Here is a 54,384-nt window from a genome sequence, read left to right as displayed (position 1 = left end):
CATTACATCTGGCTACAAAAATTCGACACCAAGGTTTTTGCAGCAGATTGTGGGAAAGCCAATGGTCTTCTGTGGGTCGCGCTTGCGTGATCAGGATTTTCTGGCATTGCCCATCCGAGTCCAGGATGCGGGCTGTTGCGCAGGTCTTGAGACATGCGCGTAAGCAATTCCTGCCATGGCGTATCGAGAAGCGGCTGGGTGCCTGCGACGTGCTTCAAGGGAAGCACCTCTTTTGCCAAAAGCGTTCCCGGGTCATGACGAAGGGCGTGAGCACCACGACCGTCGCCAGTCCCAATGACCTGGATATACGCCAGTTCAGGGGGCAGGGCGAGTGCCCTCGTCAGGCCCGCCCTCCAGCACGCGCAGCAGCTGGGACAGCCGCTGGTCCAGCGCGGCCAGTTCGGCAACGGGCATGGGCGCCAGCATGGCGCGCTCGTTGTCCAGGTGCGCTTCCACCGCGCGGTCTATCAGCTCCAGCCCCTGGTCGGTGAGCTGCACCAGCATGCTGCGCGCGTCCTGCGGGTTGGGCAGGCGCTGCACCAGGCCGCGCGTCTCCAGGCTTTTCATGCGGTGGGTCATGGTGCCCGAGGTGACCATGAGCGTGGAAAACAGGGCCGTGGGCGTGAGGCAGAAGGGCGCGCCCGAGCGGCGCAGCGTGGCCAGCACGTCGAATTCCCACATGGTCATGCCGAAGCGCGCAAAGCACTCTTCCAGCCGTTGCTCCAGCAGGGCGGCGCAGCGCTTGATACGGCCGATGGGGCCCATGGGGCTGGCGTCCAGGTCGGGGCGTTCGCGTGCCCATTGTTCGAGGATGGTGTCTACCCGGTCGGGCAGGCGGGGGAGGGTGGGTTTCGGCATTTGTCTTGATTTTAAGATAAGTCGTGCATAATGGATTTGTCTTGAATTGAAGATAAATGCCATGTCCTACTCGCCATCCTCCTCCGCCTCACCCTCGGCCAGCCCCGCCCTGTCCTGGCGCGACATCCTGCTGACCGCGCTGGCGCCCGCCATCTGGGGCTCCACCTACATCGTCACTTCCGAATTGCTGCCGCCAGACCGTCCGTTCACGGCTGCGCTGATCCGCGTGCTGCCGGCCGGGCTGCTGCTGGTGCTCTTCACGCGGCGGCTGCCCGTGGGCTCGGGCTGGTGGCGGCTGCTGGTGCTGGGCGCACTGAACATCGGCGTGTTCCAGGCGCTGTTGTTTGTGGCGGCCTACCGGCTGCCGGGCGGGCTGGCGGCCGTGCTGGGTGCCGTGCAGCCGCTGCTGGTGATGGCGCTGGCCTGGGGCGTGGACGGGCGGGTCCCCGCGCGGCTGACGTTGTGGGCCGCCGTGGCGGGCATTGCGGGCATGGCGGTGTTGCTGCTGTCGCCGCAGACGGTGTTCGAGCCTGTGGGCATGGCGGCGGCATTGGCGGGTGCGGTGTGCATGGCGGCCGGCACCTGGCTCACGCGGCGCTGGCGCGTGGACTTGCCAGTGCTGGCGCTGACGGGCTGGCAACTGCTGTTTGGCGGGCTGATGCTGCTGCCGCTGGCCTGGTGGGTGGATGCGCCGCTGCCCGCGCTGTCGCTCACCCAGCTGGGCGCCTATGCCTACCTGTGTCTTGCCGGCGCGCTGCTGGCCTATGTGCTGTGGTTTCGCGGCATCGGGCGCCTGCCTTCAGTGGCCGTGTCTTCGCTGGGCCTGCTGAGTCCGCTCACCGCCGTGGTCCTGGGCTGGGCGCTGCTGTCGCAGTCCATGACGGGCATGTCCTTCCTGGGCCTGCTGGTGGTGCTGGCCAGCGTGCTGGCGGTGCAGTGGTCTGCTTCGCGCGGCGCCTGAGTTTTTGCACTGAGTTCTTTCTCTTTTTCCCACCGAGCGTTTCACATGACTTCTTCCGCACTTTCCTCCATGCCCATCGGGCAGGCCATCGCTTCGCGCATTTCCGCAGACCGTTTCGAGCCGGGCTGCCCGTTGGCCGATGAGACGCTGGCCGCGCTGGTGGCCCAGGCCTCGCTGTCCCCGTCGGCCTACAACCTGCAGAACTGGCGCTTCATTGCCGTGCGCACACCCGAGGCCAAGGCGCGGCTGAAGGCCGCCGCCTATGGGCAGCAGAAGGTGGAGGACGCCTCTGCCGTCTTCATCGTCTGCGGCACGCTGGCCGCGCATGCGCGGCTGGCGGAGTTCTTGCAGCCCAGCGTGGACGGCGGGCTGATGAGCCAGCGCACGGCCGATGGCTGGGTAGCCCAGGCCCAGGCCGCGCACGCGGACAACCTGCAGCTGCAGCGCGACGAGGCCGTGCGCTCAGCCTCGCTGGCGGCCATGACGCTGATGCTGTCCGCCCAGGGCCTGGGGCTGGCCAGCTGCCCCATGGTGGGATTCGATGCGGAACTGCTGGCAGCGGGCTTTGGCCTGCAGGCCCACGAACTGCCCGTGATGCTGGTCGCCGTGGGCCACGCGGCAGGCACGCCACGCCCCCAGAAGGCGCGCAGGCCGCTGGCCGACATCCTGGCCTATGCCTGAGCACGGGCATCGGTAGCCAGGGTGCCGCAGATTAATTATCATACGGTGTATGTTTAATTGGATGGAGAGACTGCCATGGCACCCGACAGGACACCCGCAAAAGCACACGGCAATGCGTTCGGCAATGCATTCGGCAAGGTCTTCATCGCCACTTCGGTCGATGGCTTCATTGCCCGGCCCGATGGTTCGCTGGACTGGCTGCCGGCCGGGGGCGATGGCGGCGAGGACTACGGCTACGCGGCCTTCATGAAGACGGTGGATGGCATCGTCATGGGCCGCTCCACCTATGAAAGCGTGCTGGGCTTCGACGGCTGGCCGTTTGAGAAACCCGTGGTGGTGATGAGCCGCACGCTGGGCGCGAGCGATGTGCCTGTGCACTTGCGCGGCAAGTTGCGCATCACGTCCGTCCAGCCTGCCCAACTGGTGGCCGAGCTGCGGGCCGAGGGCTGGAGCAGCGCCTATATCGACGGCGGCGCCGTGATCCGCGCCTTCCTGGCGGCGGGTGAGGTGGGCGAGATGACCATCACCCGCGTGCCCGTGCTGATCGGCGCGGGGCGGCCGCTGTTTGGCGATATTGGCTGCGATCTGCGGTTGACGTGCCTGGCCTCCCAGGCCTATCCCAGCGGCATGGTCAGCACGCGCTACCGGGTGGAGGCGGGCGGCCGGGTCATGGTGCGTAACGGTGGCGGCGATGAGTGAGCCGGCTGTATCGGCTGTACCGGCTGTATCGACTGCACAGGCTGCACGGCGCGGGCGCCCCTCGGCCGGGCGCTCGCTCAGCCGCGATCAGGTGCTGGATGCCGGGCTGGCCTTGCTGGAGGCCGTGGGCGCGCAGGGCTTTGGCCTGCGGCCGCTGGCGCGGCAGCTGGGCATTACGCCCATGTCGGTGATCCACCATGTGGGCGACCAGCAGGAATTGATGCGCAGCCTGGTGGAGCGCGTGCATGGCCAGCCGCTGGCCGAACCGCAGCCCGGGCTTGCGCCGGCGCAGCGCGTGCAGGCGCTGCTGGCGGGCTACATGGAGCGCGTGCGCCGCCATCCGGCGCTGACGGTGTGCATTCTGGGCGACCCGGCCCTGTTCACCGAGTCGCTGGCCGCCTTCACGCAGCGGCTGCGCGGCGAGGTGCAGCAGTGCGAGTCCAGCGATGACGATGCCGCCGTGCTGCTGGACTTGCTGATCGATTACACCCATGGCCATGCGCTGGCGCTGGCCCTGTCGGGCGAGGGCGCGCAGGCCTTGCATGGCCGGTTCGAGCAAGGGCTGGCGCGGCTGCTGCGCTAGGCGCCGGCCTCCACGCGCAGGCCGGCCTGCTGCCAGCCGGTGAAGCCTGCCTCGAAGCGCCGCGCCTCCCGGCCGCTGGCGCGCAGCGCCGTGACGGCATTGGCCGAGAGCACGCAGTACTGGCCCCCGCAATAGGCCACGATGTCCTTGTCGGGCGGCAGCGCGTCCAGCTCGCCTTCCAGCGCTTCCAGGGGAATGTTGACGGCCCCGGGCAGGTGGCCCTGGGCGAATTCCGCTGGCGGGCGCACGTCCAGCACGATGGTGTCGTCCATCTGCATGCGCTGCAGCAGCTCGTCCAGCGCAACGGCTTGCAGGCGGTCACGCTGGCGCAGGCTGTCGGAGACCACGGCGCGGATCTCGGCGTGGCGGAATTGCAGATAGTCGTGCAGCGCATCGATGATGCCGGTGATGGGCCCGTCGCCCAGCCGGTACAGCACATGCTTGCCCTCGCGCCGTGTGAGCACCATGCCCGCGCGCTTGAGGTGCTGCAGGTGCTGGGAGGTGTTGGCCACGGACAGCCCGCACAGCTCGGCCAGGCGCTCCACGGGCTGCTCGCCTTCGGCCGCATGGCTCAGCAAGGTGAGGCGGTGGGCATGGCCCAGGGTGCGCGCCAGGTCGGCCAGGTCGGGGAAGGCCTCGATCGGTACAGGGCTGCTTGACGGATTCATGGGGGATAGCCTAGCATCACGCAAACATTCAATCAATTAATTGAATGTATTGTTCATTGTGCATGCGGTGGCATCCAAGGAGGCCGCTGCAAACCTGCAAGAGAGTGAAAAGACATGCTGGATGTGCCGGAATTCCTGCTGCGCGCCGTGCTGACGGGCGCAGGCGCGACCTTGGTGATGGATGTGTGGGCGCTGCTGCTGCAGCGTCTGTGGGGCGTGCCTTCGCTGGACTACGCCATGGTGGGCCGCTGGCTGGGCCATCTGCCGCGCGGCCGGCTGGTGCATGCCGGTATCGGCCGGTCCGCGCCGGTGGCGGGTGAGAAGGCCCTGGGCTGGGTGGCGCACTATGCGATCGGTGTGGCCTTTGCTGCGGCTCTGCTGGCCCTGGCGGGTGAGGGCTGGGCCCGGGCGCCCACGCTGTGGCCGGCCCTGGCCTGGGGCGTGTTCACCGTGGCCGCACCCTTCCTGGCGCTGCAGCCCTGCATGGGGGCGGGGCTGTTTGCCCGCAAGACACCCAAGCCCGCCTTGGCGCGGCTGCGCAGCCTGATGGCGCACACGGTGTTCGGCCTGGGCCTGTTCATCGCGGCCTGGGCCGTCTCGCAACTGCGGGGCTGAGCGGATGCGCTGACCCGGTTCAGGCAAACAGCCTGTGCGCCATGAATTCGAGAAAGGCCCTGACCTTGGGCGAGAGGTCGCGGCCCGGGGGCCAGACCATCCAGACCGTGCCCTGGGCGTTGGCGGTGAACGGGTCGAGCACGGTCTGCAGCAGGCCCTGCTCCAGCTGGCGGGCCACGGTGAAGTCCGGCAGGCAGGCAATGCCCTGGCCGCGCAGCGCCAGGAAGATGCGCATCTCCACGCTGTTGCAGACCACGCTGGAGGGCAGCGCGGGCGGGGCGGTGTCGTCGTCATTTCCCAAGGGCCAGCGCTCCAGCCGGCCGGTGGCCGGATAGCGGTAGTGCAGGCATTGGTGGCGGGCCAGGTCGGCAGGTTGCGCCGGCCTGCCATGGCGCTGGAAATAGGCGGGCGAGCCCACCAGCACGCGCCGGAAGCCGCCCAGCCGCCGGTGCTTGAGGCCCGAGTCCTGCAGCGGCGCGGCGCGTATGGCCACGTCAAAGCCGTCGCCGATCACATCGACCAGATGGTCCGAGAAGTTCAGGTCCAGTTCGACCTCGGGGTACTCCAGCAGGAAGTCCGAGAGCGCCTGCTCGAACAAACCGCAGTGGCGTGGCAGGCTGACCTTGAGCCGGCCCTGGGGCCGCTCGCCCGCATGGCGCAGTTCCTGCTGCGCGGCCTCGACCTCGCAGAGGATGCGCCGGCAGCGCTCCAGAAAGCGTTCGCCCTCGGCCGTGAGTGCCAGCGTGCGCGTGCTGCGGTTGAACAGGCGCACGCCCAGGCGCTCCTCCAGCCGCGCCACGGCCTTGCCCACGGCCGAGGGCGACAGCCCCAGCTCGCGCGCCACGGCAGAGAAGCCCAGCCGCTCGGCCACGCGCACAAAGAGGCCGATGCTGCCCAGGCTGTCTATTTCCATGCGCTGTGTGAAGAGGTGAGTGAAGAAGATGATTTGAGACTCGGGTGTCTCAAGTATTCGGAAATAAAGATGGATTGTCTCAGATGAAGACGGGCCTACGCTGGCGGTCGTTTCTTGAAATGGCGCACAAACCATGTCTTCCCTCTCTCGCGGCAGCCCCCTCAAATGGCTGCAACTGCTGGCCGTCTGCCTGACGGGGCTGCTGATTCCCCTGAGCTTCACGGGCCCGGCCGTGGCCCTGCCTTCCATCCATGCCGAGCTGGGCGGCACGCCCTCCCAGCTGGGCTGGATCATGAATGCCTACATCCTGAGCTACGGCAGCGCCATGATGGTGGCCGGCAGCCTGACCGACATCCATGGCCGGCGCCGCCTGTGGCTGCTGGGGCTGGCCTGGTTCGGCCTGCTGAGCTTTGGCGTGGGCCTGGCAACCGATCTGCGCTGGGCCGATGGGCTGCGCCTGCTGCAGGGGCTGGGCGGGGCGGTGGCCTTTGCGGCGGCCATGTCCTCGCTGGCGCCGCTGTTCGAGGGCGCGGCGCGCATGCGGGCCTTCAGCCTGCTGGGCACGACCTTTGGCCTGGGCCTGGCCTTCGGCCCCTGGGTGTCGGGCCTGATGGTGGACAGCCTGGGCTGGCGCTGGGTGTTCCATGGGACGGGGCTGGTGGCGCTGCTGGGCCTGCCCATGGTGATGGTCAGCGCGCGGCGCGATGAAGCCGTGTCTGCCGACCGGCCCGACTGGCTGGGCGCAGCCCTGTTCACCCTGGCCCTGGGCGGCTTCACCTACGGCGTGCTGATGGTGCCCGAGCGCGGCTGGCTCCATGCCGAGGTGCTGGGGCCGCTGGCGCTGTCCGCCGTGCTGTTCGTGGTCTTCGTGGCGGTGCAGCGGCGCGTGGCCCGTCCGTTGCTGGATCTGTCGCTGTTCTCGCAGCCGCGCTTTCTGGGCGTGCAGTTGCTGGCAGCGTCACCGGCGTTTCTGTTCATCTCTCTGGTGGTCATGCTGCCCGGGCGCTTCATCGGCGTGGAGGGCCTCAGCCCGCTGGCGGCGGGCCGCATGATGGGCTGGCTGGCGGCGCCCTTGCTGGTGGTGCCGCTGCTGGCGGCCCTACTGGTGGGCCTGCTGTCGCGCTGGATCAGCCCGGGCCGGCTGTCGGCGGCCGGTCTGCTGCTGGCCGCGGCGGGCCTGTGGTGGCTGGCGGCTGCTTTCGGGCAAGGCGCCGGTCCGGCGTTGGCGCTGCCCTTGCTGCTGATAGGCACCGGCATTGGCCTGCCCTGGGGCCTGATGGACGGGCTGGCCGTGAGCACCGTGGCGCCAGACCGCGTGGGCATGGCCACGGGCATCTTCAACACCGTGCGCATCTCGGCGGACGGCGTGGCCCTGGCCGTGGCGGGCGCCGTGCTGTCGGTGCTGGTGGAGGGGCGGCTTGGCGGGCTGTCGCCCGATGCGGGCCTGCGGCGCGAGATGGCCGGGCAGCTTGCCCAGGCCGATCTGGCGCGCGCCGCCCAGGCGCTGCCGGGGCAGGACGGCTTGCTTGCGCAGATGTACGGCGCGGCCTTCCACGATCTGTTGCTGCTGCTGGCGGGGCTGGCGGTGGTCACGGCGCTGGCCGTGCTGTGGCTGCTGGAGCGCAAGGGCCGGGCCGTGTCTTCCCCGGAGCAACTGGCCCCGCAGGCCGGGCGCAGGCTCAGCTAGCAGGCTGCAACTGCACGCCCAGGCGCGAGAACAGGATCTGCCGGCCATCGCCCTGCAGGCGCTGTATCACCATGCCACCATCGCGGTGCAGGTAGATGCGCAGGGCGCTGCCGTTGCCGGGATCGTGGTCCAGGTAGCAGGGGTCCTTGTCCAGATCCTTCCAGCCGTGGAGTTCGACCAGCCTGCGTCCGGCGAGGCGGCGCAGCTCGGTCTCGGGGGCCGCGAAATAGCTGTGGGTCTGAAGCCACAGCGTGCGCAGCTGCTCGAAGGACTGTTCGCGCGAGGAACAGGCGGGCGCAGCCTCCAGCAGGGACAGCAGCATGTCCAGAAGCTGATCGAATGAATACTGCATGCCGCGCCCCTTTCAGCGATCGACGGTGCGCACTGCGCAACCTCGATCAGGGTAACCGGATATTGCGCGAATGTGAACAAAGCATGACCGTGGTGGTTTGTCGCTATTGCCAGCATGCGCCGACAGTGATTGGCGCGGGTGTTGCATGCATGGCACCGGCCTGGATGGCCGGACAATGGCCGGCACATCCTGCGTGATGCCGACCTTTTTTGTTCCCGCCACCTGTTTCCCCACTTCTGCTGCCCATGGAACGCTTCACCATCTCCATCGACGACGACCTGGCCCGTGATTTCGACGCATGGATCGCCGCGCGCGGCTACGACAACCGCTCCGAGGCCATCCGCGACGTGCTGCGCGCCCACCTGGCCCAGGTGCGCGAGCGCGAGGACGCCGACGGCCTGTGCGTGGCCAACCTGTCCTATGTCTACAACCACCACGAGCGCGACCTGTCCGAGCGCCTGGCCAGCCTGCAGCATGACCACCATGAGCTGCACATGGCCACCACCCATGTGCACCTGGACCACGAGCAATGCATTGAAACCGTCATGCTGCGCGGCCCGGCCAGCGCCGTGCGGCGCTTTGCCGACACCATCACGGCCGAGCGCGGCGTGCACCACGGCCAGCTCAACGTGGTGATGGTGCGCAGGGCAGAGCCTGGCGGGCACGATCACGGGCACCACCATCCGCATTCGCACGACGATTGAGGCAGTCCGGGGCCGGGCGCGCAGCCCCTGTCATGCAGGTCGGTATGAAGTTTGCTTTTTTCTTCATACAACTCTTGGACCCGCATGACACATCCTCTGAAATTTCCTTCTCGGCCCTGCGCCTTGCACCAGATTGCGGCGGCCGGCCTGCTGGGGCTGGCCGCCATTCCCCAGGCTGGTGCACAGCAGGCGACGGATGCCTCGCCCAGCCTGCAGCCTGTCGAGGTCAAGGGCCAGACCGCGCGCGGCGCCTCGGCCGCCTACACCACCAGCGTGATCGAGGCCGAGGACATCGCCAACGCCCATGTCAGCCATCCGCAGGAGCTGCTGCGCCAGGTGCCGGGCATGAATGTGCAGAATTACCAGCTGTCCGGCGTGGGTGACGCCATCGTCATGCGCGGCTTCGGCGGTGGCGGCCATGGCGGCGACGTGGGCGTGGTGCTGGACGGCATTCCACTGAACGAGGCCATGTCGCATGCTGACGGCTATGTGGACCTGGGCGTGATCGTGCCGCTGGAGATGGAGCGCATCAGCATCTACAAGGGTCCCGTGTCCGCGCTGTACGGCAACTTCAACCGTGCAGGGCTGATGGCGATAGAGACGCGCAAGCAGGGCGACTACACCCCCTACCGCGAGGCTGATGTCAGCCTGTCCTCCCACGGCACGCTGGACGCGCAGGGCGCCCTGGGGCTGAAGCTGGGGGAGGGCGAATTCCTGAACCTGGCGGCCCAGCACTACCGCACCGATGGATTTCGCGCGCAGTCGCAGTTCCAGCGCAGCACGGCGGCCCTGCGCTGGAGCAAGCGGCTCACGCCGCAGCTGGAGGTGGCGCTGTCGGCACGGCTGCACCATGGTGAGGGCGATTCGCCGTCGTACCTGACAGCGGGGCAGTTCGCGCGCGATCCGCAAGGCATGGACCCGCGCGCCATGAACGATGGCACGCGCAAGAACTTCGCCACGCTGCGGGCCGATGTGCAGTACGCGCTTTCGCCCCGGCTGACCTGGCTGGGCCATGCCTACACCACGCAGCAGAGCTTCACGCGCTGGTTCAGCCGGCCCATCGACGCACTGCAGTGGCGCCAGCGCGAGGAAAGCTATGACCGCGCCGTCTACGGCGCCGGCACCAGCCTCAATGGCCGCCATGTCACGGCGCTGACCCCGCTCAACTGGGTGGCCGGGCTGGAGGCCGTGCGCGAATCCACCGACTACCAGTTCTACGACGGCCTGCAATGGCGCGAGCGCACGGGCGCAGCCATTGACGACCGCAATTCCAGGCTCAACACCCTCTCGGCCTTTGCCGAGGTGGATGCGCCCGTTCACCGCCTGCTGCAGCTGTCCGCCGGCCTGCGCTGGGACCGCTTCACGGGCGGCTGCCGTCCCAACGGCCCCGAAACGGGCAGCGACCCCTGCGGCCCGCTGGCGCGCACGGCGCATGCCAGCCCCAAGCTGGGCCTGCGCTCGCAGGTGGCGCCGGGTGTGCTGCTGCGCGCCAGCTGGTCCGAGGGATTTGCGCTGGCCAGCGATTTCGCCAAGTACGCGCTGGGCGCCGCGCGGCTCGATCCCAATATCTTTCGGCAGACCGAAGTGGGCGCGCAGATCAAGCCCATGCCGGGCCTGGTGCTGGATGTGGCCGCCTATCGGCTGCAGTCCTCGGGCGAGATCCGCAACGTGGCGCCTGGCGTGTACGAGAACTTCGGCGCCACGCGCCGCACGGGCGTGGAGGCCAGCGCGCTGTGGGCCGTGCGCAAGAACCTGGACCTGCAACTGGCCTGGGGCAGCGCCCATTCGCGCGTGACCGAGAACGGCAACCCGGCCCTGGTCGGCAACCAGGTGGCCGGCGTGCCCCGGCAGACTGCCACCGTGGGCCTGGCCTGGCGCCCGCTGGCGCAGTGGGAGGGCACGCTGACCTGGCGCCGCGTGGGCCGCTATGCCGTCACGGCCGACAACAGCGTGTTCTACGGCGGATACGCCACCTGGGACCTGGGCCTGAGCTGGCGCCTGCCTTCGGCGCGCAGCCGCATCTATGCCGTGGTCTCCAACCTGGGGGACAAGGCCTATGCCACGTCGGCCTCGGTCATCCGCGGCGTGCCGCTGTTCGCGCCCGGCGCGCCGCGCACGCTCAAGGTCGGCGTGCAGACACAGTTTTGAGGAGGAAAAAATGAAATCCAACCCCTGTTTCGCATCCGTTGCAACCGCCGCATTCGTGGTCCTGCTGGCCTGCGCGCCGCTGGCCCAGGCCCACAACGTCTGGCTGGAGCCCGACGCCGACGGCGCCTACACCGTGCAGTTCGGCGGCCATGAGGGCAAGCTGGAGAACTTTGCGGCCGGCAAGCTCAAGAGCGTTGAGGCCTATGACGCGCGCGGCCGCCGCATCGACGTGGCCGTGCAGCCCGTGCCCGGCGGTGCCCGCGCCACGCCGGCCCGCAAGGCCGCGCTGCTGGCCGCGCATTTCGACAACGGATTTTTCAGCCGCGTGGGCGAGGGGCCGATGGTTGAAAAGCCCATGACCGAGAACCCCGGCGCCACCAGCGGCGTGCATGCGCTCAAGTTCCACAAGACCATCCTCGAATGGGGCCCGGTCACCCGCGAGAAGCTGGGCCAGACCCTGGAGATCATCGCCAAGACCCGCCGCTCGCCCCACGCGGGCGAGCCCCAGCAATTCCAGGTGCTGCTGAACGGCCAGCCCCGGGCCGGCGTGCGGGTGTCGCTGGGAGAAAGCGGCCCGCCACTGGCAACCGATGCCGACGGCCTGGTGACCGTCACACCGCGTGCCGGCATGAACCAGCTGCTGGCCATCGTGCGCCTGCCCGTGGCAGGCGACGCGCGCACCACCAGCCTCAGCTACGAGTATCTGCTGGGGTTCTCGGCGCATTGAAGTGGGGGCGGTGCCCGGCCGCGCTCAGTACGCTCAGGCGGACACGGGCGTGGAGCTGCCCCCCAGGTGCCGGGCCGGCCGGTGCGTGTAGCGGTCCAGGGCCAGGCCGTCGGTGCTGATTTCGGGGCTGCGGCCGGTGATCAGGTCGGCGATCAGGCGGCCCGAGCCGCAGGCCATGGTCCAGCCCAGCGTACCGTGGCCGGTGTTCAGGAACAGGTTGGAGTAGCGCGTGGCGCCGATGATGGGCGTGCCGTCCGGCGTCATGGGCCGCAGCCCGGTCCAGAAGCTGGCGCGCGCCACATCGCCGCCCGGGAACAGGTCGTTGACCACCAGCTCCAGCGTGGCGCGGCGGCGCGGGTCCAGGCGCAGGTCGAACCCGCCCAGCTCGGCCATGCCGCCCACGCGGATGCGGTCGTCAAAGCGGGTGACGGCAATCTTGTAGGTCTCGTCCAGCACCGTGGACTGCGGCGCCAGCGCCGGGTTGCCCAGCGGCACGGTGAGCGAATAGCCCTTGACGGGGTAGACGGGCAGGTCCAGCCCCAGCGGCTCCAGCGCCTGGCGCGAGTAGCTGCCGAAGGCCATCACGTAGCGGTCGGCGGTCAGCAGCTCGCCATTCACGCGCACGCCGGCAATGCGGCCGCCTTCGACCACCAGGCCATCCACGTTCTGGTTGAAGCGCAACTCCACGCCCAGGCCGGTGGCGATGCGGGCCAGCTCGTTGGTGAAGCGGTGGCAGTCGCCGGTCTCATCCTTGGGCAGGCGCAGGCCGCCTGTCAGCCGGTCGCGCGCCTGGGCCAGGGCGGGCTCCACCTGGGCGAGCTGGTCGCGGTCCAGCAGCTCGAAGGGCACGGCGCATTCGCGCAGCACGGCCACATCGCGCCCCACGGCGTCCAGCTGGGCCTGGGTGCGGAACAGCTGCAAGGTGCCGCCCGTGCGCTGCTCGTAGGCGATGCCGGTGTCGGCGCGCAACTGCTGCAGGCAGCTGCGGCTGTACTCGGCCACGCGCATCATGCGTTCCTTGTTGACGGCGTAGCGCTGGGCCGAGCAGTTGCGCAGCATCTGCGCCATCCAGCGCAGCTGGAACAGGCTGCCGTCCAGGCGCACGGCCAGCGGCGCGTGTTCCTGCAGCATCCACTTCAGGGCCTTGAGCGGAATGCCGGGTGCCGCCCAGGGCGTGGAGTAGCCGGGCGAGACCTGGCCTGCGTTGGCAAAGCTGGTTTCGGACGCGGGCGCATCCTGCCGGTCCAGCACCGTGACCTCGGCACCGGCCCGCGCCAGGTAGTACGCACTGGTCACGCCGATGACACCGCCGCCAAGAACAAGGACTTTCATACGATTCACCGCCAGGTCAACAAGATGAAATCAAAGTCTATTGACGATGAGGCAGTGGAAACCACTGAAATATTGCTACTCTCCAGTGATTGATAAGCCCCGGGAATCGCCGCCATGGCCGCCAAAAGTGAAAACCGCGTGCTTGACCGCACCGATCGCAAGATCCTCGACATCCTGCAGCGGGATGGCCGCATCTCCATGACCGAACTGGCCGAGCAGGTCAGCCTCTCGGCCACGCCCTGCTCGGAGCGCGTGCGCCGCCTGGAGCGCGATGGCGTGATCACGGGCTACCACGCCCACCTCTCGCCCGAGGCGCTGGGCAAGACGCTGCTGGTGTTCGTGGAGATCAAGCTCTCGTCCAAGTCGGGCGAGGTCTTCGACAAGGTGCGCCAGGAGCTGCTGCACGTGCCTGACGTGCTGGAGTGCTTCCTGGTCTCGGGCAGCTTCGACTACCTGGTCAAGGCCCGCCTGGGCGGCATGCGCGAGTACCGCCGCCTGCTGGGCGACATCCTCAAGAAACTGCCCGTGCCGGCCGAGTCGCACAGCTATGTGGTGATGGAAGAGGTCAAGGAGACGCTGGCGCTGCCTGTGGATCGGTGAGGGAGCCGTCCTCGGCGTTCCAGGTTCGGATCTACCGCTATTCATCACTGCCATTTACTGTTTGAAACGTTTGTCACAATGGCTTTGATTCAAATTGGGTATTGTGCATTCCAATCAAAAAAGATATTTGGGGGTAGATAGGGTGTTATGCAGTTCCGCATTCATCGGCGCTCTCCGTTGAAAAGTAGACAGGACGGCAGCTTGGAGTTCCATTCCAATGGCGGGATTGCAAATATTTGTCATTGAATAGTGGCTGTAGGGGATTGGTGATTTTTAAAGTTCAATACCAGTGATACCTTGATAGCTCAAATCTATCCATCACTGGGAGTTCTATGAATAATCACGCCCTCATGGCTGCCTTGATGGCCGGCGCAGCACTCTCGGCCTGCCCCCCCGCCAGCGCGCAAGTGACGCGTTACTACGGGGAGATGAGAACCGCCTACTCGGATTTCCAGGATCGCACGGCGTGTCCCCTGGGGTCTCACGGCTCATGCCAGGATTTTCCGAGGACCGCCCGCCTGGCCGGCTGGTTTGAAACGGCCGCACCCTTGCAGCCCAATCTGGACGAAAGCGAAATAAGGGCGCTGGTGACTTCCTATAGTTTCTCGGACGGATTGAACGCCTACAGCAGTTCCGATCCGGATGTGCGCGCATTCATTTTCAGGGTTTCCACGGACAGTGGGTCCAATATCGTGAGAAACAGAATCCACCTTCAACGCTGGCTGACGGGAAACAATCCGCACCGCTCCATCAATCAAATTGGCCCGGGTGGATCTCCCAATGATGTGGATATGCTCAGCCGGTTTGAAATGGCCACAGAACAGGTGGGTGCCATGAACAACGCGATGTGCGCTTCCTTGTTCTCGGAAACATCCCAGCAGGTCAGCCATTCGGGTGAGAGCGACACCTGCTTGGGCACCTATGAGATGCCCGACAACGGCGTGTCCATTGCGTGGACCGGGGCGCCCGTGCAAAACCAGAACGTCATGTCCTGGCACAGGGAGGCCGTGCATCCTGCCCTGTCGTTGACCCATAGCATCTCGCCCGCAGGCCAGGTGCAGGCGGGGCAGGAGGTGCGCTACACCATCACCGTCAGGAATACGGGGACCGTGGCCGCCACCCAGGCGCAGATTGCCGACAGCCTGCCTGCCGGTCTGGAGCGCGCCACCTGGATCTGTACGCCCGGCGCCAGCACGCCATGTCCCGTGGCGTCAGGCTCCGGATCGCTGGCAGTCACGGTGCCCGTGTTCGCGGCAGGAGACTCGCTGGTTTTCACCGTGATGGCCAGCGTGTCCAACCCGGCGCCCGCAACCATTACCAATGTGGCCACCGTGAATGCCGGGGACCCGGCGGTGCAGTGCATGCAAGCAGGGCAGGTCGTGGGAACGGTGCCGTGCATGGCTTCTGCGTCCATCAATACGGTGGCGGCTCCACCCGGCGGTGGCCAGGTGACCCCCGTGCCGACGCTGCAGCACACAGCCCTTGTGTTCCTGAGCCTGCTGGCTGCAGCCATCGGATGGATGGGGCTGGGGCGGCGGCAGCGGGTCGGCGCGGGCCGCTGACGCGGCCACAGGGGCGCTGGCGCAGCTAGGTCGCGCTGGCGTCCTGCGCGGCGGCGCCCATTTTCTGGCGCGTGTCCTCGTCGAGCAGGCTGCGCACCTGGGCGAACAGAGGATCGGCGCCCGTGTACTTCCTGCCGTAGCCCAGGTTGAAGCCGTAGTCGAAATCCTGCGGGTTGATCCCCTGGTTGTGCTGCAGGATGGTCTCCAGCTTGTCCAGGGCCTTGACGGCGCGGGCCTCGGGGGTGGCGGCGTCTTCGTACTCCTGCCACAGGGCCATGATGGCGTCGCGGTGCCCGGGCTGCAGCGAGCGGGTCAGGTGCAGCAGGTCGGCCTTTTCCTGCGCGCTCTTGTCGGGGTGCTGGTTCTTTTCCACGGCGGGGATGTCGCCGTGGATGGCCTCGCCCAGGTCGTGGATCACGCACAGCTTGAGCATGTCCAGCTGTGCGAATTGGTCCTCGAAGGCAATGGCCATCAGGCACAGGCGCCAGCTGTGCTCGGCCGTGCTTTCGGTGCGGCCGGTGGAGGTGTGGGCGCTGCGCAGCACGCTCTTGAGTTTTTCGGCCTCGCGCAGGAAGTCCAGGCGGCCCTTGATGTTGGCTGTATCCATGGCGGATATTCTCCCCGGCTTTCGCCGGGGCAGGGTTGGTGTGTCCTCGTGCTCAGTCGATCAACCGCCCGTCCGCACCCCAGAACGGGTGCGGCCCGTCGAATTGCCCGCTGGCCACGGCATGGCTGACCAGTCGGCCGCCGTGCGGCAGGGCGTGCAGCATGAAGCCGGGCGGCTCCAGCGTCCAGGCCGATGCGGCGTCGGGCGCCAGGTCCAGGCAGACCTGGTGGGCGGGCGCGGGCGAGGTCATGGCCACCGTGCCGCCGAAGGCGACCTGGATGCTGCGGTGCAGGTGGCCGCAGATGACGCGCTGCACGTTGGGGTGGCGGCGCACCAGGTCTTCCAGCGCCTGGGCACCCTGCAGCAGGCCGATCTTGTCCATGTGGCCTATCAGGGTCTCGAAGGGCGGGTGGTGCATGGCGATCACCACGGGGCGGCCTTCGCTGGCGGTGAGTTGCAGCTCCAGCCATTGCAGGCGTTCCTCGCACAGCGCGCCCTCGCTGTGGCCGGGCACCACGGTGTCCAGCGCGATCAGCCGCAGATCGCCGATGTCCACCGCGTACTGGATGAAGCCTTCGCTGCGCAGCCAGGTGTGCTCGGGAAAGGCGGTGCGCAGCGTGTCGCGGTCGTCGTGGTTGCCGGGCAGCAGGTAGATGGGAAGCGTGCCCAGCGGCGCCAGCAGGCTGCGCAGGTGGGCGTATTCGGCGGGCCGGCCGAAGTCGGTCAGGTCGCCCGTGATCACGACGGCGTGCGGCTGCTGCGGCAGGGCGAGTACGCCTTGCACCGTGCGCTCCAGGTATTGGGCGGTATCGATGCGGCGGTAGGTCAGGCGACCGGGTTCGCGGATGTGCAGGTCGGTGAGCTGGGCCAGGAAGGTGGTCATGGAGGGGCGCAGGGTTTCAGGCGTGGGCATGGTTGGGCATCCATTGGTGGGGGGCGATGCGCAAGGCCACGCGGTCGCCCGATTGCGCGGCGTGGTCGCGGGCCACGTCGGCCATCAGCGGCGTGTGGCCCGCCAGCTCCAGCGTGAGCTGCAGGCGGTCGCCCAGGAAGACGCGGCGCGTCACCGATGCCGGCACGGCGCCCGGCGTGCCGGCGGCGCAGACCTCGATGTCTTCAGGGCGCAGCAGCAGCCGGGCCGCGCCCGTGCATTCGGCCGGGCAGGCCAGCTCCATGCCGGCCAGCGCCAGCCGGTTGCTGCGCGCATCGTCTTCGCTGCGTTCGACCTGGTTCACGCGCCCCAGGAAGGTGGCGACAAAGGGATGGGCCGGTCGGCGGTACAGGCTCTCACCGTCGCCCACCTGCAGGATGCGGCCTGCCTGCATCACGGCCATGCGGTCGGCAATGGCCATGGCCTCCTGCTGGTCGTGCGTGACATGGACGGCGGTGATGCGCAGCTGGCGCAGCAGCTGTGCGAGTTCGTCGCGCAGGGTTTCCTTGAGCTTGGCGTCCAGCGCGGTCAGCGGCTCGTCCAGCAGCAGCACGCGCGGGCGCGATGCCACGGCTCGGGCCAGGGCCACGCGCTGGCGCTGGCCGCCGGACAGTTCGGCCGGGCGCTTGTGCTCCAGGCCGTTCAGGCGCACCAGGTCCACCAGTTCGCCCACCACGCGGCGCTGCTCCTGCTCGGACACGCCGCGTATGCGCAGGCCATAGGCTATGTTGGCCTGCACGCTCATCTGCGGGAACAGCGCGTAGTGCTGGAACACCATGCCCACCTGGCGCTTTTCTATGGGCACGCGGGTGACGTCGGTGTCGCCGAAGGCGATGCGGCTGCCCGCGTCCGGCGTCTCCAGCCCCGCGATGATGCGCAGCAGCGTGGTCTTGCCGCAGCCCGAGGGGCCGAGCAGGGCCAGCACCTCGCCGGGCTCCACGCGCAGGTCGGTGGCCTGCAGGCCGCGGGTGCCGTCGGCATAGGTCTTGGCGCATTGCCGGATGTCGATGGCGACGCTGTTACTTTCCATAATGCTTCTCGATGAAATGCCCCAGCGCCTGCAGCAGCCACATCACGGGCAGGATGACGATGAGGAAGATGAGGGTGTAGGCCGAGCCCACCTCGATGCGCATGGACGCATAGCTGTCGGCCAGGCCCACGGGCAGGGTGCGCGTCAGCGGCGTGTGCAGCATCCAGGTCAGGTTGAACTCGCCCATGGACAGGGTGAACACCATCAGGCAGGCGGCCACGATGGCGGGCAGCACGGCAGGCACCAGCACGCCCAGGAAGCGCTGCGTGAACGAGGCGCCCAGGCTGCGCGCAGCCTCCTCCAGCGCCACCAGCTCCTGGCGGCGCAGCGCCGAGCCCACCATGCGCACCATGAAGGGCAGGGTGAACACCACATGGCCCACCAGGATGAAGGCAAAGCTCTGGCGGAAGGCGGCCACGCTGCCATAGGCCAGCAGCAGGGCCAGGGCGCTGGCCAGGCCCGGAATGGCCACGGGCAGCGTCAGCAACTCCTCGAAATGCCGGGCCCAGGGCGAGCGGCTGCGCGCCAGCGCATAGGCGCAGGGCACGCCCAGCACCAAGGTCATGGCCACGCAGGCGCAGGCCAGCAGCAGCGACATCAGCACGGTATTGCCGTAGCCGGCCCAGACCTCGGCCAGCCAGCGCGTGGTCAATCCGCTGGACAGGCCCTGGCCGTAGTTCTGCACCAGCCCGGCCAGCACCGACAGCAGCATGGGCGCCAGCATGAACAGGGTGACCGTGGCCGTCACCAGCCACATCAGCGGTGGCATTTTTGGCCGCCGGGCCGCCCCAAGGCAAAAAGCGGCCCCTTCGGGGGGCAGCGGACCTTGCGCTGCAAGGGCAGCGTGGGGGCTATTTTTTTGTGTGGTCCGCATGTTCAGACTCCCGAGGCGGCCGGACCCGCCCAGCGCCGCGACAGCCACAGCACCAGCCAGGTGATCAGCCCCAGGCTGATCGACAGGCTGGCGGCCAGGGCGAAGTTGGCGTAGTTGGTGAACTCGTTGTAGATGGTGATGGGCAGCACCTCGAACTTGCTCGACAGCGTGAAGGCCGTGCCGAAGGCCCCTACCGACGTGGCGAACACGATGGCACCGCAGGCCAGCGTGGTGGGCAGCAGCTGCGGCCACCACACATCGCGCGCCACGCGCCAGCCGTTGCCGCCCAGCGAGCGCGCGGCCTCTTCCAGGTGCGGGTCCAGCGCCTCGGCCGCTGCCGTGTAGGAGGCAATGGCGCGCGGCAGCGAGAAGTACAGGTAGCCCAGGAACAGGCCCAGCAGCCCGTAGGCGAAGGTGATCCGCTCGCCGCCCAGGGCCACCGACAGATCGGCCAGCGCGCCCTGGCGCCCGCCCAGCAGGATGATGAAAAAGCCGATGATCACGCCCGGAAACGACAGCGGCAGCGTCAGCAGCGACAGCAGCAGGCCGCGCCCCGTGAAGCGGTGGCGCGCCAGCGCAATGCCCATCACCGCGCCGATCAGCAGCGTGGCCAGGGTCACGGCCAGCGACAGGGCCAGCGTCTGCAGCAGGCTTTGCAGGTACAGCGTGTCGGTCAGCGTGGCGAAGTAGGTGCGCCAGCCTTCACGCGCCGGCAGCGCCAGCAGCAGGCCGGCCGGCAGCAGCCAGAACGCGGCAAAGAAGGCCACGGCCGGCGCGCTGCAGGCCAGCAGCAGCGCGCGGGCGCGCCAGTCGCCTGGCGCTTGGGAGGGAATGCCCACGATGCAGTCCGCCTGGCTCAACGCACTTCACGCAGGTAGCGCGTGGAGAAGCCCTTTTGCACATCGGCCATCTTCTGGTAGTCCACCGAGGTGGCGCGTGCGTACTCGCTGGCGGGCAGGAAATGGCCGGCCACTTCCTTGGGCAGGGCCACGTCGCGCACGGGGCGCAGGTAGGCGTTGGCCCAGATGGACTGGCCCTTGTCGGACAGCACATAGTCCAGCACCTTCTTGCCGTTGTCCGTGTGCGGCGCCTTGTTCACCAGGCTCATCACATAGGGCATGACCACGGTGCCTTCCTTGGGGATCACGAAGTCCACATCGGCCTTGTCCTTGTAGCGGGCGCGGTAGGCGTTGAAGTCGTAGTCCAGCAGGATGCCGATCTCGCCCGACAGCAGGCGCGCATACGAGGTCTGCTTGGGCACGATGGGCTCGTTCTTCTGCAGCTTCTTGAAGTAGTCGATGGCGGGCTGGAAGTTGTCCAGCGTGCCGCCCATGGCCTGGTTCACCGCCACGGCGCCCACATAGCCCACGAAGGCCGAGGCCGGGTCCAGGTAGCCCACCAGGCCCTTGTATTCGGGCTTGAGCAGGTCTGCCCAGGACTGAGGCACGGGCTTGCCGCCCAGTGCCGCCTTGTTGACCATGAAGCCCAGCGTGCCCGAGTGGATGGTCACCCACTCGCCCTTGGGGTCCTTGAGGCCGGCGGGAATCTGGTCCCAGTTGGCGGGCTTGTAAGCGGCAACCACGCCGTCTTTCTGCGCCTGGATGGCGAAGGTCACGCCCAGGTAGGTCACATCGGCCACGGGGCTGGCCTTCTCGGCCACCAGCTGGGCCAGCGACTGGCCGGAGTTCTTGTTGTCGGGCGGCACGGTGATGCCGGTATCGGCCTTGATGGCCTTGATCTGCGTGCCCCAGTCGGCCCATTCGGGCGGGCAGTTGTAGCAGATGGCGCTCTGGGCCAGCGCCGTGCCGCAGACGGCGGTGGTGGCGGCCAGCAGGGCAAGGCGCTTGAAGGAGGGCTTGAAGGAGAGCTTGAAGGGAAGGGCAGTCAGTTTCATGGTGCGTACTCGAAGAGGTGAGGGAGCGTGGGGAAGGGAAGGGCGCGGCCTTGGCTTGCGCGGGCCGCTGTTGTTGGTTTCAGAGCCGGCAGGACTCGCCGCTGCGCCAGCCATGCGGCAGGCACAGGCTGTCTTGCGCGGCCAGGGTTTTCTTGCCCGCCAGCGCATCGCACAGCAGGCGCACGCAGGCCGAGCCGATGTCGTGGTTGGGTTGGGAAATCGAGGCCAGCGAAGGCGTGAGATCGCCCGCCATGGCAATCCCGTCAAAGCCGACCACGCTCAGGTCCGCAGGCACGCGGAACCCGGCCAGCGATGCCGCGCGGATGGTGCGTATCGCCAGCAGATCGTTGCTGCAGACAATGGCCGTGGGCGGGGCCTGCTCGGCCAGGTGCTGCTGCAGCATCTGCACGGCCGTGGCGGCAAAGGGCACCTCCCAGACCGGCAGCGGCGACAGGCCTGCGGCCTGCATGCCCAGCGCATAGCCGCGGCAGCGCTGCTGGGCGCGGTCGGACGCCTGCAACTGGCCCGTGACCATGCCGATGCGGCTGTGGCCTGCCGCAGCCAGGCGCAGCACCAGCTCCCTGACGGCGCCCGTGTTGTCCACGCCCACGCAGGCATGCTCATGGGTGTGGTGATAGGCCAGCACATAGGGCTTGCCGGCCTGGCGCACACGCGCCAGCGCCGCCGAATCGCCAGGATTGGAGACCACCAGCACCAGCGCATCCACCCCGCTGGCCAGCAGCCGCGTGGTGGCCGCGTCTTCACCGGCGTGGTCGTATTCGGTGGTGCAAGGCGAAATCGCATAGCCGCGCAGCGCCGCCTGTGAGGCAATGCCCTGCAGGCACTCGGCAAACACCGGATTGGTGAGTGTGGGCAGCACCACGCCCAGCACCTTGCTGCTGCGCGTGCGCAGCGTGCGGGCGCTGGCATTGGCCACATAGCCCACTTCCTGCGCCACGCGCAGCACCGTGCTGCGCGTTTGCGCATTGACCACCTCCGGCGAATTGAAAACCCGCGAAACAGTGGCGACGGACAGTCCCGCGCGGCGTGCAACCTCGGTGATGCTCATGGATGTAAACGATTTCTTGAAAACGTTTACATTGCACCCGCTGCGCGTGACGGCGCGGTGACAGAGGAGTGAAGGTTTTGTTGCGTATCAGGCGCTTGGCGGCTTGGGCCCTGGCGTTGCCCGGTACCTAGACTGCCGTAGATGCAGCCCGCTGGCGCCGAATCCAGCTGATGAAGGCCGAAAGCTCTGCGTTGAAACGAGCTCTCGGTGCCTCGGGCGTCCTTGACTGCGCCAGAAAGAAAGCCATGGACTGCGCCATTTCCGGATGGAGCTGCGCAAAGCAATCGGCGAACTCCTCCAGCGTGCGCGGCCAGAAGCCCCCTGAGCAGGGGCGCAGCACATTGGTGGCCCGGATCAGCTTGCGTGCGGCTTCGCGTTGCAGGCGCAGGGCCTCCATGTCGTCCCTGGCTCCGGAAATGCGCTGCAGGTAGTCGTTCAGCACCTGCACGTAGTCGCCATTGACGGCGTGTGCAATCGCCCTGGACGGCTCGAACGCCTCAAACTGCTGCGCCAGGTCCGCGCCGTGGATGCAGCGGCACTCATGCTTGAGCCAGTAGCCCCAGCTGTAGAGATGGGCCGGGTCCAGCACCTCTTGCCGAGTGCCCAGATCGAAATCGATCTTCACGACTTCTTTGTGGCGTATTTGCAGGTCCTGGCGCAACTGCTCCAGCTGGGCGCTCTCCTGTCCGCTAAGGGAGCGCGCCAGCACCACCGTCAGGTCCAGGTCCGAGAAGCCCGCCCTCGCGCAGCCGCGCGCCACGCTGCCATACAGGTAGAGGCTGTCCAGCGCCTCGCCAAGGTCGCTGGCGATGGCTGCGCGCGCATCGTCCACCAGGCGCTGGAACTCGGGCTGGACAGGATCGTTGGGGATGAGGTCCAGAGTGCGGGTCGCGTGAGGATCGCTGCAGGAGTGCATGGGGATGCCTGGGCTTATCGCCCGCTCATTCGTCTGCCGCAAGCCGCGCATAGAGCGCATAGTCCCTGGGCATCCCGCGAACCAGCCTGAACGAACGCAGCAGCCCCTCATGCCGGTACCCGCAGGCCTGCACGACCCTGGCCGAGGCCTGGTTCGACTCCAGCACCGCAGCCTGGATGCGGATGAATCCGTATTCCTGAAAGGCCCATTGGGTCACTGTCGCGCACAGGGCCTTGGCTATGCCGCGTCCCCAGTACTCCGGGGCGAGGTCGTAGGCGATTTCGGCGGAGCGGTTCACGCCGGAGATGGTGTGAAAGCCGATGCTGCCCACCATCCGGCCACTGCGGGCATCGACGACGGCCAGGCGGCGCTGGGAGTCGGCGGACGGGGACTCGAACGCATCGAACAGCGGCAGCAGGTCATCGCCTGAGGCGAGGCTCCAACTGGTGTGCTCGGTGACGGCGGGCAGCCTCAGGTAGGCGTACCAGGCGCCGATGTCCGAGCGTTCGATCTGGCGAAGGGAGATTCCGGGCAGCTCCGGTGCGGGGGGATGGTGTATGCGCATGGGTTCCGGGATGGCAGCGCCGGCTTGCCCGGCAGGCACGATTGTGGACCGGCGCCAGCGCGAACTCTGTGAACAAGCCTGAAACCTACAACCCGCCGACAGGCCCAGGCATACGATTTGTAGCGATTGGAAACCGCCCACCGCTTGCGGCATGCCGCATGCCGCAAGCGCGCAGGCGGGGTCCAACGCCAAGAATCACAACTCCAAGCTTCCTATGTCTTCATTCGATACCCAACTGCTGCTCATCGCGCTGGCCAGCGTGCTGGTCCTCGTCGCGCTGATCGTCTCGCGCATCCGTCTTCATCCCCTGCTGGCGCTGCTGGTGGTTTCCATTGGCGTGGGCTTTGCCACGGGCATGGCGCCGGGCGAGATCGTCAAGAACCTCACCAACGGGGCCGGCAAGACGCTGGGCGCGGTGGGCGTGGTGATTGCCCTGGGTGCCATGCTGGGCAAGATCCTGGCGGACTCCGGCACCACCGAGCGGCTGGCCAGTGCCATCCTGCAGCGCACGTCCGAGCGCATGATTCCCTGGGCCATGACCCTGGTGGCCTTCGTGATCGGCATTCCCATGTTCTTCGAGGTGGGGCTGGTGGTCATGCTGCCGCTGATCTTCAGCGTGGCGCGCAAGCTGGAAAGCAATGAGCGCTTCAAGGGATCGGCCTATGTCTATGTGGGCGTGCCCGTGATCGCCGCGCTGGCCGCCATGCACGGCATGGTGCCGCCGCACCCCGGCCCGCTCACCGCCATCGCCACGCTGCACACCACGGTCGGCCCGACCATGCTGTACGGCTTTCTGGCCGTGATTCCCGCCATGGTGCTGGGTGGCCCGCTGTATGGTGCCTTCATCACGCCGCGCATGAGCACGCGCCCCGATGCAGCCCTGCTGGAGCAGTTCACATCAGGCAAGAAGGAAGGCGGGGAGGGCAGTGCGCCCAGCATCGGCATGGGCGTGCTGTGCGCCTTGCTGCCCGCGCTGCTGATGCTGGTGCATGCGCTGGCCGAGGTGCTGCTGCCCAAGGATTCGGGCCTGCTGCATGCGGCGGCCTTCCTGGGCAATCCGCTGGTGGCCATGCTGCTGGGCGTGGTGTTTGCCTCCATCACCCTCGGCTATCTGCGCGGCGCCGACGCAGAGAAGCTGCGCGACGCGCTGGGCCAGAGCCTCAAGCCCATCGCCGGCATCATGCTCATCATTGCGGGCGGCGGTGCCTTCCAGCAGATCCTGACCAGCGCCAAGGTGGGCGATGCCATCGTCCACATGACCCAGCAGTTCGCCCTGCCTCCGCTGGTGCTGGGCTGGATGATCGCCATGCTGCTGTCGGTGTCCACCGGCTCGGCCACCGTGGGCATCGTGGGCGCGGCGGGCCTGCTGGCGCCGCTGGCGGCCTCCGATCCTTCGCTGAACGTGCCGCTGCTGGCGCTGGCCATCGGCTGCGGCTCGCTGTTCTTCAACTATGCCAACCACGCGGGCTTCTGGATGGTGAAGGAGTCCTTCGGCATGAGCATGGGCGAGGCCACCAAGACCATTACCGTGGTCCAGTCCATCGTGTCCTTTGTCGGCCTGCTGATGGTGCTGCTGTTCAATCTGCTGCCCAAGCTGGGATAGGTGAAAGGCATGAGGCGGGCCGCCTGCGGCCGCTTCGATGCCGCGGCAACCACCTAGAGAGGGCACTACTTCCGGTTCGACTGCGAATTGCCCCAGTCGCGACAGGGAAAATGCCGCCCCGGACAGGTGCGGTACCCGGCGCCGCTTCAACGCGCGGCCGGCAATTCACCTATACTGATGGAGGTGCTGTCCTTGTTGTTCGCCTCCTCAGTGCCCGTCTGACACCTTCGCGGTCTCCGGGCTGCCGTTAGCCGCCCACTGTCACAAAGTCTGTGACGAGGTCCGCAACTGTCACTCTCAACGGCGAGCACCACGCGAATCCAACCCACCTCCCGGGTCCGCACTCTCCCTGCCACCTGCAGGGTCCTCTTTTCCCTTTTTCGATGCTCCGCTGCCTGCGTGCAGCGGTCATCCTGCGCTGGCCCAAGGCCGCAGCATGGTGCTGCACCAGCAACTTGCGGCGACGCAACCCTTTCAACATGTACTCACAGGAGTCCCATTGGCTAAAGAAGAACTGATCGAAATGCAAGGCCGGGTAGACGAAGTGCTGCCTGATTCCCGCTTCCGCGTAACGCTGGAAAACGGCCACCAGCTCATCGCCTATACCGGCGGAAAAATGCGCAAGCACCGCATCCGCGTGCTGGCCGGCGACAAGGTGACGCTTGAAATGTCGCCCTATGACCTGAACAAGGGTCGCCTCACGTTCCGCCACATCGAGCAACGCTCCGGCGCACCGGGCCCGCGTCCTCCGCAGCGCCGCTGAAGCCCGCCGGCCCGCTTCTGTTGCGGAGCGGGCATTCGGGGCGCAGGCAGGACCGGGCTCTGTGCCTGGTTGCCTGATCGGCAGCCCCAGTCAGCTTTCCAAGCAGCCCCGACGGCCCGACCGCCTGGAGGGCACCAGACGGATCAGGCGAGTCCGTCTGCTTATTTGGACATGGCGTCCTTGCCCATGGAATCCTTCTTCATTCCATCCTTGGACATGCCGTCCTTGTGCATGCCATCTTTGTGCATGCCGTCCTTGGACATCGAGTCCTTCTTCATCCCGTCCTTGGACATGGAGTCTTTCTTCATGCCGTCCTTGGCCATGGAGTCCTTCTTCATTCCATCCTTGGACATCGAATCCTTGGACATGGCTCCTTTGGACATGCCGTCCTTCGCCATCTCATCCGCAGCGAATGCCGTGGTGGCACCGGCCAGGGCGAGGCAGGTGGCGAGCAGGGTGGTGGTGAGCTTGGTCATTTGAGTCTTCCTTTGGATTAGCGGTTTGCGGGATTGCAAATCGGCCGGCTTTGGATGGGCCCGGCCTCGCACCTTCGTTGGCGGCCCAGCGGCTTGGAAGGCCGCTCAGCTGCCTCCGAACCAGTTGTAGCCCTGGTCTTCCCAGTAGCCGCCGGAGTAGGTGTTGGTGACGAAAATGGCCTGGATGTGCTTCGGGTTCTTGTAGCCCAGCTTGGTGGGCATGCGCAGCTTCATCGGAAAGCCATATTTGGGCGGCAGGGGCTGCCCGTCGTAAGTCAATGCCATCAGCGTCTGCGGATGCAGGGCCGTGGCCATGTCGATGCTGGTGAAGTAGTCGTCCACGCACTTGAAGCCGATGTACTTGGCACTGGTGTCGGCGCCTATGTGGCGCAGGAAATCGGCAAAGCGCACGCCGCCCCAGCGGCCTATGGCGCTCCAGCCTTCCACGCAGATATGGCGCGTGATCTGTTCGTCCTGCGGCATGGCGCGCAGCTCGGCCAGGGTCCAGGCATGGCGGTCGGCGACCATGCCGGTCACCTCCAGGCGCCAGCTGGCCCCGTCCACCTCGCGCACCTCGTCCTCTCCGTAATAGGCATTGAAGGGGAAGGGGCGCGTGATCTCGGCTGCGGAATAGGTGGGCGCCAGCCGCGTGGGGCTGAAGAGCAGGCCCTGCATGCGGTCGTTGAAGCGCGATACCTGGCTGAGCGCGGCCTCGACGTGGCTGTCATCGCTGATGCTGCAGCCCGTGAGCAGGGACAGGCCGCCCAGCGTCAGCGAGCGTTGCAAGAAGGCGCGGCGTGCGGGCTGGTCCAGCTTGCGGGCGATCAGCGAGCGTGCCTCGTGCACCACGGCCGCGCCATCGACGCCGGGCAGGGAAGGGGCTTTGAAGATTTTCATGGGGACTTGGGCGCACGGCCGTGGATCATGGTCAGGAAGGTCCGGGGCACCAGGGCGACCATCGCCAGGTGCACCACCACAAAGGCCACCAGCGCAGCCATGCCGAAGAAGTGCACGCGCCTTGCGGACTCATAGCCGCCCATCAGCTCGCGCAGTAGCGGGAACTGCACCGACTTCCAGAGCACCAGGCCCGACAGCACGATCACCACCAGGTCCAGCACCACGAACAGGTAGGCCAGCTTTTGCACATGGTTGTAGCGGGCCGGGTCGGCGTGCGAGAGCCGGCCCTTGAGGGCGGCCACCAGGTCCTGGCGCACGCCCTGCACGCTGACGGGAAAGAACTTGCGCAGCCACCGGCCGCTGGCGATGTTGAGCAGCAGGTACAGCAATCCGTTGAACACCAGCAGCCACATGGCCGCGAAATGCCATTGCAGCGCCCCGCCCAGCCAGCCGCCCAGCGTGATGGAGCCCGGAAAGCTGAAATCAAAGAACGGCGCCGCGTTGTAGATGCGCCAGCCGCTGGTCACCAGGATGACCACGGCCAGCGCATTGAGCCAATGCGTGAGGCGCAGCCACAGCGGGTGGATGCGCTGGCCATCCTGGGGCTGTGCCGGTTGGGGGGTGATGAGCGCGGTGTTCATGGGTCCCATTGTTGGAGGGACCCTGTAGCGGATGTATCACGCAAACTTCAATTAATCGTGATAACTCCCAAGGCCGGCTCAGCCCGCCTGCGCGCACCCGGCCAGATAGTCCACCAGCGTGCGCGCCGCAGGCGATAGCCGGCTGCCGTCCCTGAAGCAGATGGCGAACTGGCGCCGCGCCCAGGCATCGGTGAGCGGCACCATGTGCACACCCTGCACACCCTGCACGCCCTGTACGCCCTGACCGGAGCCCGCCATGCCCAGGATCTCCCTGGGCATGATGGCCACGCCCAGGCCGGCGCGCACGCAGCGGATCGTGGCGTCGAAGGAGCTGACCACGGCGCGGTAATTGATGGGCCGGCCGATGATGGCCGCCGCCCGCGCCAGCATGGTGTAGACGGCCGTGGAGGCGGGCAGGCCCACATGCTCGCAATCCAGCGTTTCGCTGAAGCTGCAGCTGTCGCGCAAGGCCAGCGGGTGGCCGGCCGGCACGGCCACGGCCAGGGTGTCGCAGCGGTAGGGCAGGGTCTGCAGGCCCTCCAGATCGGCTGCGTTCCAGCACACGCCCACCAGGGCCAGGCCTTCGCGGATGGATCGGATGATTTCGCTGCTGGTCAGCTCCTCGATGTCCACGCGGATCTGCGCGTGCTCGGGCTTTTGCAGAAAGGCGGCGATGTCATCGGGCAGCGACTCGGCAATCGACGAGACCGAGGCCAGTATCCGCACCTGTCCCTTCACGCCGTGCTGGTAGGCCGCCATGTCGCGCGCCGCGCGGTCGGCGCTGGCCAGCATGGCGCGTGCATGCTCCAGCAGCATCAGCCCGGCTGCCGTGGGCACCACGCCCCGGCGGTGGCGCTCCAGCAGCGGGGCCTGTACCTGCTCTTCCAGCAGCGCCATGCGCTTGCTGATGGCAGATGAGCCGATGTGCTGCTGCTCGCCCGCGCGGGCAATATTGCCCAGGTCGCAGGCCGCGACAAAGAGCCGCAGGGTGGTCAGGTCCAGGTCTTTCATGGCGGTTATGGATTTCCATTTGGGAAACTCTGAGGCGAAAAATTATCGCTTCTGCACGCTGGTGGGAATGTCTAAAGTGCCATTCAAGACAAACCACCCCACGCGAACCTTCCCATGCCAGAACCCATCCGTGCCCTGCAGTCCGCCGTCATCCGCGAGGTCGGCCTGCGCGATGGCCTGCAAAGCATCCAGACCGTGCTGTCCACCGAGCGCAAGAAGGAATGGATACGCGATGCCTACGCTGCCGGCCAGCGCGAGATCGAAGTCGGCTCCTTTGTCCCTGCGCGCCTGCTGCCCCAACTGGCCGACACGGCCGAGCTGGTGGCCTATGCCCGAACGCTGCCGGGCCTGTTCGTCTCCGTGCTGGTGCCCAATCTGCGCGGTGCCGAAAGCGCCCTTGCCAGCGGGGCCGACCTGATGCTGGTGCCGCTGTCGGCCAGCCATGCCCACAGCCTGGCCAACCTGCGCAAGACGCCCGATGAGGTCGTGGCCGAGGTGGCCCGCATGCGTGCCGCACGCGATGCCGCAGGTTCGAAGATGCTGATCGAAGGCGGCATTGGCACGGCCTTCGGCTGCACGCTGCAGGGCAGGGTGGAGCCGGCCGAGGTGCTGCGCTGCATGCAGGCCCTGCTGGACGCGGGGGCCGACCGCGTCAGCATGGCCGACACCGTGGGCCATGGCGGGCCGGGCCAGGTGCAATCGCTGTTCGAGCAGGCGAGGCGCATTGCGGGCGAACGCTTTTGGTGCGGCCACTTCCACGACACGCGCGGCCTGGCGCTGGCCAATGTGCATGCCGCACTGCAAACCGGCGTCGCGCGCTTCGACGCCACGCTGGCCGGCATCGGTGGCTGCCCCCATGCGCCCGGCGCCAGCGGCAATGCCTCCACCGAAGACCTGGCCTTCATGCTGGACACCATGGACATCGACACGGGCCTGGACATCGAGGCCCTGCTGCGCCTGCGCGCCAAGGTGGCCGCCTGGCTGGAGGGCGAAAGCCTGCACGGCGCGCTGTGGCGCGCGGGCTTGCCGCGCAGCGTCACCGCCGACGCAGCCACCGCCGCTGCATGAACCCCTTACCTTCCCACGAGCACACCTGTATGGCCACCGAACCCCTGCTGCCGCTGTCCGGCATCCGCGTCATCGAATTCACCCACATGGTCATGGGCCCCACCTGCGGCATGATCCTGGCCGACCTGGGCGCCGAAGTCATCAAGGTCGAGCCACCGGGCGGCGACAAAACGCGCACGCTGCCCGGCCTGGGCATCGGCTTTTTCCGCAGCTTCAACCGCAACAAGAAAAGCGTGGTGCTGGACATCACCACCGAAGCGGGCCGCGCCACCGCTGCCGAGCTGGCCGCTGGCAGCGACGTGGTGCTGGAGAACTTCCGCCCCGGCCTCATGCAGTCCCTGGGCCTGGACTACGCCACGCTGTCGCAGCGCTCGCCCGGCCTCATCTACGTCAGCCACAAGGGTTTTCTGCCCGGCCCCTACGAAAAGCGCCTGGCGCTGGACGAGGTGGTGCAGATGATGGGCGGCCTGTCGTACATGACCGGCCCCGTGGGCCGGCCGCTGCGCGCGGGCACCAGCGTCAACGACATCATGGGCGGCATGTTCGGCGCCATCGGCGTGCTCGCCGCCCTGCGCGAGCGTGAGCGCACCGGGCGCGGCCAGGAGGTGCAAAGCGCGCTGTTCGAGAACTGCGTCTTCCTGTCCTCCCAGCACATGCAGCAGTACCTGATGACGGGCGAGGCACCGCCGCCCATGCCCTCGCGCGTATCGGCCTGGAGCGTCTACGACGTGTTCACCCTGGCCGGTGGCGAGCAGCTGTTCATCGGCGCCGTCAGCGACAAGCAGTTCGCCACCCTGTGCCGCGTGCTGGACCGCGCCGACCTGCTGCAGCGCCCCGAATACGCCGACAACGCCGCCCGCGTGGCCGTGCGCCCCCAACTGCTGGCCGAGCTGGGCGCCATCCTGGCCAGCCATGAATCGGCCCGGCTTGCGCCGCAGCTGGAGGCCGCAGGCATTCCCTACGCGCCCATCACGCGGCCCGAGCAACTGGTGGACGACCCGCACCTGCGCCAAAGCGGCGGCCTGGCTTCCATGCAGACCGAAGACGGCGGCCAGACCGACGTGGTGCTGCTGCCCCTGCTCATGAACGGCCACCGCCCCGGCGTGCGCATGCCGCTGGCCGGAATTGGCGAGCACACCGAAGAAATCCTCGGAGCCCTTGCATCACGGACCTGACAGCCAACCCCGGGCGCCGAAGGCCGCAGAAAAACACCCCGGCGCGCATGAGACAACACAAAAAGGAGACAACCCCATGCACTCGTCCCATCCCACCCGCCGCCGCACCCTGCTGGCCCTGGCCGGCGCATCACTGGGGGCCGCTGCCCTGGGCGTGCGCGCCCAAAATGGCACGCCGCTGCGCGTCATCCTGCCCGTGGGGGCAGGCTCGGGCGCCGACACCATCGTGCGCTCGGCCCAGACTGCGTTGGTGCGCTCGCTGGGCGGCCAGCCCGTGGTCATGGAGAACCTGCCGGGCGCGGGCGGCATCACGGGAACGCAGGCTCTGGTCAAGGCGCCGGCCGATGGCAACACCATCGCCTTCATCTCCAACAACCACGCCGTCAACCCCAGCGTCTTCAAGAAGCTGCCCTACGACAGCCTGGCCGACATCACGCCGCTGTCCATCGTCGGCGGCTCGCCCTTCGTGCTGGTCGTCCACCCCAAGGTGGCGGCGCGCAATGCGCGCGAACTGCAGGCGATCATGAAGGCGCGGCCCGGCGACCTCAACTACGCCTCGTCCGGCAACGGCACCATCTTCCACCTCGCGGCCGAAGTCTTTCTGGACGCGGCCGGCACCACGGCACGCCACATTCCCTACAAGGGCGTGGGCCAGATGGTGGTGGATTTGCTCAGCGGGCAGGTGGACTTCGGCGTGATCGCCGTTGGCACGGCGCAGGCGCACCTCAAATCCGGCGCGCTGCGTGCCATCGGCATCATGGGCCGCGAGCGCGTGGCATCGCTGCCCGATGTGCCCACCGTGGCAGAGCAGGGCTTTCCCGGCGTGGACATCGCCGGCTGGGTGGCCGCCATAGGCCCCAAGGGCATGCCGCCCGCCCAGGTGCGGCGCCTGCACGACGGCATCGCCACCGCCTTTGCCGACCCCGAGGTCAAGGCCGGCTTTGCACGGCGCGACGAATACACCGTGCTCAACAGCCCCGAGGCAGCAGCCCAGTTCCTGCGCTCCGAGCAGGAACGCTTTGCGCGCCTGGTCAAGAAGGCCAATGTCACGCTGGAATAAGCGCATGGCCCCCTGACCGCGAAGGACAACGCAAGGGCACTACAGATACTGACTGGGATCAGCGAGGTGGAGCGGGCGCTGTTGCCGCTGGATCTGCAGCCGGTTGGCCGGACGACATCACCGCCTCCAGCCCGCTTCTAGGGAAGACCGGGCTGTAGTTCACCTGGATCTCGGAGAGCCTGTCATTCACCCGCGTCGTCATGAAATAGCGCGGCATGCCGAACCCCACCTTCATCACCAGGCCGCGAAGCTCGGAGAGGGCGCCGACCTTCACATCGGGATCGACCAGCACGGCAATGCGAACCGTACTTTTGGCATCGGGGGCTGCGGTCAGCTTCCTGGAGAGTGTGTTTCTCAACTGAGCCGGACTGACCCGCTGGCCATCCAGGCTGTACCGGCGATCATTGCCGCTTGCCGCATGCATTTCGATCACGGTCAGATCTGCGGCAAGAGCGGGTGGGCCGAGCAGGGCGGCCAGCAGCAGGAATCTTGTTGGTTTCATGGTTCTGTTGTGCGATGCAGAGCTTGTTGACTCACTCGCTCTGTGAGCTTGTACCAGCTCGTCCCCACTTCTCCCAATTTCCCCCCAGATTGGTCGCAAGAATTCCTTGGCAACTCCAGGAAAAGACCATGATTGATTTCTCGCAAACCAACGCTTCACGCATTCGCCCGGCCCTGGTGCTGGCTATGGCGGCCTTCGCGGCGGCCTGCAGCCATGCGCAGGGCCACGGGGGGCACGGCAATCCGCCGTCGCCGCCACCCGAGGCCTATACCGCCTGCCAGGGCAAGGCCGAGGGTGACAGCGTGACGCTGACCATGCCCGATGGCAAGACGCTGGCCGGCACCTGCCGCAGCCTGAACGGGCAGCTGGTGGCCATGCCGGCCGGCGGGCCCGGCGCAGGCGGGCCGCCGCCCCATCCGCAGCAGTGATCGCGTGGCCCGGCGGGCCACGCCGCCGGGCTGTCTGCAACCCCACGGGCCTGCGCACAGGCCCTCATGAAAAGCCATCCCCATGAACCACTCTCACGATGCCCATGATCTTGCCCACGACCTGGGCCTTCAGCACGATCTGCAAGTCATGGCGCGCCGCCTGTTCGAGCGCCGCCGCCTGTTGGGCCTGATGGCTGCCGGTGGCGCTGCCGCGCTCTTGTCCGCCTGCGGTGGCGGCGGTGGTGATTCCAGTGATTCGACAGGAACCGGCACGGGCACCGGATCCGGGACAGGAACGGGCACCGACACAGGCACAGGTACGGGAACCACGACCACCACCTGCATGGTCGATCCCACGGAGACCGAAGGCCCTTACCCCGCCGACGGCTCCAACGGCTCGCGCGGCAGCCTGGTCAACGTGCTGTCGCAAAACGGCGTGGTGCGCAGCGACCTGCGCAGCAGCTTTGGCGGCATGAGCGGCACGGCTGCGGGCCTGCCGCTGACGCTCAGGATCACCCTGGTCAACGTCAGCACCAACTGCAGCCCGCTGGAAGGCTATGCCATCTACCTGTGGCATTGCACCCGCGAGGGCGAGTATTCGCTGTACTCCACCGACCTGCTCAACCAGAACTTCCTGCGCGGCGTACAGGCGACCGACAGCAATGGCGAATGCACCTTTGTGACCATCTTCCCGGGCTGCTATGACGGGCGTTGGCCGCACATGCACTTCGAGGTGTTCCGCAGCCTCAACACGGCCGGCAGCTACACCAACAAGCTGCTGACCTCGCAGATGGCCATGCCCAAGGACGTGGCCAGCGCCGTCTATGCCGGTGTCAGCGGCTACAGCGCCAGCGTCGCCAACCTGTCGCGGGTCAGCGTGACATCGGACAATGTCTTCGGCGACAACACCAGCGAGCAGATCGCCTGGCAGACGCCCACCTTCATCGGAGACACCACCAATGGCCACACCGCCACGATATCCATCGGCATTGCCGTCTGACGCAGCAACTGAATGAGCCTCCGCCTCCCGCGCCTGAAGCTGCAGCACAAGGCCTTCTTCGCCCTGGCCGTGCTGCTGGTGGCCCTGCTGCTGGTGTTTCTCGGGTTCTCGCGCCTGGGGCTGCAGCGGGGCCTGGGCCCGTACATGGCCGAGGTGGAGCTGACCGGCATGGACGGGCTGGCCGAGCGGCTGGTGCAGCACCATGAGCAAAACGGCGGCTGGGATGCGGCGCGCGCCAACCCCGGTTTCTGGCGCGACATGGTGCGCCCGGGCGCAGGCATGGGCCGGGGCTTTCCTGCGGGCGAGCCCGGGCCACGGCCCTCCATGCCCATGTCCATGCCGGAGCCGAGGCCTGGTTTTGAGGGAAGCCACGGTCCGGGGCCGGGCCTGGGGTTTCCACCGCCACCTGGGCCGGAAGGCGGAGAGCCTGCCGATCGATCAGATCGATCAGATCGCTCCGACCGTACAGACCGCCCTGGCCCGCCGCCGGACCGCCCGTTCGGCGGCCCGTGGGCGCGCGTGGGCCTGCTGGATGCCCAGGGCCAGCTCATCTCCGGCATGGCGCCGCAGCCCGGTGCGGCGCACCGCGTTCTGCGCGCCGCCAACGGGCAGGCCATTGGCGAGATCGTGCTGTCCCCCGTGCAGACAGGGCAGGGCATGCAGCGCGACCTGGACCGCGCCTTCCTCGCGCAGCAGATGGGTTTTGTGGCCTGGACCGGGCTGGCCGGCCTGCTGTTGGCGCTGCTGCTGTCGGCCTGGCTCACGCGGCGCTGGCTGGAGCCGCTGAGCGCCTTTGTCGACGGCCTGCGCGGCATTGCGGCCGGGCGGCTGGACACGCGCGTGGCCATCAAGGGCGATGCGGAGCTGGCCCGCCTTGCGGAAACCTTCAACGACATGGCCGTGCAGCTGGCCACCATGGAAGCCTCGCGCCAGCGCTGGCTGGCCGACGTGGCGCATGAGCTGCGCACACCGCTGTCCACCATGCGCGCCGAGGTCGAGGCCGTCCAGGACGGCGTGCTGCCCATGGACGACCGCATGGCGCTGCGACTGCACCGGCAGATCATGCGGCTGATACGGCTGGTCAGCGACCTGCGCGTGAGCCTGGACGACCCGCAGGCCCTGCACGGCTCGGGCCATGTGCCCGTGCATGTGCTGACCCTGCTGGGCGAGGCGCTGGACGGCGCGCGGCCCGGCTTCGAGCAAGTCGGCATCGGCCTGGACCGTTCCACCGTGGACCAGCTGGCCGCGCGCATTCCGCCGCCGCTGGTGCAGGGCGACCCGCACCGGCTGCACCAGGTGTTTGCCAACCTGCTGGAAAACAGCCTGCGCTACACGGCTGCGGGCGGGCGACTGCAGGTGTCCGCCGAAATCGTCCAGATGCAGGACCGCAGCATGCTGCAACTGCGCTGGGACGACACGGCTCCCGGCGTGGCCAGCCAGCACCTGCCGCGCCTGTTCGACCGCCTCTATCGCGTGGACGCCTCCCGCGTGCGCGACGGCGATGGCCTGGGCGGCTCCGGCCTGGGGCTGGCCATCTGCCGCACCATCGTGCAGGCCCATGGCGGCAGCATCGAGGCGGCTGCCTCGCCGCTCGGCGGCCTGCGCATCACGCTGTGGCTGCCCTTGCTGGAAAATCCCGCGCCATGAAGCCTGCCCGCATCCTCCTGGTCGAAGACGAAACCGACATGGCCGCCATCGTCATCGACTACCTGCGCCATGCAGGCTACGAAGTCGAGCACATCCGCCACGGGCGCGAGGCGCTGGACCGCATGCTGCGCTCCCCGCCCGACCTCACCGTGCTGGACATCATGCTGCCGGGGCTGGACGGCCTGGACATCCTGCGCCAGTTCCGCCCCCACAGCGCCAGCCCCGTCATCCTGCTCACCGCGCGTGTCGAGGAAATGGACCGCCTGCTGGGCCTGGAGCTGGGCGCGGACGACTACATCTGCAAACCCTTCGCCCCGCGCGAAGTCGTGGCCCGCGTCAAGGCCGTGCTGCGCCGCAGTACCGGCCCCGGCCCTGCCCAGCAACGCCTGACGCTGCTGCCCGAGCAGGGTCGCGCCATGCTCAACGGCAGCGTGCTGCCGCTGACCAAGCGGGAGCTGACCTTGCTGCAGGCCCTGATGCGTCAGCCCGGCCGCCTGTATTCCCGCGCGCAACTGCTGGAGCTGGCCTGCGCCGACACGCTGGACGTGAACGAACGCGCCATCGACAGCCACATAAAGAACCTGCGCAAGAAACTCAAGGCGGCGGACGACCGCCATGAGTGGATTCGCTCCGTCTATGGCGTGGGCTTTGCGTTCGAGCCCGATGGTGGGGCCGACACGCGGGCGCAGTGAAGGCCCGGCGAGGGCAGGGCGCAGCCCCTACCTCGACTCGTCGAGGTGCTCCATGAACGTGGTGCCCGTGTAGCGGGAGCGGAACAGGCCGGCCTCCACCAGGCGCGGCACCAACTGCTCCAGCACGCAATGCAGGGACTCGACGGAGCCGCCGGGCGCGGCCAGAAAGCCGTCGATGGCGCCGGCAGCGCTCCACTCGGTGATCTGCGCCACGGCATCGTCCACCGTGCCGACCACCTGCCAGTGCGCGGCGGAGAGGATTTCCGGCCGCAGCAGCAACTCGTCGATGCGCAGTGACTCGCGCTCCATCAGGCGCCTGAGCAGGCCCGCATGCGTGCGGCTGGACGGGGTTGCCACGGGCGACGGAAGGTCGGCCGCGGTGATCGGCCGGTCTGCAGGCCAGTCCGTCAGGTCCAGGCCGACCATGGCCTTGATCGATGCCAGCTTGCGGCCCCTGTCCACCCGGCCGTGCGTCTGCTGGAACATCTCCTGGGCCTGCTCGCGGGTGTCGGCCAGGTACAGGCTCAGGCCGGGCAGCAGGCGCACATCCTGCGCCTGGCGGCCATGGCGCTGGGCGCGCCGAGACAAGTCCCGGCGCAGCTCCAGCGCCGCGTCCAGGTCCGGCGTGGGCGCGAAGACGATATCTGCCACCGATGCGGCAAAGTCGCGCCCGGTGCTGGACGCGCCCGCCTGCACCAGCGGAATGCGCGGGCCGCCGAACTCCGGCAGGTTCAGCGGGCCGCGCACCTTCAGGTGCGGTCCCTCGTGGTCTATGGGGTGGACCAGCGAGGCGTCGGCGTAGCGGCCGCTGTCCCGGTCGATCTTCAAGGCCTCGTTGGGGAAGCTGGCCCACAGCCGGCGTACCACGTCGGTGAACTCTGCGGCCCGCGCATAGCGTTTATCGGCATCGGGCATGGCCTGCAGCCCGAAGTTCTCGTGGCCCTGCAGGGCCGTGACGATGTTCCATCCGGCGCGGCCGTTGCTGATCCAGTGCAGCGACTGCAGCTGGCGCGCCACCGCATAGGGCGGGAAAAACGTGGTCGATACCGTGGACACCAGGCCGATGCGCGAGGTCTCGCGCGCCAGCGCGGCCATCAGCACCGTGGGGTCCAGGCTGGCGAAGCCCGCGCCCGTCTCCAGCGCCTCCATGGGCAGAAAGCTCACGTCCGGGCGGAAGACGAAGTCCAGGTGCGCAGCCTCGGCGCGCCGGGCCAGGTCCAGGGCGAAGTCGCTGGAGTACAGCCTTTCGATATTGCTGCCGGGCCGCCGCCAGGCGTCGCCGCTCAGCCAGGTGGGGGCCAGCGAAAGGCCGATGTGCAAGGGTTTGCGGGTTGTCATGTCTGCTGTCATTCCCATCTCAGAACGTTCCGCGCACGCCCACGCCGATCATGCGCGGCGCGGTCATGCTGGCCTCGATGCCGCCGATGCCGCGGTTTTGCTGCAGGTACGTCGGTGCGCGCCTGTCGAAGACGTTCTTGATATAGCCGTACAGCTGCACGCGCGCGCTGTAGGCATAGGTCATGCGCAGGTCGGCGATGGTGTTGGAGCCGACCGCATAGGCGCGCGTGTTGGCGGTATCGGAGTAGTAGCCGTCCAGGTGGCGCACCTGGCCGGAGACATTGAACCGGGGGCTGGCGTCCCAGCTCACGCCCAGGCTCAGGTTGTAGCCGGGCGAGCGGGCGAAGCGGTTGTGCTCGTAGCCGGGGTTGCTGCCCATTTCCTCGATGCGGGTGCGCAGCACGCCCACGCCGGCCTTGATCCGCAGGTTGTCCAGCGCGCGGTAGTCGGCGCCCAGCTCGAAGCCGTAGGCATGGGCCTTCTCCGCGTTGATGGTGTAGGACTGGGCCACGCCCGGGGAGATGACCACGGGGATGTTGTACTGCGCGTCCCGCATGTCCATGTAGAACAGGTTGGTGTTGAGCATCAGCCGGTCATCGAGCAGGCTGGCACGGCTGAACAGCTCGTAGTTCCAGATCGACTCCTTCTTGAAATACGCCCACTGCCGGCTGGTGAGGTTCAGCGACACACCGCCCGGGTTGTAGCCCCGGCTGACCAGCGCGCCCACGGTCCAGCGCGGTGTGGCGGCATAGGCCAGGGACAGCTTGGGCAGCAGGGCCGAGAAGGTTTTCGTGTAGTCGAGGGCGGTGGGTGCCAGCACCGAAGTGCCGGTGCGCACCACCTCGTCCTGTTGGTAGCGCAGGCCGCTGGTCAGGGTCCAGCGGTCGGCCAGGCGCCAGTTCAGCTCGCCGAAGACGCCCAGGTTCTTCTTCGTGTCGTCGAAGGCGGACAGGCCGCGCAGCAGCAGGCTTTCGTCCGTGCCGGTGCGCGCGTAGTAGACGCCGCCGAAGCCGCTCAGGCGGTCCTTGTCGCTGCCCACCAGGGCGCGGAACTCATTGGAGACATTGTTCTGGCGGATATCGGCATCGCCCTCGCCGGGAATGCCCGTATAGCGCTGCACGGACGAGCGCGAATACTGGGATTGGTTGACCAGCCGCACGCCGTTGCCCAGCTCGTAGCTGAGGTCGAGGATGCCGGTGTCGGTCTTCTGCTTCCAGCTGGGCATGGTCGTCGTCCAGTGCTCCAGCGCGTTGAACGGAGCGGACGCTGCCTCCTGGCTGGGGCGGTTGCTGTCGTTGTGGGAATAGGTGAACTTGGCCTCCAGGCCCGGAACGCTGCTGGGCAGCCACAGGAACTTCATGCGTGCGTTCAGCGCGCGGAAATCCTGATCGGCCTGGCCCCGCTGGAACTGCGGATTGGTGTAGTCGATGAAGGTATCGCGCCCCGAGTAGTCCACGGCCAGCCGCGCGGCCAGCTCCTCGCTCACGGGGCCGGAGACGGCGATGGACGCACGCCGCGAGTGGTAGTCGCCCGCCTCCAGCTGGTAAGCCCCTTCGCGCTTGAAGCTGGGGTCCTTGGTGTTCACGACGATGGCGCCCGCAATGGCATTGGCACCCTGCGAGGTGGTCTGCGGGCCGCGGAACACCTCGATGCTCTCCACATCCCAGACCGAGGTCGCGCCGAAGAACATCTCGTTGTAGTTGAGGTAGTGCCCATCCAGGTTGATGGTGGCGCGCGGCACCGTGCCGCCCCAGAAGACGTTCTGGCCGTTGTTGGGCCCCTGCGTGTCCTGCCCGCGGATGATGGGCGCACCCACCGTGTCGGTGTAGACCACGTTGGGCACGTCGTGCAGCACCTCGTGGACCGAGGCGTTGCCGGATTCCTTTCGGGCCAGGTCCTTGCCGGCCTTGACCGACACGGAGGAGGCCGTGTCCTTGAGTTCGCGCCTGACCTTTTCTCCGCTGACCACGACCGCTTCAAGCGCGTTGGACTCCCCCCCGGAACCCGATGCGCCCTGTGCAAAGGCGCCGGCCGGCGCCATCAGGGTAGAGAGTGCGATGGCGCCCGCCCGGGACGGGAGCCTGCGATGGAAACACAGCTTCACAGCATCTTCCTTTGATGAGAATGATTCGTATTTTTCAAAGGTCGCCATCATGCATTGAAATTCCGCAGTAGGGAACGCATTCCCGCATGCGGAAGAAAGAAACAGCGGCGAAATGGTGTGCGCGCACCTGTGCAGAGCCTTCGGCAGAGCCGGTATCATCGACACCGGCGGCGCCTGCGCCCCCACCTGCGATGCGCCTGGTACAGGCAAGAAAGCCCAGCCCTTGAAAACAACAACACCTCAGACGACAGCCGGCGAGAAGCGCTCCGGCACCATCCAGTCCGTCTCCATCGCCACCCGGTTTCTCATGGTCCTGGCCAATGCCGAAAGCGAGCTGGCGCTGGGCGAGGTGGCCCGGCGAACGGGAACGGGGGGCTCCACGGCCCACCGCTACCTGCAAAGCCTCGTCAAGGAAGGCCTGGCCAAGCAGGACCCCGCCAGCGGCCTGTATGACCTGGGCAGCGCGGCGCTGAGCATCGGCATTGGCGCGCTCAAGCGTGTGGATGCGGTGGAGATTGCGGCGCAGCGCATGAAGGCGCTGACGCACAGCCATGCGCTCAGCGGCGGCGTGGCCATCTGGACCGACCGGGGGCCCACCCTGGTGCGCTGGTACCGCAGCGCCTACTTCTCGATCAACCCGCTGGCGCTGGGCGACATCCTGCCCATAGACAACACCGCCTGCGGCCTGGTGTTCCAGGCCTTCCTGCCCAAGGCCACCATCGACGCCGCACGGCGCCAGCAGCCCCCGCATTTCCGTGGCAAGCCGCCGGCCAAGGCCGTGCTCGACGAAGTGCGCGAGCGCTGCTGGTCCGAGATGACCAGCCACCTGCTGTCCAACGTCACGGGCCAGGCGGCGCCGGTGTTCGATGCGCAGCATGAAATCGTCTGCGCGGTCACCACCGTCTCGGACCTGGGCCAGCTCAAGTCACCGGAAGACCGGGTCGCGTTGTTCCGCGAGGCCAGCCTGATCAACCAGTCCACGGGCGGGCGGGCCTTCAGCGCAGATTCGCCTTGAAAGCCGCGCCGGGAAAAATGCCCGGGCGCCTCAGTTCCCTGCGGCGCGCTCCATGGCATTCACGGCCTTGCGCCCCCTGGGCACCATCAGGGGCGTCCCCGACACAGGGTCCGCCATGATCACGGCCGGCAGGCCGAACACCTCCTGCACCAACTGCTCCGTGAAGATCGCCCCGGGCGCGCCCTGCGCGGCAATGCGCCCGTCGCGCATGGCGATCAGGTGCGAGGCATAGCGGCAGGCCTGGTTGAGGTCGTGCAGCACCGCAACCACCGTGCGGCCGGCGTCGTTGAGATCCGCCAGCAGCTCCATCAGCTCGATCTGGTGGGCGATGTCCAGGAACGTCGTGGGCTCGTCCAGCAGCAGGATCGGCGTCTGCTGCGCCAGCACCATCGCAATCCACACCCGCTGGCGCTGGCCGCCTGACAGCTCGTCCAGCAGGCGGTCGGACAGCACTGCCACATCGGTGGCCTGCATGGCCTCGGCCACGGCCTGCTCATCCGCGTCCGTCCACTGCCTCAGGAAGGATTGATGGGGGTAGCGCCCCCGCGCCACCAGGTCCGCCACCGTGATGCCCTCGGGCGCCACCGCGCTTTGCGGCAGCAGGCCCAAGCGCCGCGCCACCTCCTTGGCGGGAAATTGCGAGATGTGCCGGCCATCCAGGATGACCTGCCCGGCCACCGGCACCAGCAGCCGCGACAGCGCGCGCAGCAGGGTGGACTTGCCGCAGGCGTTCGGCCCCACGATGACGGTGAAGGAACCATCGGGAATGGCAAGGGACAGGCCCTGCGAAATCGTGCGCTCGCCGTAGCGCAGCGTCACCGCATCAGCACTCAGGCGCTGCGTCATGGCCGGTCATTTCCCACAATCGATAGGTCCTTCGGTGTTTGCGATGTGGAATGAATTCTACAATACGGAATATGCTGAAGACGCCGCCCTGGCGCCCGGCCCCGTCGCTTCGGATCGAGATGAACAGACTCCAACTTGCCGCCCTGGGCGCGGCCGCCGCACTGGCCGTGCTGGCCTGTTTCGCATGGTTTCCACGCGCCGCCGTTCCCGTGGCGGGCGCCGCACCGCATACGCCGGATACATCGGATACGCCGGCTGAAGCTCACGCAGACCATGCACCGCTGCCCCGGCGCATCGTCTCCACCTCGCCCAGCGTGACCGGCATCCTGCTGGCCATCGATGCGCCGGTCGTCGCGACCGCCGCGACCACGCCCAGCCGCATGACCGACGACAAGGGCTTTTTCTCGCAATGGGCCGCGGTTGCCGACAAGCGCGGCGTGCAGGTGCTCTACCGCAACCTGCAATTCGACATCGAGGCCGCCATCGGCGCCAGCCCCGACCTGCTGGTGGCCTCCGCCACCGGGGCCGACAGCGTGGCCCAGCACCGCACCGAACTGCAGGCGCAGGGCGTGCCCATGGTCGTGGTCGATTACTCCAGCCAGTCCTGGCAGGACATCGCCACCGAGCTGGGCCGCATCACGGGCCATGCGAAGCAGGCCGCCGCAGCCATTGCCCGCTTCGATGCCCATGTGGCGCAGACCGCCGCCTCCATCACGCCACCGGCCCAGCCCGTCAGCATCGTCGCCTACAACCTGGCCGGCAGCTACTCCATAGGCCGCGCCGCCAGCCCCCATGCGCGGCTGCTGGCCGCACTGGGCTTCAAGGTGGAGGGCCTGCCGCCCGCGCTGGCCGCGCAGGTCACGCGCGCCTCGGACTTCGAGTTCATCTCCCGCGAGAATCTCTCGGCCGCCATCACCGGCGACTCCGTCTTCCTGCTCGGCGCCTCGCAGGGCGATGTGCAGGCCTTCCTGGACGATCCGCTGCTGGCCAACCTGCCCGCCGTTGCCGGCCGGCGCGTCTATCCGCTGGGCCCGACCTCGTTTCGCATCGACTACTACTCGGGGCAGCAGATGGTCGACGCCGTGGCAAGCCATTTCCGCTGAGCCATGCGTGCACGGCTCCAAGGCGCGGTGGCGCGGCCTGCCCAGCGCTCCTGTTTGCGCTCCTCCCCGCGGTCCTCCCCGCGGTCCTCCCTGCACTGCAGGCGTTGGCTGGGCCTTGCAGGCGGGCTGCTGGCGCTGGCCATCATCGCCGTGCTCGGCATCACCGTCGGCTCGCGCGACATTGCGCTGGCCGACATCCTCGGCGCGCTGCGGGCTCCGGACCTGCGTGATGACCAGCACCTGATCGTCAGCCTGCTGCGCATGCCCCGCGCCGTGGTGGCCATCCTGGCCGGCATGGCGCTGGGCGTGGCCGGCGCGCTCATGCAGGCCGTCACCCGCAATCCCCTGGCGGAGCCGGGCCTGCTGGGCGTCAACGCGGGCGCGGCGCTGGCCGTGCTCATCGGCATGACGGCCTTCGGCCTGACGTCCGTGCTCCAGTACGTCTGGTGCGCCTTTGCCGGCGCGGGGCTGGCGGGCGCCGCCGTCTTCGCGTTCGGCCAATCCCGGGGCGCGGGCGCGCACCCGGTGCGCCTGGTCCTGGCCGGGGCCGGCCTGTCGGTCATGCTCACCTCCAGCGCCGGCATCATCCTGCTCAACGCGCCCCCGGAAGTCTTCGACGGCTTCCGCCACTGGGCGGCCGGCTCCCTGGAGGGCAGCGGCTATGCCAGCGCTGCCGTGCTGGCGGCCGCCGTGGCGGCGGGGCTGGCGGCGGCCTGGGCCATCGTCGGCCAGCTCAACGCCATGGCGCTGGGGCATGACGTGGGCCTGGCGCTGGGCGTCAATGTGCGCGCCACCGCGCAATTGGCCTGCCTGGCGGTCATGCTGCTGGCCGGGGCGGCCACGGCGGCCGTGGGGCCCATCGCCTTCGTCGGCCTGGTGGCGCCGCATCTGGCACGCCTCTCGTGCGGGCCGGACTACCGCTGGATACTGCCGCTGTCCGCGCTCTACGCGGCGGTGCTGCTGCTGGGTGCCGATGTGCTGGGCCGTGTCGTCGCGGCACCTGCCGAAGTGGCTGCGGGCATCGTCGCCTGCCTGATCGGCGGGCCGTTCTTTGTCTGGGTGGCGTGCAGATACCGGTTGAGCAGGCTATGAAGACCTCCGTGAACACATCCGTTGTGCGCTGGGGAGCCTGTTCGTTTCTCTGGCGGCCCAGGCCGCTGGCCGTGGGCATGGCGCTGGTCGTGCTGGCCCTGGTGCTGGGTGTGCTGCTGCTGGGCACGGGAACCCTGTCCCTCAGCCCCGCCGAAGTGCTCGACAGCCTGCTGGGCACGGGCTCCAACCCCGCAGCAGAGCGCATCGTGCAGCGGGTGCGGCTGCCGCGTGTCCTCACGGCCGTCTTCGTGGGCGCGTCGCTTGGCATGGCGGGTGCCATCTTCCAGTCCATCTCCCGCAACGCGCTGGGCTCGCCGGACGTGATCGGCTTCACCACCGGCGCGGCCAGCGGGGCGATTGCGCTCATCGTGCTGGGTGACGCCGGGCCGCTGTGGACATCGCTGGCCGCCGTGCTGTCGGGCATGGCCACGGCGGCGGTCGTGCTTGCGCTGTCCGGAGGCCGGCGTGCGGCCGGCGGCTACCGGCTGGTGCTGGTGGGCATAGGCGTGGGAGCCACGCTCTCGGGCCTGAACACCATCTTGCTGGTCATGGGGGACCTGGACCGGGCCGTCGCCGCGCAGCGCTGGCTGGCCGGCTCGCTCAGCGCGCGGACATGGGCCCATGTCGTGCCCGCCGCGCTGGGCTTCATCGCCATCGTGCCCATCGTGCTGTGGTGCGCCCGCCGCATCAACCTGCTGGAGCTGGGCGACGATGCCGCCACCCAGCTCGGCGTCAACGTGCCTCGCACGCGGCTCACCATGGTGATGGCTGCCGTGGCCCTGACCGCCATCGCCACGGCAGCGGCGGGGCCCATCGCCTTCATCGCGCTGGCCGCGCACCAGGTGGCCAGGCGCCTGGGCCTGTCGCCCGACGTGCCCCTGTTCACGGCGGCAGCCATGGGCGCCGTTCTACTGCTGGCGGCCGACATGCTCAGCCAGTGGGCACCCGTGCGCCTGCATCTGCCCATCGGGTTGGTGACGGGGCTGCTGGGCGGGGTGTATCTGCTGTGGCTGCTGTTTCGCACGCGCAAGGGATAGACGGCAGTGCAGGGTGCAACGGGGCGCAGCCCCATGGCCTCCGGGACTACCTGACGCCCCGCGCCGCCCCAGGCCCCACCACGGTGTACACATGCCCGGCCTCTTCGGCAGCCACCTTGGCCGCCTCGCTGCGGCGCACCTCTGCCTGATCCTCGTACTCGCAGTTCATCACCCGGGCTTCACTGCCCGCGAACTCCGCCAGCGATTCAGCGCTGTTGCGAATGGTCACCAGCGCCTGCGCCACCACGTCCAGCCGCTGATGGCCCTCAGGAATCTCCAGCCAGGCCAGCGCCAACTGGGCCAGGGCGGAAACCTCGGCACAGCCTTGCTGCACAAAGCGGTCCATTTCATGCAGTGCTGTTGCGAGCTTCTGGGCGTGGGTGTTTTCGGGGGGAGGGGATGGGGGGATGTGCTTCATGGGTTGCTGCTCCTGTGTCGAAGCGCCGTGCTGCGGCGAGGACGTTCCGTAGCGATTCGTGGCTGCAGGCTAGAAAACTACGCAACTCGTAGTATCGAGAATACAGCATAACTACGAGTCTCGTAGCTTTTGGAAAGCACGAGATGTCAGACGCAGATGAACAATGGGGCGCGAGGCTCAAGCAAGCTCGGCTTGCAGCAGACCTGTCCCAAAAAATGCTGGGAATTGAAGCTGGAATCGATCCGTTTGTGGCGAGTGCACGGATCAACCGCTATGAGCTGGGGAAACACAAACCGGACTTGCTGACTGTGCGCAAGTTGGCGGAAGTGCTCAAGGTTCCGATGGCGTTTTTCTATTCGGATACGGATGATGAGGTGGCTGAGTTGTTGCTCAGGTATGGGCAGGCGAGCAGGGCGGTGCGCAAGAGGGTGAGCGAGGTGTTGAAGGGGTAGGGCGTTTGGGTGGTTTGGAAGGCGGCTTGCGATCCTATTACTGCCGTTCGATCCTTTTCGGGCTATGTCTGCGATTGCTGTCGCCCATGGCCTCATCGTGAGCTTACGGACACAACCGCATAGCGGTCAGGCATGCAAGGAGCCTGCCGCAAGAGCTCTATCGCTCCTTGACCCGGGATCGCGGCTCAGAGATGGCGGGGCATAACCGCTTTACCTTGGCAACCGACATTCAGGTTTACTTCTGTGACCCGCACCATCCATGGCAGCTAAGCACCCAACGAGAACACGACCTGGCCGATCTGCGACTGTCGCAGATCGTGACTCACAGCAGAAGTTCAACGACTAGTTAATTCTTTGACACTCAGTCATTTATTCAGCATCTGCAAATTCTCCTCGGGTACCCAGCCTTCCCTATCCATGGTGGAGGATGTGTGCACCATACCCAGCCTTTTAGCTTTATCCCACCTTCGACTGTATCCCCCAGAGCCACTTCCATCTCCAGCACGGTGTAATCCATCGTGGCAGTGCCTATCCCATCCTTGATGGGAATCCCGGGCTCCACTGGCCTGAGGAAGCCAATGATCCGCTCTTAGGGGACTCTGCTCTTTTTATATCCATCGTTCTCATGGTTGACATACTTCACGAACTTTAGGTTGTTCGCTTTATAAGGTGGCAGGTTAATCACGCACTCAGTTTTCGTTGCCTTGGCTGATATTTCATAATTCAACATAGAAGCATATGCTCATTTCAGTTTTTCCAGATGGTGTTTTGTCAAACTGTGCTTCACTGACCTGAGAAAATCCAGCCTTGAGAAGGCTTTTCAATGATGCAGGGTTTTCTCTAACAGTTCGAGCGCACAGTTTTTTTAAACCCAAAATACGTGCAATTTCTACGCCCAGCATGAGGGCACGCTCAGATACACCATGACCTCTATGCGTAGGTGCAACCCAGTAGCCTATCTCTGCCTCGTCCTGCTTAACATCAAATATGACCAAACTCCCAAGAAACGAGTCTGAGCTTGCATCAGCGATTGTTAAAACTGCTAGCGTTCTATCGCGCAACCCATCTGTGATTACGCCTTGGATCATGTCGCTGACAACCTGCGGTGTATATTTTTCCAGCGGAAGGTGAGCAAAACGCTTGACTAGCGCATCATCTGCTCCTGCTGCATAGGCATCTGCATCTACATCGAACATAAGCCGGATTGTCACTACTCCATCAGAGATAGGGACGGCTGTCGTGAAATCTTTTTCTAGGTTTTTCACAAATTTATTGTGCTCGATCATTTCTACCTCTCGGAAAAATTTGGCTGCACATGACTTTTAGCACCACTTGAATCGGCCAATCAGGTAAGGCTGGATCGGCCAAGGAGCTATCTTAAGTGGGCGCCTGGCTCTATGCCTCACTCGGTCGAGTAGCGGCTACTTCCATCGCAAGCCATTCTTCCCTGGTTATTCTGCTGATGTGCTCTGTTCGATAGTCTCCAAGGAATTGGTTGAATTTGTTTTCTTCAGTGTGATGATGGATGAATCCACACTTTTCTTGTGCCTTGAATGACTTATCGTTATTTGCGAAATATCCGCACCACAAAGCACGAACTCCGAGGGTTTGAAATGCATGGCGCATTAATTCTTTGACAGCCTCGGGGATAATACCTTGCCCCCAGAAAGGTACGCCAATCCAGTACGCGACTTCAGCCTCGTTGTCAAGAATTTCGAAGTTGCTGTCCTTGCCGATGAGAAGGCCGACCATGCCTATGGATATATTGTTCTCTTTTAAGCAAACAGCATAAACCTCGGGTCGGCTGAAGACATTTTCGATGACTTGGCGGCTACATTCCTCGCTAACATGTGTCGGCCAACCAGCGATAGGTCCAACGCGTTCATCACTAGCATACTTAAATAGATTTGGTGCGTCGTCGGCATGCCATCGGCGCAGGACAAGTCGTTCGGTATTCAACATACTCATATCCAAATAAAAATTGATGATGTTATTTTATTGAGAAAAAAATGAAGCGTCTGTGCCGAAAGTTAAGTAATATAGGTAATTTTCAAAACAAAAAAGCAAATCAGCCTTGCTTAAGCATAAAATTTACGCCGAAATGAAAACTACCAGCCAGCTACTTGACACAGATGCCGACGGGATCTCGATCGGCCGTACTGAGTTCAATTGTGAAACTGTACGGCCGATTCCCCTAGCGTACGTGGTAGTCCTGATCTGCCAGCAAGGCAGTGCGGAATGGGACGTAAACTTCAATCCGTACAAGATGGAGAAGGATGACTTCTTTGTTTTTGCAGAGGACACCGTTGCATGCTTTAAAAGCAGATCTGATGATTTTTTGTGTAACTACTATCTCGTCAGTCGGTCGATCGCAGCGGAAATCGCAGATGGCCTACCTACGAGTCTTTTTATTTACCTCAGTCGTTCACCATTTTTTCGGCAAGATCGGAGATTCCTGCCGTATCAAGTCGCTTGGGAGCAGCAGGCCGAAGCAATTCAGAAGCAATGCACCACTCACAAGCGGGCCATGATCGTTAATCACTTTCGGAATTTTTTTCTTTGCATTTGCGAAAGAGTCGGGGATTTTGGCACGGTAGAAAGCAGTGACTTCAGTAGGCCTGAAGCGATCTGTTGGAGTTTTTGGGAGTTAGTTTTGAAAAATCACAAATGCCAACGTTCAGTGGAATTCTATGCGGACCGTTTACACGTGACTTCATACTATTTGTCTCAGTTGACGAAAAGGTTCTTCGGCGACTCTCCTAAGGCACTCATCGATAGACAGGTTGTATTGGAGATCAAGAAACAACTCGCCCAACGTGGAAAATCTGTTCAAGAAATTGCAGAAGATTTGCGCTTCGCCGACGCCTCTTATCTCGGAAAATACTTCAAACGCCATGCGGGAGTTGGAATGACGGATTATAGAAGCCGTATTAAGAACTGATGTAGATATCCGCTAACGCTAGGTATATTTTATTTTATGAATTCTTCAAGGTCTATTGAAGATGTGAGCTTCTTTCATACGTTGAATTGGAACCAACCTCCAGTTACCTAGAGCCAAATTTAATATTGAACTGCATGAATCTATCAATTGAAAGCCTGGTTTCTCAGGCGCAGGCAAGCTTCGCTTCGGCATCCGATCCTCCTTCACTCGAGAGTGCAAAGGCCAGGTTCTTAGGTAAGAGCGGTGTGTTGACGATGTTGCTGAAGGATTTGGGTAAATTCGAACCGGATCAGAGGCGTGAGACAGGCGCGCGGATCAATCGGGCGAAGGAGCAAATCCTAGAGCTACTAAGCCTACGCCGCGCAGCACTCGCGCAAGTGGAGGTGGATCTCCAGTTGGCGTCCGAAACTATTGACGTGTCGTTGCCAGGCCGCGGCCGCGTGCTGGCTGGTATCCATCCCGTTATTCGGACGTGGGAGCGCGTGGAGGAAATTTTCCGTTCCATCGGGTTCGATGTGGCCGACGGCCCTGAAGTGGAGCACGACTGGACCAATTTCACCGCGCTAAACAGCCCGCTGGACCATCCCGCGCGCTCCATGCACGACACCTTCTACGTCGACATGAACGACGCCGAAGGCCAGCCGCTGCTGCTGCGCACGCACACTAGCCCCATGCAGGTGCGTTACGCCCGCATGCACAAGCCGCCCATCAAGGTCATCGCGCCGGGGCGCACTTATCGCGTCGATAGCGACGCCACGCACTCGCCCATGTTCCACCAAGTGGAAGGGCTCTGGATCGCCGAGGACATTTCCTTTGCCGACCTGAAGGGCGTATACACCGATTTTCTGCGTTGCTTCTTTGAAAGCGACGACCTCGTCGTGCGATTCCGCCCGTCGTTCTTTCCGTTCACGGAGCCTTCGGCAGAAGTCGACATGATGTTTATGTCGGGTCCGAGCCGTGGTCGCTGGCTTGAAATCTGTGGCTCTGGCCAAGTGCACCCGCAAGTGGTGCGCAATTTCGGCCTGGACCCCGAACGCTACATCGGATTTGCTTTCGGCTCCGGACTTGAGCGCTTGACGATGCTGCGCTACGGCGTCATCGACCTGCGCCAGTTCTACGAAGGCGATTTGCGCTTCCTGCGCCAGTTCAACGAATAACAGACGGCTGATCATGCAATTTCCCGAATCCTGGCTGCGTACGCTGGTCAATCCTCCGATCGCAACCGACGAACTCGCGCACCGGCTCACCATGGCCGGCCTGGAAGTCGAAGACACCGTGCCGGCCACGCCCGCATTCACGGGCGTCGTGGTGGGGCACATTGTCGAGATCGCCCCGCACCCTGAGGCCGACAAGCTGCGCGTCTGCCAAGTGGACGATGGCTCCGGCACGCTGCTACAGATCGTGTGCGGCGCACCCAACGCGGCCGCGGGCCTGAAGGTGCCGCTGGCCCGCGTCGGCGCGGAACTGCCTGGCGGCATGAAGATCGGCGTGGCCAAGATGCGCGGCGTGCAATCGTCGGGCATGCTGTGCTCGGCGCGCGAACTGGGCCTGTCGCAAGACCACGCAGGCCTGCTGGAACTGCCGGCCGAGATGACGCCAGGCCAGTCGATCCGCGAAGCGCTGGACCTGGACGACACGCTCTTCACGCTGAAGATGACGCCCAACCGCGCCGACTGCCTGTCGATCCTGGGCGTGGCGCGTGAGGTCGCCGCGCTGACCGGCGCGCCGCTGTCGATGCCGACCGCCAAGGCCGTGCCCGTGACGCTGGACGAGCGCCTGCCCGTCAAGGTTGAGGCGCCCGACCTGTGCGGCCGCTTTGGTGGCCGCGTGATCCGTGGCGTGAACGCCCGTGCGCAGACCCCGGAGTGGATGAAGACGCGCCTGGAGCGCGCCGGCCAGCGTTCGGTGTCGGCGCTGGTCGACATCTCCAACTACGCCATGCTGGAACTGGGCCGCCCCTCGCACGTGTTCGACCTGGACAAGATCCACGGCGACCTGTCGGTGCGTTGGGCCCGTGAAGGCGAGACGCTCGAGCTACTGAACGGCCAGACCGTCACGCTGGATTCGAAGGTCGGCGTCGTGGTGGCGGGCGATCAGGTCGAAAGCCTGGCCGGCATCATGGGCGGCGAGGCCACCTCGGTTACGCTCGATACGCAGAACATCTACCTGGAAGCCGCGTTCTGGTGGCCGAAATCGCTGGCCGGCCGCGCGCGCCGCTTCAAGTTCAGCTCCGAGGCCAGCCACCGCGGCGAGCGCGGCGTGGACTTCGCCACGATCCCGCAGCACATCGAATTCATCACGCGCCTGATCGTCGACATCTGCGGCGGCCAGGCCGGTCCGCTGGACGACCAGATCGTCAATCTGCCCAAGCGCGAGCCGGTCCGCATGCGCCTGGCGCGTTGCCATCGCGTGCTGGGCGTGCCCGTCACGCCGGCCGAAGTCGCCAAGATCTTCGGCAGCCTGGGCCTGGAATTCACGCTCGAAAGCAATGACTTCATCGTCACGCCGCCGTCGTACCGCTTCGACCTCGTGATCGAGGAAGACCTGATCGAGGAAGTGGCCCGCATCTACGGCTTCGAGAACATCCCCACGGTGCCGCCGATGGCGCGCGCCAAGATGTTCTCGCAGCCCGAAGTGCGCCGTGGCCCGCACGCACTGCGCCGCCTGGCCGCCGCGCGGGACTACCAGGAAGTCGTCAACTACAGCTTCGTCGAAGCCGCATGGGAACGCGACTACGCCGGCAACGACACGCCGGTCAAGCTGGTCAACCCGATCGCCAGCCACCTGTCCGTGATGCGTTCGAGCCTGATCCCCGGCCTGGTGGCGAACATCCGCCACAACGCCAATCGCAAGCAGACGCGCGTGCGTCTGTTTGAACTGGGCCGCGTGTTCGCGCGTGACGCCGCCGCCCAGGACGGTCCGCTGGAAGTGGCCGGCGTGCGCCAGCCGCTCAAGGTGGCCGGCGCCGCTTGGGGCCCGTCCGTGGAAGAGCAGTGGGGCGCGCCCGCGCGCCAGGTTGATTTCTACGACGTGAAGATGGATGTCGAGGCGCTGTTCGGGACCCGCGGCGCCCGCCTGCGCTTCGAAGCCGCCACTCATCCCGCGTTGCATCCGGGTCGCAGCGCCCGCGTCACGCTGGATGGCAAGCAGGTTGGCTGGATCGGTGAGCTGCACCCGCGCTGGGCGCAGCAGGCCGACCTGGCGCACGCGCCGGTGGTGTTCGAGCTGGACGTGGACGCCCTGTCTGAAGGCGAGCTGCCGCAGGTGCGCGAGCTGTCGCGCCAGCCGGTGGTGGTGCGCGACCTGGCCCTGTGGGTCGATGCGCCCGTGACCGCGCAATCCATGCTGGACACGGTGGCGGCGACTGTCAAGGCCGATCCGCAGCTGGCCGTGGTGCAGGACATGCGCCTATTCGATGTATGGCGCGGCAACTATCGAGGCAGCGAGCCCCCCAGCGAGAAAAGTCTTGCTTTCCGTTTCTGGCTACAGGATAGAGAAAGAACGCTGGACGAAGTGCGCGTGGCGGACTACTTAGTGCGCATTAAGGACGCCTTGATGGCTGCGCATGGGGTGCGTCAGCGTACTTGAGCCTAGAGGTGGGATGCTGCTGGTTTCGATGCCACCTCTGAACGAACGCTACGGGTCGACATGAGCCAACCGAGCTTCGTCCTTCGAACTGGTGCACAGCGAATCGATCAATCGACTGGCGGCTTGCAAGGATGAAGCGGTCGTCCACGGCTGGAAGCGTTCAACGGCTGGTGGTGGTCACGTTCACTCGCGCACTGCCCTGTGAATGGCGCAGATCAGCCTGAAGCTGCCGCTCAGAAGTTTGCCGTGGCCAGCCGCTCTTGGCCGTAACCCGCTCCCCCCCACCGTCAAAACCCTTACCCAAACAACCCCCCCTCATCCAACAACTCAAACGCCACCTCCGGCGTCCTCTCCATCCCCCGCCGAATCGCCGCAGGAATCGCCTGCCGTGTCTTGCTGCACAACCCGCGCATGGGCAAGACCTCTATCTGGATGCCGCGCACTGTACGCACTTCGCTGGCGCCGGGCTCGATGCGCACGCGGATGCCGAGCTGCTCATACATGCGCTGCTCCACATGGCGCAGGTCCTGCAGGCTGGTGATCTGTTCGAGCCGCAGCAGCAGGCGTTTTTCCTCTTCCTTGGTGAGGCGCAGGATGCGCTGGTCGGCCATGGAGTCGGTGAGCAGGGCGTCGTGCTCGCAGATGCAGGCGCCCGGAGGGCAGGGGACTCGGATCGGAATCTGAACGGGAAAGCTCATCGATGCCCAAGGAAGATCCGCCCCGGCTGGGGCGGTGCAGGCCATGCTAGTTCAAGGCTGCGGCGGGGCCAAGGGGAAAGTCCTGGGCGCGCCCGCTGCCTGCGCTTGCTGCCTCTTCCCCTCCCGTATGTCCGCGCCTGCGTCGTGGCGGTTGCGGGGTTGCAAGCCTGCCGAAGGACAGGCTTGCTTCGTCATCTGACTCGCCGTGATGTTTGAGTGAAGCGCGCAGCGCGCAACGAGTTTCACGGCGAACCCCGCAGCCGTCACGACGCAGGTGGCCCCGCAGCGCAGCGAAGGGGTCGCGGACATTCGGGTCGCCTTCTTTGATCTGACCTTTCTTGGCGAATCAAGAAAGGGCAGTCGGCTGCCGGGCCGAGACTCGGCCTCGAAAAGCAATCGCCCGGCAGGGTGAACAAGTGCGCGCGGCGTTCAAATTTACAGACGTTCAGAGCCGCAACAGCGAAGCCGCATGGGTTGGCCCGCCCGCCTCACGACTTCTGACTCCTCCCATAAAGATTCTCCAACCCCGCCCACACCCTGCGCGTGAGCGGCTTGCTCTGCGCCGCAGGCCGGCGGTAGAGCCGTACGTTGATGGGCACGTCCTTGTCGGGCCCGGCCGCGCGGGCCAGGCGGCCCTCGGTCAGGTCGGTCTTGACCAGGGTGAGCGGCAGCCAGGCCAGGCCCAGGCCCTGGTGGACCATGGCGTGCAGGGAGTCGGCGAGGTCGGCCTCGTAGACGGTGCGCAGGCGCGTGGTGTCGCACAGCTCGTGCAGGTGGCTGCGCAGGATCTTGCCCAGGGACATGCTTTGCGCGTAGTCCAGGTAGGGCACCAGCGGGCCGCCGCCGTGGGCGGGCAGGGCGTATTTGGGCAATTGGGGGACCAGGGGGATGCTGACGGGGATCAGCGTGTCCTGGCCCACGGGCAGCCAGGCCAGGTGGTGGCCCTGCAGGCTGCCTTCGATGGCGGGCTGGGCGTGGCACATGAGCAGGTCCACCTTGCCTTGCAGCAGCATTTCCACGCCGTAGTCCAGGCTGGTGGTGACCACTTTCCAGCACAGCTGGGGCATGGCCTGGTTGAGGGCGGTGATGATGCTCGGCAGGACGGTGTGCGACAGCGTGCGGCCGGCCGCGATGGTGATGGTCTCGTCGCGCGTGCGGTGGGGGCGCTGCAGCAGGCCATGGGTCTGCTCCAGGATGCCCAGCACTTCATGGGCCGAGGCCAGCAGCGTCTTGCCGGCGGCCGTGAGCGTGGTGGATTGGTGGCCGCGCTCGACCAGGGGCGTGCCCGCCCATTCCTCCAGCGCGCGGATGCGGCGGCCAAAGGCCGGGTGGGTGATGTGGCGGCGCTCGGCGGCCTTGTAGAGGCTGCCGGTGTCGGCCAGGGCCTGCAGGTCCTGCAGCAGTTTGAGGTTGAGTTCGTGCATGGGTAGGGTGGGTGCAGGGCTGTGCTGATCCGGCACAGCCCCGCCGCAATCGGCACAGCACCAAGGCGGGGCATGCCTAGCATGGCGGCATGCGAGAGAAGCCCTGTTATGCCTGAAGTTTGCCTCAGGAAGATGCAAAGCCATTTCATTGGCGGTGCGCAGCGCACGGTGCGGGATCTGCCGATCCAGCACAGGGAAGTGGTGCGCAATGGTGGCGAGCGGCCGCTGGACATGAATGGCAGCTATGCCGTTGGCCAGATGTACGCCATGGAGTACCGGCTTGCGCGTCCGCGCAGCCCTCTGCCCGTGCTGCTGTGGCATGGCGGCGGCATGACCGGGGCGCAGTGGGAGTCCACGCCCGATGGGCGCCAGGGCTGGCTGTGGCGCCT

Annotated in this window: 56 protein-coding genes and 1 pseudogene (1 of these 57 only partly in view); 30 read left to right on the top strand and 27 right to left on the bottom strand. The window is 66.3% G+C overall.

The window, feature by feature from the left end; all coding sequences use genetic code 11:
- Window positions 1-315: 315 nt before the first annotated feature.
- The gene (locus KDK82_RS12945; RefSeq protein ID WP_012204944.1) at window positions 316-858 is read right to left on the bottom strand and encodes a MarR family winged helix-turn-helix transcriptional regulator; all 543 of its coding nucleotides are present in this window, start codon (window positions 856-858) and stop codon (window positions 316-318) included.
- Between the two features lie 61 nt (window positions 859-919).
- Between KDK82_RS12945 and KDK82_RS12940 the strand changes: the two genes are divergently transcribed.
- From KDK82_RS12940 to KDK82_RS12925, 4 genes are all read left to right on the top strand, one after another.
- On the top strand, window positions 920-1,819 hold the full coding sequence (locus KDK82_RS12940; RefSeq protein ID WP_179217902.1) for an EamA family transporter: 900 nt from the start codon (window positions 920-922) through the stop codon (window positions 1,817-1,819).
- Window positions 1,820-1,864: 45 nt separating this feature from the next.
- Entirely contained in the window at window positions 1,865-2,500 is a 636-nt protein-coding gene (locus KDK82_RS12935; RefSeq protein ID WP_088165123.1) for a nitroreductase family protein, read from the top strand.
- 75 nt (window positions 2,501-2,575) lie between these two features.
- Entirely contained in the window at window positions 2,576-3,199 is a 624-nt protein-coding gene (locus KDK82_RS12930; RefSeq protein ID WP_088165122.1) for a dihydrofolate reductase family protein, read from the top strand.
- A complete protein-coding gene (locus KDK82_RS12925) occupies window positions 3,192-3,782 on the top strand; it encodes a TetR/AcrR family transcriptional regulator (protein ID WP_088165121.1) in 591 nt (196 codons plus the stop codon). The genes KDK82_RS12930 and KDK82_RS12925 overlap by 8 nt, the downstream gene beginning before the upstream one ends.
- Here KDK82_RS12925 and KDK82_RS12920 read toward each other — a convergent pair.
- Complete coding sequence (locus KDK82_RS12920) at window positions 3,779-4,450, bottom strand: metalloregulator ArsR/SmtB family transcription factor (protein ID WP_071955213.1); 672 nt, start codon at window positions 4,448-4,450, stop codon at window positions 3,779-3,781. The genes KDK82_RS12925 and KDK82_RS12920 overlap by 4 nt on opposite strands.
- Window positions 4,451-4,564: 114 nt before the next feature.
- Between KDK82_RS12920 and KDK82_RS12915 the strand changes: the two genes are divergently transcribed.
- Window positions 4,565-5,065 (top strand): DUF2938 domain-containing protein, encoded by a 501-nt coding sequence (locus KDK82_RS12915; protein ID WP_088165120.1) that lies wholly within the window; start codon window positions 4,565-4,567, stop codon window positions 5,063-5,065.
- Window positions 5,066-5,084: 19 nt separating this feature from the next.
- Here the strand turns inward: KDK82_RS12915 and KDK82_RS12910 are convergent, their stop codons facing one another.
- Window positions 5,085-5,972 (bottom strand): LysR family transcriptional regulator, encoded by an 888-nt coding sequence (locus KDK82_RS12910; RefSeq protein ID WP_034398388.1) that lies wholly within the window; start codon window positions 5,970-5,972, stop codon window positions 5,085-5,087.
- 139 nt (window positions 5,973-6,111) lie between these two features.
- Between KDK82_RS12910 and KDK82_RS12905 the strand changes: the two genes are divergently transcribed.
- Complete coding sequence (locus tag KDK82_RS12905) at window positions 6,112-7,665, top strand: MFS transporter (protein WP_088165119.1); 1,554 nt, start codon at window positions 6,112-6,114, stop codon at window positions 7,663-7,665.
- On the opposite strand, the gene KDK82_RS12900 is transcribed toward KDK82_RS12905, so the two are convergent.
- Window positions 7,658-8,017: a hypothetical protein gene (locus KDK82_RS12900; protein WP_088165118.1), complete on the bottom strand. Its 360-nt coding sequence runs from the start codon at window positions 8,015-8,017 to the stop codon at window positions 7,658-7,660. The genes KDK82_RS12905 and KDK82_RS12900 overlap by 8 nt on opposite strands.
- A gap of 245 nt (window positions 8,018-8,262) precedes the next feature.
- Between KDK82_RS12900 and nikR the strand changes: the two genes are divergently transcribed.
- The 3 genes from nikR (at window position 8,263) to KDK82_RS12885 (ending at window position 11,596) form a co-directional block, all read left to right on the top strand.
- On the top strand, window positions 8,263-8,721 hold the full coding sequence (gene nikR, locus KDK82_RS12895) for a nickel-responsive transcriptional regulator NikR (protein WP_088165117.1): 459 nt from the start codon (window positions 8,263-8,265) through the stop codon (window positions 8,719-8,721).
- 123 nt (window positions 8,722-8,844) lie between these two features.
- The gene (locus KDK82_RS12890) at window positions 8,845-10,869 is read left to right on the top strand and encodes a TonB-dependent receptor (RefSeq protein ID WP_256974473.1); all 2,025 of its coding nucleotides are present in this window, start codon (window positions 8,845-8,847) and stop codon (window positions 10,867-10,869) included.
- 10 nt (window positions 10,870-10,879) lie between these two features.
- The gene (locus tag KDK82_RS12885; RefSeq protein WP_088165115.1) at window positions 10,880-11,596 is read left to right on the top strand and encodes a DUF4198 domain-containing protein; all 717 of its coding nucleotides are present in this window, start codon (window positions 10,880-10,882) and stop codon (window positions 11,594-11,596) included.
- A gap of 33 nt (window positions 11,597-11,629) precedes the next feature.
- Here KDK82_RS12885 and KDK82_RS12880 read toward each other — a convergent pair whose 3' ends face one another.
- Window positions 11,630-12,928, bottom strand: a complete 1,299-nt coding sequence (locus KDK82_RS12880; RefSeq protein ID WP_047217290.1) for a D-amino acid dehydrogenase — start codon at window positions 12,926-12,928, stop codon at window positions 11,630-11,632.
- A gap of 114 nt (window positions 12,929-13,042) precedes the next feature.
- Here KDK82_RS12880 and KDK82_RS12875 point away from each other — a divergent pair, with 114 nt between their 5' ends.
- Entirely contained in the window at window positions 13,043-13,528 is a 486-nt protein-coding gene (locus KDK82_RS12875) for a winged helix-turn-helix transcriptional regulator (protein ID WP_012204957.1), read from the top strand.
- Between the two features lie 332 nt (window positions 13,529-13,860).
- The gene (locus KDK82_RS12870) at window positions 13,861-15,090 is read left to right on the top strand and encodes an IPTL-CTERM sorting domain-containing protein (protein ID WP_088165114.1); all 1,230 of its coding nucleotides are present in this window, start codon (window positions 13,861-13,863) and stop codon (window positions 15,088-15,090) included.
- Window positions 15,091-15,115: 25 nt separating this feature from the next.
- On the opposite strand, the gene KDK82_RS12865 is transcribed toward KDK82_RS12870, so the two are convergent.
- The 9 genes from KDK82_RS12865 to KDK82_RS12825 all read right to left on the bottom strand — a co-directional run bounded on the left by KDK82_RS12865 (window position 15,116) and on the right by KDK82_RS12825 (window position 22,976).
- A complete protein-coding gene (locus tag KDK82_RS12865) occupies window positions 15,116-15,697 on the bottom strand; it encodes an HD domain-containing protein (protein WP_088165113.1) in 582 nt (193 codons plus the stop codon).
- Between the two features lie 52 nt (window positions 15,698-15,749).
- Window positions 15,750-16,610, bottom strand: coding sequence for a phosphodiesterase (locus KDK82_RS12860; RefSeq protein ID WP_088165112.1), 861 nt, complete (start codon window positions 16,608-16,610; stop codon window positions 15,750-15,752).
- Entirely contained in the window at window positions 16,597-17,658 is a 1,062-nt protein-coding gene (locus KDK82_RS12855; RefSeq protein ID WP_088165111.1) for an ABC transporter ATP-binding protein, read from the bottom strand. Before KDK82_RS12855 ends, KDK82_RS12860 begins: the two co-directional genes overlap by 14 nt.
- Window positions 17,648-18,415 (bottom strand): ABC transporter permease, encoded by a 768-nt coding sequence (locus tag KDK82_RS12850; RefSeq protein WP_088165516.1) that lies wholly within the window; start codon window positions 18,413-18,415, stop codon window positions 17,648-17,650. Before KDK82_RS12850 ends, KDK82_RS12855 begins: the two co-directional genes overlap by 11 nt.
- Window positions 18,416-18,534: 119 nt before the next feature.
- Entirely contained in the window at window positions 18,535-19,392 is an 858-nt protein-coding gene (locus KDK82_RS12845; RefSeq protein WP_034392389.1) for an ABC transporter permease, read from the bottom strand.
- Complete coding sequence (locus KDK82_RS12840) at window positions 19,389-20,426, bottom strand: ABC transporter substrate-binding protein (RefSeq protein ID WP_012204963.1); 1,038 nt, start codon at window positions 20,424-20,426, stop codon at window positions 19,389-19,391. The genes KDK82_RS12845 and KDK82_RS12840 overlap by 4 nt, the downstream gene beginning before the upstream one ends.
- 79 nt (window positions 20,427-20,505) lie before the next feature.
- Window positions 20,506-21,495 carry a LacI family DNA-binding transcriptional regulator gene (locus KDK82_RS12835; RefSeq protein WP_088165110.1) on the bottom strand — a complete coding sequence of 330 codons (990 nt, stop codon included), beginning with the start codon at window positions 21,493-21,495 and terminating at the stop codon, window positions 20,506-20,508.
- 127 nt (window positions 21,496-21,622) lie between these two features.
- Window positions 21,623-22,411, bottom strand: coding sequence for a nucleotidyltransferase domain-containing protein (locus KDK82_RS12830; protein ID WP_088165109.1), 789 nt, complete (start codon window positions 22,409-22,411; stop codon window positions 21,623-21,625).
- 25 nt (window positions 22,412-22,436) lie between these two features.
- Window positions 22,437-22,976: a GNAT family N-acetyltransferase gene (locus KDK82_RS12825; RefSeq protein WP_088165108.1), complete on the bottom strand. Its 540-nt coding sequence runs from the start codon at window positions 22,974-22,976 to the stop codon at window positions 22,437-22,439.
- A 214-nt stretch (window positions 22,977-23,190) separates the two neighbouring features.
- Between KDK82_RS12825 and KDK82_RS12820 the strand changes: the two genes are divergently transcribed.
- Together KDK82_RS12820 and infA are read left to right on the top strand one after the other, a co-directional pair.
- Window positions 23,191-24,579 carry a GntP family permease gene (locus tag KDK82_RS12820; protein ID WP_016453662.1) on the top strand — a complete coding sequence of 463 codons (1,389 nt, stop codon included), beginning with the start codon at window positions 23,191-23,193 and terminating at the stop codon, window positions 24,577-24,579.
- Between the two features lie 499 nt (window positions 24,580-25,078).
- The gene (gene infA / locus KDK82_RS12815) at window positions 25,079-25,342 is read left to right on the top strand and encodes a translation initiation factor IF-1 (RefSeq protein WP_012204971.1); all 264 of its coding nucleotides are present in this window, start codon (window positions 25,079-25,081) and stop codon (window positions 25,340-25,342) included.
- Between the two features lie 161 nt (window positions 25,343-25,503).
- Here the strand turns inward: infA and KDK82_RS12810 are convergent, their stop codons facing one another.
- From KDK82_RS12810 to KDK82_RS12795, 4 genes are all read right to left on the bottom strand, one after another.
- Window positions 25,504-25,818, bottom strand: coding sequence for a pentapeptide MXKDX repeat protein (locus KDK82_RS12810; RefSeq protein WP_088165107.1), 315 nt, complete (start codon window positions 25,816-25,818; stop codon window positions 25,504-25,506).
- Between the two features lie 105 nt (window positions 25,819-25,923).
- Window positions 25,924-26,715 carry a molybdopterin-dependent oxidoreductase gene (locus KDK82_RS12805; protein WP_088165106.1) on the bottom strand — a complete coding sequence of 264 codons (792 nt, stop codon included), beginning with the start codon at window positions 26,713-26,715 and terminating at the stop codon, window positions 25,924-25,926.
- The gene (locus tag KDK82_RS12800; protein ID WP_179217901.1) at window positions 26,712-27,356 is read right to left on the bottom strand and encodes a cytochrome b/b6 domain-containing protein; all 645 of its coding nucleotides are present in this window, start codon (window positions 27,354-27,356) and stop codon (window positions 26,712-26,714) included. The genes KDK82_RS12805 and KDK82_RS12800 overlap by 4 nt, the downstream gene beginning before the upstream one ends.
- A gap of 78 nt (window positions 27,357-27,434) precedes the next feature.
- The gene (locus KDK82_RS12795; protein WP_088165104.1) at window positions 27,435-28,367 is read right to left on the bottom strand and encodes a LysR family transcriptional regulator; all 933 of its coding nucleotides are present in this window, start codon (window positions 28,365-28,367) and stop codon (window positions 27,435-27,437) included.
- Between the two features lie 114 nt (window positions 28,368-28,481).
- Between KDK82_RS12795 and KDK82_RS12790 the strand changes: the two genes are divergently transcribed.
- The 3 genes from KDK82_RS12790 (at window position 28,482) to KDK82_RS12780 (ending at window position 31,670) form a co-directional block, all read left to right on the top strand.
- On the top strand, window positions 28,482-29,435 hold the full coding sequence (locus KDK82_RS12790; protein ID WP_088165103.1) for a hydroxymethylglutaryl-CoA lyase: 954 nt from the start codon (window positions 28,482-28,484) through the stop codon (window positions 29,433-29,435).
- Window positions 29,436-29,464: 29 nt separating this feature from the next.
- The gene (locus tag KDK82_RS12785) at window positions 29,465-30,610 is read left to right on the top strand and encodes a CaiB/BaiF CoA transferase family protein (RefSeq protein ID WP_368731462.1); all 1,146 of its coding nucleotides are present in this window, start codon (window positions 29,465-29,467) and stop codon (window positions 30,608-30,610) included.
- Between the two features lie 76 nt (window positions 30,611-30,686).
- Entirely contained in the window at window positions 30,687-31,670 is a 984-nt protein-coding gene (locus tag KDK82_RS12780; protein WP_088165101.1) for a tripartite tricarboxylate transporter substrate binding protein, read from the top strand.
- A gap of 58 nt (window positions 31,671-31,728) precedes the next feature.
- Here KDK82_RS12780 and KDK82_RS12775 read toward each other — a convergent pair whose 3' ends face one another.
- Window positions 31,729-32,172: a hypothetical protein gene (locus KDK82_RS12775; RefSeq protein WP_088165100.1), complete on the bottom strand. Its 444-nt coding sequence runs from the start codon at window positions 32,170-32,172 to the stop codon at window positions 31,729-31,731.
- Between the two features lie 128 nt (window positions 32,173-32,300).
- Between KDK82_RS12775 and KDK82_RS12770 the strand changes: the two genes are divergently transcribed.
- The 4 genes from KDK82_RS12770 (at window position 32,301) to KDK82_RS12755 (ending at window position 35,939) form a co-directional block, all read left to right on the top strand.
- Window positions 32,301-32,600: a hypothetical protein gene (locus KDK82_RS12770; RefSeq protein ID WP_088165099.1), complete on the top strand. Its 300-nt coding sequence runs from the start codon at window positions 32,301-32,303 to the stop codon at window positions 32,598-32,600.
- Window positions 32,601-32,682: 82 nt separating this feature from the next.
- Window positions 32,683-33,600: an intradiol ring-cleavage dioxygenase gene (locus tag KDK82_RS12765; RefSeq protein ID WP_088165098.1), complete on the top strand. Its 918-nt coding sequence runs from the start codon at window positions 32,683-32,685 to the stop codon at window positions 33,598-33,600.
- A 12-nt stretch (window positions 33,601-33,612) separates the two neighbouring features.
- Window positions 33,613-35,247, top strand: a complete 1,635-nt coding sequence (locus KDK82_RS12760) for an ATP-binding protein (protein WP_088165097.1) — start codon at window positions 33,613-33,615, stop codon at window positions 35,245-35,247.
- Window positions 35,244-35,939 (top strand): response regulator, encoded by a 696-nt coding sequence (locus KDK82_RS12755; protein WP_088165096.1) that lies wholly within the window; start codon window positions 35,244-35,246, stop codon window positions 35,937-35,939. The genes KDK82_RS12760 and KDK82_RS12755 overlap by 4 nt, the downstream gene beginning before the upstream one ends.
- Before the next feature lie 27 nt (window positions 35,940-35,966).
- Here KDK82_RS12755 and KDK82_RS12750 read toward each other — a convergent pair whose 3' ends face one another.
- Both KDK82_RS12750 and KDK82_RS12745 read right to left on the bottom strand, forming a co-directional pair.
- Window positions 35,967-37,277, bottom strand: coding sequence for an NtaA/DmoA family FMN-dependent monooxygenase (locus KDK82_RS12750; protein WP_088165095.1), 1,311 nt, complete (start codon window positions 37,275-37,277; stop codon window positions 35,967-35,969).
- Window positions 37,278-37,296: 19 nt separating this feature from the next.
- Window positions 37,297-39,246: a TonB-dependent receptor gene (locus KDK82_RS12745; RefSeq protein WP_256974472.1), complete on the bottom strand. Its 1,950-nt coding sequence runs from the start codon at window positions 39,244-39,246 to the stop codon at window positions 37,297-37,299.
- Window positions 39,247-39,604: 358 nt separating this feature from the next.
- Here KDK82_RS12745 and KDK82_RS12740 point away from each other — a divergent pair, with 358 nt between their 5' ends.
- On the top strand, window positions 39,605-40,396 hold the full coding sequence (locus KDK82_RS12740) for an IclR family transcriptional regulator (protein ID WP_088165515.1): 792 nt from the start codon (window positions 39,605-39,607) through the stop codon (window positions 40,394-40,396).
- Between the two features lie 30 nt (window positions 40,397-40,426).
- Here KDK82_RS12740 and KDK82_RS12735 read toward each other — a convergent pair whose 3' ends face one another.
- Window positions 40,427-41,242 (bottom strand): ABC transporter ATP-binding protein, encoded by an 816-nt coding sequence (locus KDK82_RS12735; protein ID WP_088165093.1) that lies wholly within the window; start codon window positions 41,240-41,242, stop codon window positions 40,427-40,429.
- Window positions 41,243-41,361: 119 nt separating this feature from the next.
- Here KDK82_RS12735 and fepB point away from each other — a divergent pair, with 119 nt between their 5' ends.
- The 3 genes from fepB to KDK82_RS12720 are packed head-to-tail and all read left to right on the top strand — an operon-like array spanning window position 41,362 to window position 44,474.
- The gene (gene fepB, locus KDK82_RS12730; RefSeq protein WP_088165514.1) at window positions 41,362-42,345 is read left to right on the top strand and encodes a Fe2+-enterobactin ABC transporter substrate-binding protein; all 984 of its coding nucleotides are present in this window, start codon (window positions 41,362-41,364) and stop codon (window positions 42,343-42,345) included.
- A 3-nt stretch (window positions 42,346-42,348) separates the two neighbouring features.
- Window positions 42,349-43,437, top strand: coding sequence for an iron ABC transporter permease (locus KDK82_RS12725; RefSeq protein WP_088165092.1), 1,089 nt, complete (start codon window positions 42,349-42,351; stop codon window positions 43,435-43,437).
- Window positions 43,434-44,474: an iron chelate uptake ABC transporter family permease subunit gene (locus tag KDK82_RS12720; RefSeq protein WP_088165091.1), complete on the top strand. Its 1,041-nt coding sequence runs from the start codon at window positions 43,434-43,436 to the stop codon at window positions 44,472-44,474. Before KDK82_RS12725 ends, KDK82_RS12720 begins: the two co-directional genes overlap by 4 nt.
- A gap of 46 nt (window positions 44,475-44,520) precedes the next feature.
- Here the strand turns inward: KDK82_RS12720 and KDK82_RS12715 are convergent, their stop codons facing one another.
- A complete protein-coding gene (locus tag KDK82_RS12715; RefSeq protein WP_088165090.1) occupies window positions 44,521-44,892 on the bottom strand; it encodes a hypothetical protein in 372 nt (123 codons plus the stop codon).
- A 143-nt stretch (window positions 44,893-45,035) separates the two neighbouring features.
- Here KDK82_RS12715 and KDK82_RS12710 point away from each other — a divergent pair, with 143 nt between their 5' ends.
- Window positions 45,036-45,344: a helix-turn-helix domain-containing protein gene (locus tag KDK82_RS12710; protein ID WP_013802868.1), complete on the top strand. Its 309-nt coding sequence runs from the start codon at window positions 45,036-45,038 to the stop codon at window positions 45,342-45,344.
- A gap of 125 nt (window positions 45,345-45,469) precedes the next feature.
- Window positions 45,470-45,610 (top strand): annotated as a pseudogene (locus KDK82_RS32050) (IS30 family transposase); the annotation flags it as partial.
- A gap of 450 nt (window positions 45,611-46,060) precedes the next feature.
- Here the strand turns inward: KDK82_RS32050 and KDK82_RS12700 are convergent.
- On the bottom strand, window positions 46,061-46,630 hold the full coding sequence (locus tag KDK82_RS12700) for a GNAT family N-acetyltransferase (RefSeq protein ID WP_088165088.1): 570 nt from the start codon (window positions 46,628-46,630) through the stop codon (window positions 46,061-46,063).
- A gap of 109 nt (window positions 46,631-46,739) precedes the next feature.
- Window positions 46,740-47,306, bottom strand: a complete 567-nt coding sequence (locus tag KDK82_RS12695; protein WP_088165513.1) for a GNAT family N-acetyltransferase — start codon at window positions 47,304-47,306, stop codon at window positions 46,740-46,742.
- 139 nt (window positions 47,307-47,445) lie between these two features.
- Here KDK82_RS12695 and KDK82_RS12690 point away from each other — a divergent pair, with 139 nt between their 5' ends.
- From KDK82_RS12690 to pheT, 3 genes are all read left to right on the top strand, one after another.
- Window positions 47,446-48,285, top strand: coding sequence for an AraC family transcriptional regulator (locus KDK82_RS12690; protein ID WP_088165087.1), 840 nt, complete (start codon window positions 47,446-47,448; stop codon window positions 48,283-48,285).
- A 134-nt stretch (window positions 48,286-48,419) separates the two neighbouring features.
- Complete coding sequence (gene pheS, locus KDK82_RS12685) at window positions 48,420-49,442, top strand: phenylalanine--tRNA ligase subunit alpha (protein WP_088165086.1); 1,023 nt, start codon at window positions 48,420-48,422, stop codon at window positions 49,440-49,442.
- 13 nt (window positions 49,443-49,455) lie between these two features.
- Complete coding sequence (gene pheT, locus KDK82_RS12680; protein WP_088165085.1) at window positions 49,456-51,873, top strand: phenylalanine--tRNA ligase subunit beta; 2,418 nt, start codon at window positions 49,456-49,458, stop codon at window positions 51,871-51,873.
- A gap of 296 nt (window positions 51,874-52,169) precedes the next feature.
- Here the strand turns inward: pheT and KDK82_RS12675 are convergent, their stop codons facing one another.
- Both KDK82_RS12675 and KDK82_RS12670 read right to left on the bottom strand, forming a co-directional pair.
- The gene (locus tag KDK82_RS12675) at window positions 52,170-52,571 is read right to left on the bottom strand and encodes a hypothetical protein (protein WP_088165084.1); all 402 of its coding nucleotides are present in this window, start codon (window positions 52,569-52,571) and stop codon (window positions 52,170-52,172) included.
- Window positions 52,572-53,059: 488 nt separating this feature from the next.
- Window positions 53,060-53,995, bottom strand: a complete 936-nt coding sequence (locus KDK82_RS12670; RefSeq protein ID WP_088165083.1) for a LysR family transcriptional regulator — start codon at window positions 53,993-53,995, stop codon at window positions 53,060-53,062.
- Window positions 53,996-54,127: 132 nt separating this feature from the next.
- On the opposite strand from KDK82_RS12670, the gene KDK82_RS12665 reads away from it, so the two are divergent.
- A protein-coding gene (locus KDK82_RS12665) for an alpha/beta fold hydrolase (RefSeq protein ID WP_088165082.1) crosses the window boundary here: on the top strand, window positions 54,128-54,384 show its start. Its footprint extends 700 nt past the window's final position; only the first 257 of its 957 coding nucleotides appear in the window; its start codon is at window positions 54,128-54,130; the stop codon falls past the right edge of the window.

The organism is Delftia sp. K82 (genome assembly GCF_002193035.1).
Lineage (GTDB): Bacteria > Pseudomonadota > Gammaproteobacteria > Burkholderiales > Burkholderiaceae_C > Comamonas > Comamonas acidovorans.
This window is presented reverse-complemented; position numbering and strand designations above follow the sequence as displayed.

Bases quoted from the DNA above. Each gene is read 5' to 3' on its own strand.
- KDK82_RS12945 (WP_012204944.1), bottom strand. From the start codon at position 858: ATGCCGAAACCCACCCTCCCCCGCCTGCCCGACCGGGTAGACACCATC.
- KDK82_RS12940 (WP_179217902.1), top strand. From the start codon at position 920: ATGTCCTACTCGCCATCCTCCTCCGCCTCACCCTCGGCCAGCCCCGCC.
- KDK82_RS12935 (WP_088165123.1), top strand. From the start codon at position 1,865: ATGACTTCTTCCGCACTTTCCTCCATGCCCATCGGGCAGGCCATCGCT.
- KDK82_RS12930 (WP_088165122.1), top strand. From the start codon at position 2,576: ATGGCACCCGACAGGACACCCGCAAAAGCACACGGCAATGCGTTCGGC.
- KDK82_RS12925 (WP_088165121.1), top strand. From the start codon at position 3,192: ATGAGTGAGCCGGCTGTATCGGCTGTACCGGCTGTATCGACTGCACAG.
- KDK82_RS12920 (WP_071955213.1), bottom strand. From the start codon at position 4,450: ATGAATCCGTCAAGCAGCCCTGTACCGATCGAGGCCTTCCCCGACCTG.
- KDK82_RS12915 (WP_088165120.1), top strand. From the start codon at position 4,565: ATGCTGGATGTGCCGGAATTCCTGCTGCGCGCCGTGCTGACGGGCGCA.
- KDK82_RS12905 (WP_088165119.1), top strand. From the start codon at position 6,112: ATGTCTTCCCTCTCTCGCGGCAGCCCCCTCAAATGGCTGCAACTGCTG.
- KDK82_RS12900 (WP_088165118.1), bottom strand. From the start codon at position 8,017: ATGCAGTATTCATTCGATCAGCTTCTGGACATGCTGCTGTCCCTGCTG.
- nikR (WP_088165117.1), top strand. From the start codon at position 8,263: ATGGAACGCTTCACCATCTCCATCGACGACGACCTGGCCCGTGATTTC.
- KDK82_RS12885 (WP_088165115.1), top strand. From the start codon at position 10,880: ATGAAATCCAACCCCTGTTTCGCATCCGTTGCAACCGCCGCATTCGTG.
- KDK82_RS12880 (WP_047217290.1), bottom strand. From the start codon at position 12,928: ATGAAAGTCCTTGTTCTTGGCGGCGGTGTCATCGGCGTGACCAGTGCG.
- KDK82_RS12875 (WP_012204957.1), top strand. From the start codon at position 13,043: ATGGCCGCCAAAAGTGAAAACCGCGTGCTTGACCGCACCGATCGCAAG.
- KDK82_RS12870 (WP_088165114.1), top strand. From the start codon at position 13,861: ATGAATAATCACGCCCTCATGGCTGCCTTGATGGCCGGCGCAGCACTC.
- KDK82_RS12865 (WP_088165113.1), bottom strand. From the start codon at position 15,697: ATGGATACAGCCAACATCAAGGGCCGCCTGGACTTCCTGCGCGAGGCC.
- KDK82_RS12860 (WP_088165112.1), bottom strand. From the start codon at position 16,610: ATGCCCACGCCTGAAACCCTGCGCCCCTCCATGACCACCTTCCTGGCC.
- KDK82_RS12855 (WP_088165111.1), bottom strand. From the start codon at position 17,658: ATGGAAAGTAACAGCGTCGCCATCGACATCCGGCAATGCGCCAAGACC.
- KDK82_RS12850 (WP_088165516.1), bottom strand. From the start codon at position 18,415: ATGTGGCTGGTGACGGCCACGGTCACCCTGTTCATGCTGGCGCCCATG.
- KDK82_RS12840 (WP_012204963.1), bottom strand. From the start codon at position 20,426: ATGAAACTGACTGCCCTTCCCTTCAAGCTCTCCTTCAAGCCCTCCTTC.
- KDK82_RS12835 (WP_088165110.1), bottom strand. From the start codon at position 21,495: ATGAGCATCACCGAGGTTGCACGCCGCGCGGGACTGTCCGTCGCCACT.
- KDK82_RS12830 (WP_088165109.1), bottom strand. From the start codon at position 22,411: ATGCACTCCTGCAGCGATCCTCACGCGACCCGCACTCTGGACCTCATC.
- KDK82_RS12825 (WP_088165108.1), bottom strand. From the start codon at position 22,976: ATGCGCATACACCATCCCCCCGCACCGGAGCTGCCCGGAATCTCCCTT.
- KDK82_RS12820 (WP_016453662.1), top strand. From the start codon at position 23,191: ATGTCTTCATTCGATACCCAACTGCTGCTCATCGCGCTGGCCAGCGTG.
- KDK82_RS12810 (WP_088165107.1), bottom strand. From the start codon at position 25,818: ATGACCAAGCTCACCACCACCCTGCTCGCCACCTGCCTCGCCCTGGCC.
- KDK82_RS12805 (WP_088165106.1), bottom strand. From the start codon at position 26,715: ATGAAAATCTTCAAAGCCCCTTCCCTGCCCGGCGTCGATGGCGCGGCC.
- KDK82_RS12800 (WP_179217901.1), bottom strand. From the start codon at position 27,356: ATGAACACCGCGCTCATCACCCCCCAACCGGCACAGCCCCAGGATGGC.
- KDK82_RS12795 (WP_088165104.1), bottom strand. From the start codon at position 28,367: ATGAAAGACCTGGACCTGACCACCCTGCGGCTCTTTGTCGCGGCCTGC.
- KDK82_RS12790 (WP_088165103.1), top strand. From the start codon at position 28,482: ATGCCAGAACCCATCCGTGCCCTGCAGTCCGCCGTCATCCGCGAGGTC.
- KDK82_RS12785 (WP_368731462.1), top strand. From the start codon at position 29,465: ATGGCCACCGAACCCCTGCTGCCGCTGTCCGGCATCCGCGTCATCGAA.
- KDK82_RS12780 (WP_088165101.1), top strand. From the start codon at position 30,687: ATGCACTCGTCCCATCCCACCCGCCGCCGCACCCTGCTGGCCCTGGCC.
- KDK82_RS12775 (WP_088165100.1), bottom strand. From the start codon at position 32,172: ATGAAACCAACAAGATTCCTGCTGCTGGCCGCCCTGCTCGGCCCACCC.
- KDK82_RS12770 (WP_088165099.1), top strand. From the start codon at position 32,301: ATGATTGATTTCTCGCAAACCAACGCTTCACGCATTCGCCCGGCCCTG.
- KDK82_RS12765 (WP_088165098.1), top strand. From the start codon at position 32,683: ATGAACCACTCTCACGATGCCCATGATCTTGCCCACGACCTGGGCCTT.
- KDK82_RS12760 (WP_088165097.1), top strand. From the start codon at position 33,613: ATGAGCCTCCGCCTCCCGCGCCTGAAGCTGCAGCACAAGGCCTTCTTC.
- KDK82_RS12755 (WP_088165096.1), top strand. From the start codon at position 35,244: ATGAAGCCTGCCCGCATCCTCCTGGTCGAAGACGAAACCGACATGGCC.
- KDK82_RS12750 (WP_088165095.1), bottom strand. From the start codon at position 37,277: ATGACAACCCGCAAACCCTTGCACATCGGCCTTTCGCTGGCCCCCACC.
- KDK82_RS12735 (WP_088165093.1), bottom strand. From the start codon at position 41,242: ATGACGCAGCGCCTGAGTGCTGATGCGGTGACGCTGCGCTACGGCGAG.
- fepB (WP_088165514.1), top strand. From the start codon at position 41,362: ATGAACAGACTCCAACTTGCCGCCCTGGGCGCGGCCGCCGCACTGGCC.
- KDK82_RS12725 (WP_088165092.1), top strand. From the start codon at position 42,349: ATGCGTGCACGGCTCCAAGGCGCGGTGGCGCGGCCTGCCCAGCGCTCC.
- KDK82_RS12720 (WP_088165091.1), top strand. From the start codon at position 43,434: ATGAAGACCTCCGTGAACACATCCGTTGTGCGCTGGGGAGCCTGTTCG.
- KDK82_RS12715 (WP_088165090.1), bottom strand. From the start codon at position 44,892: ATGAAGCACATCCCCCCATCCCCTCCCCCCGAAAACACCCACGCCCAG.
- KDK82_RS12710 (WP_013802868.1), top strand. From the start codon at position 45,036: ATGTCAGACGCAGATGAACAATGGGGCGCGAGGCTCAAGCAAGCTCGG.
- KDK82_RS12700 (WP_088165088.1), bottom strand. From the start codon at position 46,630: ATGATCGAGCACAATAAATTTGTGAAAAACCTAGAAAAAGATTTCACG.
- KDK82_RS12695 (WP_088165513.1), bottom strand. From the start codon at position 47,306: ATGTTGAATACCGAACGACTTGTCCTGCGCCGATGGCATGCCGACGAC.
- KDK82_RS12690 (WP_088165087.1), top strand. From the start codon at position 47,446: ATGAAAACTACCAGCCAGCTACTTGACACAGATGCCGACGGGATCTCG.
- pheS (WP_088165086.1), top strand. From the start codon at position 48,420: ATGAATCTATCAATTGAAAGCCTGGTTTCTCAGGCGCAGGCAAGCTTC.
- pheT (WP_088165085.1), top strand. From the start codon at position 49,456: ATGCAATTTCCCGAATCCTGGCTGCGTACGCTGGTCAATCCTCCGATC.
- KDK82_RS12675 (WP_088165084.1), bottom strand. From the start codon at position 52,571: ATGAGCTTTCCCGTTCAGATTCCGATCCGAGTCCCCTGCCCTCCGGGC.
- KDK82_RS12670 (WP_088165083.1), bottom strand. From the start codon at position 53,995: ATGCACGAACTCAACCTCAAACTGCTGCAGGACCTGCAGGCCCTGGCC.